Raw genomic sequence first — 46350 nt, forward strand, 5'->3', positions numbered from 1 at the left:
TGCACGGTGCACGGGCGGTGCGGCGGGCGGTGCGCGCCGGCCGGAGGATACGAGCGTTGCCAGGAGGTGGAGCCGAAAGCCGACTCGTGGCGCCCGACGGCGCCGTGGTCAGTGCCGCTCTTCGCGCGCCGGGGCGACGGCGAGATCCTGGGGGGTCTCGCTTGCCGAGGAGTGCTCCGCTTCCTTGTCGCGCAGCTGGATGCGTGCGGTCTCCGGGGTGAGCGAGACCACGGCCAGACCCAGCACGGCTGCGGCGATGATGTAGAACGCCGGAGCGGTCGGGCCGATGCGGGTCACGAGGACACCGGCGAGCAGGGGAGAGGTGCCTCCGAAGATCGCCGCGCCGGCCGCGTAGGACAGAGCATGGCCCGAATAGCGGACCGAGGTGCGGAATAGCTCGAGCATCGTGACCAGCGATCCGGGGCAGAAGAGGATCACGCCCATCCCAAGCAGCAGCTGCCCCATGAGCGCTTGGGTGAAGGTTCCCCGGCCGACGAGGACCATGGCCGGGTACGACGAGACGATCGACCACACCAGGCCGACGAACATCACCGGCTTGCGGCCGATTCGATCGGCCAGGGCACCGGAGAAGGGAGTGGCGAGGGTGATCGTCAAGGCGGCGATCGCGTTCGAAACGAGCGCCGGGCCAGCCTCCATCCCCACAATGGTGACCATGTAGGTATACATGAAGCCGATGATCATCCACGCCGTGATCAGCTGGGGTGCGCTCATCAGCACGACCCGCACGACCGAGCCCGGGCTCTGTGTGAGCACGGTCTTGAGCGGGTTCGCCCGCGGCGCGGCTTGCTCCCTCTTGGCCGCCGCCTCGACAAAGAGCTCCGGGTCCGAGAGCCGGCGGCGGAGCCAGAGCCCCACCCCTGCGAGCACGCCACCGAGCAGGAAAGGCAGGCGCCATGCCCATTCCTGGTACGCCTCCTCGCCGAAGATTCCGCGCAGGCCCAGGACGATGCCGCCCATGATGGCGTTGGGCAGGAAGGACCAAGCGAAGACGACACCGATCCAACGGCCCCGCCTGCCGTCCGGCGCGGACTCGAGCACGTAGGTCAGCGCTCCGCTGTGCTCTCCACCCGCCGACAAGCCTTGCAGCATTCGGCAGACGACGAGCAGGACGGGGGCGGCGACACCCACACCGGCGTACGTCGGCAGGAGCCCGATGAGAGAGGTGGCCCCACCCATGATCAGGATGGTGATCGACAGGACCCGAATACGACCCCACCGGTCACCGAGGTAGCCGAACAGCACCCCGCCCAGCGGCCGCATGAAGAAGGCGACACCGAACACGGCGAGCGTGGCGAGGAGCGAGGCGACCGGATCGACCTCCGGAAAGAACAGCCTGGCCAGAACTGGCGTGGAAAGGCTGTACACCAGGAAGTCGAACCACTCGACGAGGGTGCCGATGGATCCGCCGACAAGCCTTCGGCGAGCCGTATCGGTCGGCGTGTCAGGAGACGCTTGCGGTGCAGGTTTCCTGGCCATTCAGGAACCTCCTCATGGTGGCCACCGCCCTGAGGGCGCGGCAGAGAACGCGTGGATACGGAATTTCTGGCCGTTGCGTACGCCGTGGCGCCGGGATCATTTCGTGGGTGCGGGGGAACGGGCCAGGGACGGTCGGGACGGAAATATGGAAGAACTAACACGAGTTGATGCCGATCGGGAGTGCGTTCGCGTTTCCGGCCGAGCACCGGGGGCGCTGTTCCCGGCGGACATGTACTCATCAGTGAACGGGCGGCCGAGCGTGCCGGCGCAGATTTCCTGAAGGCGGTGATGACACTGGGTTTGAACGATATGGCGTTCGCCCTGTCGCTGCCTGGCCCGTTCACCGCGCCCGAATCGCCTGCTGGTCTGCCGACCCGTGGCGCGTCTCAAGAGGGCGGCCCTGACCGGAGTGTGTGCCGACGAGGACCCACCCGGTTGGCGTCGATACGGTGCCCGGTCGCGCCGGTCGTCGCGGTGCACATGACCTGGTCTATGGTGAGCAGCGCCCGCATCTCCTGGGTGCTTCTGCCCGGTGCAGGCGGGAGTTGTGAGTGTGGGGACCAGCCGGTAGGGCTCGCGCAGCCGGGTGCCCTTGGTCAGGGGCGACCCGCACAGGTCCGCGTCGATCATACGCGGACAAGGAACTGCGCTCCGAACCGAACGGACCTTCCGCGACACCCGCCGCCGGTGAGGCTCATCCGACGGCAACCGACGAGTGCTCCTGCCCTCTAGTCCTGGGCCGTCCTGGGCCGCGCCTCACGCGGCTTCACCATGAGCCCGCGGCCCGCGTATCTGCAAGACCTCCGCCGGCGACGCAGCATGAGATCACCGCACGACCGTCACCTCGTTGAGCTCTCGTACGCTGCTGTGAGGACGCGACCGCCGGCACTCAGCTGGGGCATCCCGGCGTGGACGATTGGGATGGTCGGCCCGGCGAGAACCTGGGTTAGGTCAGGATGCGTCCTGAACCCTCCTCGTCAGTGCAGCAGCGGCGGTGGAACCGTTCATCGCCTGGTTGTAGCGGGCCGTGACCTTCCATCCCTCGGAAGTCCGCGCGAACTCCCACCGCGAGATCACCGCGCGGAAGACGCCGAACCGGCCGTCATCGCTCAACACGATCGTCTGCGAGTAGTTGGTCGCGACGGCTTCGTTCTCGCCCAGGACGACGTGCGGCAGCGACAGGATGTGCGAGCATCCGTGTGTCGTGAGCGTCTGATGCAGCTCACCACGAAGGAAGCCCGCGATGGCCTCGCGACCCTCGAACCTGCCGAGGTCGATGTCGTACACGCCGTCCTCTGTCCAGAGAGACGCAGCCTCGTCGTGCAGATTGCCGTCGGCGAGTGGTCCATAGGCGCTGATCAGCTGGTAGATCGCCAGCTGGTCCTCGACTTGCCGCAGGCGTCGTTCCAAGTCGCTCCGATTCGATTCGGTCATGTCAGTAAGTCGCCCTACCACCGCTGATGTCGTAGACCGAGCCCGTCGAGAACGTCACCTTCTCAGAGGCGAGCCAAGCGACGAGTTCCGCCACCTCGGACGCCTGCCCTCGCCGGGCCATCGGGATAAGACTGATATAGCGCTCCAGGACGTCCGGGGGTGTGTCGGCACTCATCGGCGTGAGGATGTTCCCTGGTGCCACGGCGTTGACGATGACGCCGGTGGTGGCGAGCTCCTTCCCGACCGCCTTGGTCAGAGTGATCGTCGCGCCCTTGCTCGCCGAGTAGACGGACATGGAGGGGTTGCCCTCCTTGCCTGCGACGCTCGCGATGTTCACCACCCTTCCCCAGCCACGTTCGACCATGTCCGGGACGAACGCCTGCATGCAGTTGACGGTCCCGAAGAGATTGACCTCGATCACCCGTCGCCAGTCGTCAAGCGATGTCTCAAGGAACGACAGGCTCGGGCCGACGATTCCGGCCGAGTTGACGAGCACATCGACCGGACCTGTCTCCGCGGCGGCTGCGGCAACCGCCGCGGCGTCCGTGATGTCGACCACCAGGTCTGCGGACGACGCGCGGTCGAGGGTGAGTACGCGCACGCCCTCTTTACGAAGCCGATCGGCGCAGGCCGCGCCGATCCCGCTTGCTCCGCCGGTGACAACGGCTGTGCGGTTCGCAGGTGCGACGGCCATCATTCCACTCCCCATAGTTCCAGTTGGTGCGCCATGTAATCGTTCTCCGCCGTCCAGGCCACGGAGGCGTCGTCGATGTTGCATTGCGTGAGCATTCAAAGCGGCCTATTCGCCGCGCAGGCGTGGTAGCGGTCATCCTCCGCGACCATCGTGGCCTGCGCATCGCCTCCCGGCGCCCCAGTCAGGCACGAAAATCACGCCCGTGCCGATCTACTTGATCGCGATCGGGTTCAGCACCGAACCGATTGCGCCCGGGATGTTGAGAGGGGGCGCACTGAGTAGGAACTCATAGCGGCCGTCACCTGCGCACTCCTGGGCAAGATCTTCGAGCCACCACAGCTCGCCGAGCGTCAGTCCGAGGTCGACGAGAGCGGCATGGTGAACCGGGTGCGGCCGATCGGCCGGCTGCTCGTTGGGGACGACCTCGACTCCCATCGTGTCAATGGCGAGGGCGGCGATGTTGTGCGTGTGTGCCCACTCGACGATGTCGCGTGACATGCCGGGCACCGCTGTGAACCATTCCTTGCGCGCCGCGTCGTCGGTCAGCCCGTACCAGCGACCGAGGTGACCCGTGCGCACCAGGACCATGTCGCCGCTGCGCACCTCGACGCCTTGCGCCTCGAGCGCGGCGTCGACCATTTCGGCAGTGATCGGGGTGGAGGGCGCAACGGCGTCTACGCCGAGGTGACCGGGCATGTCGACCAGAACTCCTCGACCGACGAAGCTCTCCTTCATCGCCGCCACATCCAGGTCTCGCGATCCTGCAGAGGTGATGTTGCCCACCCAATAGCCGTTGTAGAGCACATCGTTGTACGCCCAGTGCCCAAGGCCGTCCCACTGGGTCGAGCACTGTAGAGCCATGTCCATGTAGTCGTCGGTGAAGGTGACGCCCGGCTCGATATCCCAGTACGGCATGCCCGCGACCGCGTCGGAGCCGGTCATGGTGAAGTAGTGGAACGGCGCCCGCCGACCTGCCCAGCGTGGAGCGTCGTCGGCGATCGGCAACGCCAGGGACATGACCTTTCCTCGTCTGACGAGGCGTGCGGCGTCCGCTACAACCTCCGGGGTGATGAGATTCGCCGTGCCTCGTGTGTCATCGTCGCCCCATCGGCCCCAGTTGTTGAGCCCGGCGGGCCGGTAGCCCCCGACGACCTTTCCGTCCTCGTCAACCGTGTAGGTCGGCGGCGTCCACTTGCGCGGGTGGTAGGAACCCGCTTCTTTGCGTCCCATGGCCTTCTCCGTGCCTTTTCCGAATTTCCGGATCGCGATTGAGCCTCGTGAATGGCTGCGATCTGATCGGCGTCACTTGCAGATGCCTGAGCCAGCATGCAGTGCTCAATCTCGCAGTGTCAACACCAACGTTGACATTGATATGAAGTCCTTTTTGGCATGCAGAATTCCCTGCCCTGAGAAGTAAGGTAGACAGGCCGTGCCCGGCGAGCGAGACGCGTGACGTGGCGGAGTCGTGGCCGTCGGCGTGCCGGTGCACGGTGATGTCGTCGTGGGACGGCCGCAGCCGTCCCACAGGCCCGGAGTGGGGCCGAGGAGCGGGGAGCCGCGACGGTTGGCGAGGTCGTCGGGCACAGCTCGCAGCGGGGTACCGGCCGCGTGCGAGGGCGGCCGCCGTGGGGCCGAACGCGGCACTTCCCCCTCGCTCACGATCGCATGGTGGGCCGGCCGAGTCGCACGCCGTGATTCACCGATTGATCAACCGCGCCCTGTTGTGGTGTAGGACATGTCCGTGACCAGCGCGAGGACTTCACGGCGAAGTGCGACCTTGTTGACCTTTGTCGCCGACATCGGCCACTCGTCTGCTGCCTTGAAGTAGACCGCTCGGGGAATCTTGAACGAGGCGAGCCGGCCGACGCAGAACTGGACCAGTTCCTCCTCGCTGACCTGTGTTCCTGGCCGAAGCTCGACGAAGGCGACGGGGACTTCGTCGAGCCGGGCGTCGGGTCGCCCCACCACCTCGGCGTTGAGAACGGAGGGGTGGCGCTTGAGGAAGGATTCGACCTCTATGGCCGGTACGTTCTCGCCACCGACTTTGAGCATGTCCTTGAGCCGGCCTTCGAACCGGAGATGGCCGGAGGCCAGTCTGCGGAACAGGTCGCCGGTGTGGAGCCAGCCATCGTGATCGATGGCTTCGGCCGTGCGCTCGGGGTCACGGTAGTAGCCGGACATCATCGAGTAGCCGCGCACGAGGAGTTCTCCGAGCTCGCCATCGGGCAGATCCTCGTTGGTCTCGGAGTCGACGATCCGCACTTCTGCGCCGGCGACCGGCCGTCCCGAGGTGGTGGCCCGGATCTCGAGGCTGTCCGAGGGAGATGTCAGACAGAAGTGACCCGTCATCTCCGTCATGCCGGAGCCGTTGATCAAGAGCGCCTGCGGAAAGGCCTCCTGCAATGCCGTGAACTCGTTCGGAGCGCCAACGGTGACGATCGACCTCACGTGGGGCAGTTCCTCCGGATGGAATCCCGGTGCCTCCATCAAGGCGGTCTGCGGAGCCATGAACATCGGCCACAGCGATGTCGCGTGCCAGTCGCGGACGCTCCGGAACGCCCGTTCGCCGTCGAGGTGGACGTCGGTGAGCATGGTGCCGCCCTGGGCCAGGCACCAGATCAGTCCCTGGAAAGCGGCGATGTGGAAGAACGGTGCCGGGCACCACACCACTTCCGGATCGCCTCGCCACGGCCGCGGAATGGCCGCGTTCGTGCGGCCGACGGGAGCCCTGGTCACGGCCTCATGGGTGATCATGCAGCCCTTGGGGTGAGCCGTGGTCCCGGAGGTGTAGAGGATCATGGCGCAGTCCCGGACGCGAACCCGGTGTCGCAGGGTCTCGACGACCGCGTCGCGCACCGCGGCGGCCGCCCGCCGGAACTCCTCATCGCCGACGAACCCCGGCGTGCTCTTGCCGCCGAGCACGACGATGTGACGAAGATGAGGCGCACTCGGTATGAGCAGCGGTCCGATACCGGGGGCTGCGTCCAGGCCCGGTATGGCATCGCGCAGGACCTGCCGCAGGTCGGTGCGCGATGCCATGCGGTCGGTCGTCACGATGGCCTTGAGCTCGGCGTGGTCGATGACGTATCCCAGCTCGCTGCTGCGGTGCCGGACGTTGAGCGGCACCACGACGGCTCCGAGCAGCGCGATTCCGAACACGGCCTCGGCGAACTCCTGCGAGTTGGGCGCCAGGACGCCGACGTTGTCCCCCCGGCCGACGCCCAGCGACGCCAGGCCGCGCGCGACCTCCGCGCTGCGCGCCAGCAGCTCCGTGTAGGTCAGCGACTCCTCTGCCACGACCAGCGCGACCCGGTCGGGAAACCGGCCCGCGGACCTGACCAGAAGGTCCGCGAGAGGGATGGCCTCGCTGTAGACCTGCTCGAAGTTCACAGACATTCTCCCTTGAACTGTCTGGCGCGTAGCCGATGACGGCGTGTTACGTCTTGCTCAGGTGACGGAGTGATCATCAAGTCAGATCACTCGGGGAAGATCCGGGGCAGCGCGGACGCGCGGCCCTTGAAGGACGGTGTGCGCTTCTCCAAGAAGGCCGCGACTCCCTCCTTGCCGTCGCCGATGGAGCAGTAGAACATCGCCAGGGAGTCCGAAAGATGGGCCTCGAGCGGGTGCGAGCTGGCGCTGTTCCGGTACAGGAGTTGTTTGGCCAGGCCCAGGGCGACCGGCGATCGATTGGTGACGAACGACCGTGCCAGCCTGTGGGCCGTGGAGAGCAGATCCTCCGGTGCGTGGGTGGACCGGAGGAGCCCGCCGCGGAGAGCCTCCTCGGCGGTGAGGACGTCGGCCGAGTAGATCCATTCCAGGGCCTGCTGCAATCCTACGACCCTGGGAAGGAACCAACTCGAGCAGGCCTCCGGCACGATGCCCAGACGCCCGAAGACGAAGCCGATGCGAGCCGAGGCCGAGGCGAGACGCAGGTCCATCGCCAGCGTCATGGTGGCGCCGATGCCGACGGCCGGTCCGTTGATGGCCGCGATGACGGGCTTGGGCAGCGCGTGTATGGCGAGCGTGACGCGTCCACCGGTGTCGCGTACGTGGTCGCTGTAGGGCTGCTCGTCGAGATGCGCGCGCAGCTCTTCCGGCGTCGGCGCGAGGGACTCGTCGAGCCCGAAGACATTGCCCTCCACTGCGAGGTCCATGCCGGCACAGAACGCCCGGCCCGCGCCGGTGACGACCACGGCGCGGACGTCGTCGTCGCGAGCGTCGGTCAGGAAGACGTGCTCGAGTTCGCGCGCCATCGTCACGGTGAACGCGTTGAGAAAGTCCGGCCGGTTGAGGGTCAGGGTGGCGACCCCGTCATCGTCGACATCCCAGAGCAGGGTCTCGTAACTCATTCGAACCTCCGTCGTCGCCGGGTTGCAGGGCAGGACGGTAGCTGTCAACGTAGCTGTTGACAAGGGTTGGGGTCGGTACCCACCCTTCGGGCCTGCGTGTGATGCGCTGGACGGCCCGCAAGCACGCGGCGGTGGCTGCGGCGGTCGATTCACCTCCTTGGTGTGGACCGGACGGGGCTGCTGCCGGTTCCACCGGCTGCCGCTCCCTGCGACGCCGCTTCCGGCGGCGACAAGTGAATCGACGACCGCCCGCGGCGCCCAAGTCCGCTGCCTGGGTGGCGGGATGGGTGTTAGCCGCCTTGATGGCCGCGGCGATGCCGAGCACTTCCAAGTAAGTCAACATGGGTGTTGACCAATCTATCAACGCTAGTGTTGACTGCCGACGTCGACGGCCGCGCAAGGAAGAGGTGAGCGTGAATATCAAGGTTCCGAGTCCCGAGGAGAATCCGGCTGCGGTGGTGGGTGACCTATCGGTCGACGCCATCCGGGAAGCGGTTCAGGACGCGTCGGTCCCCGTGCTGCTCATGGTCGTCTACCAGGTCACAGGTGATGAGAAGTGGTTGGACGATCGCTACCGGCCCGAAAAGGTTCGGGGGGTCGCCCCACGTGAGGACGGCGGGATCCCCGAGCATCTGCAGGACGAGATCCGCGAGGCGGCCGTTCCGGCGATCGCCGCACTGCTCCGCGGCGAGGCCCCGGCGGTGGATCTGGCCGACACCGACACCATGATGCGGGCCGCCAGCTTCTTCCTCGGCGAGCAGATCGATCGCCGACACGCTGTCATTTTCGGCGAGGAACTGCATCGCCGTACCTCGCCTGTCGGCGAGATCGGTGAATGGTCCGGGGCGCAGGCGCCGGGAGGCCTCCGTGCTGTCGTCATCGGCATGGGCGTCTCAGGGCTGGCCGCAATCCGAATCCTGCAGCAGCTGGGCATCGACTACACGGTGTTCGAGCGGGAGACCGAGGCAGGTGGCGTCTGGCATCAGAACCGGTACCCGGGTGCCGGCGTCGACACGCCCAGCCACCTGTATTCGTTCTCGTTCAGCTACCGCGACTGGAGCCGGCACTACGAGCTCCAGGGCGAGCTCTACCAGTACTTCAACGAGGTTCTGGATCAGCTGGGCGCCCGCGAACGGGTGCGATTCGGCACCGAAGTGCTCAGCGCTGACTACGACGATGACACCGCCCTGTGGACCGTGGTGACGCGCACGGCCGACGGCTCCACCGAGCGCCAAGTCGCGAACATCGTGATCAGCGCCGTCGGTTCTCTCAACCAGCCGACGATTCCGAACGTACCGGGCCGGGAGACCTTCCGGGGCGTCCAGTTCCACTCCAGCCGGTGGGAGGCCGGGACCCCGCTGGCGGGCAAGAAGGTCGCGATCGTCGGGGCCGGCGCCAGCAGCCAGCAGATCTCTCCGGAGATCGCCAAGACGGTCGAGCACCTCTACATAGTCCAGCGCTCCCCGCAGTGGGTGGCACCGTTCGAGCAGTTCCGCCAGGCGATCTCCCCGAATCAGCGCACCCTGCTGGCACACGTCCCGCTGTATCGCGCCTGGAACTGGGTCGGGCTGTTCTGGCAGCACGGCGACAAGATCATCGAGCGGTTGCGCATCGATCCCGAGTGGGCGCACCCCGAGCGTTCGGTGAACGCCCGCAATGACCGTCAGCGCGAATTCCTCACCCGCTACATCCAGGACGCGCTCGCCGGCCGGCCGGACCTGATCGAGAAGGCAGTCCCCGAATACCCGCCCTTCGGCAAGCGCATGCTGCTGGACAACGGCTGGTACCGGACGCTCACGCGGGACAACGTCAGCCTGGTCGCCGACGCTGTCGCGGAGGTCGACGAGTCGGGGCTGACCGTCGCTTCCGGTGAACACATCGATGTCGACGTGATCGTCTGGGCGACCGGGTTCGCCGCCACCCACTTCCTGAGTTCCGTCGACGTCTACGGCGAGCACGGCATTCGTCTGCGGGAGGTCTGGGACGAGGACGACCCACGGGCCCACCTCGGCGTCTCCATTCCGCACTTCCCGAACTTCTTCATGCTCGGCGGCCCGCACTCACTGCCCGGAAGCGGAAGCTTCATGTACTTCATGGAGATGCAGGCGCGCTACCTGCGAGACCTGCTGTCGGAGATGTTCCGGCGCGGCGTCACCGCCATGGCCGCCACCGACGAGGCGACCACTCGCTACAACGACATGGTCGACGAGCTGCACGCCCGAACCGTCTGGAGCCACCCGGGTTTTGGGACCTACTACCGCAACTCGAAGGGACGCGTCATTTTCGTGATGCCGTTCCTCAACGTCGAGTACTGGGAGATGGTTCGCACTCCGAACCTCGACGACTACACGCTCCACCAGGTCCCCTACGTCCCGGCCGCCGACGCCGTGGGATGACTCGAGAGGAGGCACCTAGATGCAGCCAATCACAGTCGACGCCTCGAGTGTCGTCGTCATCACCGGAGGCGCAACCGGCGTCGGCCGATCCATGGCGTTGGCATTCGCCGAGCGCGGCGCGCAAGTCGTCCTCGCCGACATAGACCAACCGGCCGCACGGGCGACGGCGGAAGGGATGCAGCGCAACGGCCATCGGGCCGAGGGCATCGGAGTGGACGTGGCACAGGCGGCTTCCGTCCACGCCCTCGCCGACCGCGTGTTCGGCACTTACGGCAAGGTCGACGTGTTGTGCAACAACGCAGGGGTGACGATGCGGCCCTTCCGGGCAAGCTGGAACGCCTCGGCCCAGGACTTCGCATGGATCATGGGCGTCAACTACCACGGCGTCGTGCACGGCATCCTCAGTTTCGTGCCCCGGATGCGCGCCCAGCCGGGCCACAAGCACATGGTCAACACGGCGTCGTTCACGGCGCTGGATGTCATGCCCGGCCACGCCGCCTACGCGGCGTCGAAGGCCGCGGTGATCGCGCTGTCCGACGCGCTGCGCATCGAACTCGCCGACCACGGAGAGGACTTCGGCGTCACTGTCCTTTATGCCGGAGCGATCCCCACGCGCCTGGTCACCAGCGAACGCCTGCGCCCGGAGTCCGAACGCTCCGCCGCCCGTGGCGTGATCGCCTACCAGCCGAGCCGGCCGGAACCCTTCCACACCGCCCCGCGACCGCTCGACGAGATCGGGGAGCTGGTTGTGGGCGCCGTCTTGGAAGACAAGCCGGCGGTGCTTACCCATCGGTATCCGCACGACGAGATCGAGGCCCGGCTCGCGCAACTGCGTGCCGGCGCCCCTGCCCAACCAAGCCCCTTCCCTACGAGGACGCAGGAGGAACTGTGAAGGTCACGTCCGACAACATCCAGGCCGTGGTGCAGCGGCTGGCCGACGAGGCCGACATTCAGCGCGTGATCTTCGATTACGCGTTCCATCTCGACGCGGCGGACCCAGAGAAGATGCTGCCCCTGTTCACCGACGATCTGTACGTGGCCTACGGGCCGTCCCACGGCGCGAAGGGCCCGGAGGAGTACCTGGAGGTGCTCGGCAACGAGAAGACCGGCATCGCCGGCTTCTTCGCCGGGACGAGCCACCACGTCTCCAATGTCGCGATCGACTTCGTCGACGAGGACACCGCCAAGGTCCGCTCGGTGCTGCTGGCCTGGCATCGCTACAACCGGGAGCGCCCCGATGGCATCGTGTACGCCCAGTACCACGACGTCTTCAAGCGCACCGCGGACGGCTGGAAGATCCAGCGCCGTGAACAGCTCACCACCGGCACCGAGCAGTACCACGCCAAGGCCCACGCCCTGGTGATGGCGCCGCGCAAGAACGCGAAGGCCTGAGTGCGCATGTCCGACCAGCTGCTGTACGAAGTCCGCGATCACGTCGCGTACCTGACCCTCAACCGGCCCCGGGTGCTCAATGCGATCTCCCACGACCTCGACCACGAGCTCGCCGAGCGGTGGAACGAGATCGACCGTGACCCGGACATCTGGGTCGCCGTGCTGGCGGCGGCGGGGGAGCGCGCCTTCTGCGCCGGTGCCGACATCAGCGGGGGCGCCGCTGCCTCGGCCGACCGTCTCGCGATCGGTGGCGGGCTCACCGGCGTGGGCGGGCCGCTGCGGCGGCTCACCAAGCCGTTGATCGCCGCGGTGCAGGGGTATGTCCTGGGCGCCGGTTTCGAGCTGGCGATGTGCGCCGACATCATCGTCGCCGCTGACAACGCTCAGTTCGGGCTGCCAGAGATCAAGGCCGGCATCATCGGCGACTGCGGCGTCGTGCATCGCGCGGTCCGGCAGCTGCCGTATCGGGTGGCGATGGCGATGATCCTCACCAGCGAGCGGCTGTCGGCCGCCGACGCGGAACGGTTCGGCCTGGTCAACCAGGTTGTGCCGTTCGAGGAGCTCGCGGATGCCGCCGCCGCCTGGGCGGCGAAGCTGACCACGGCCTCGCCGCTGGCGCAGCAGGCGGCGAAGCACGCCGTGCTCACGGGCCTGGATCTTCCACTGCCCGCGGCACTCGGCATGCGGTACGAGCCGATCGAGGCCTATGCCCATTCTCTTGACGCGCAGGAAGGGAATACCGCGCGCGCGGAGAAGCGCGCCCCCCAGTGGACCGGTCGATGAGCCGTTCGTCCCCCTTCCCCGCGACCCGGAAGTTTCGAGAGGACTCCGTCATGGAACCCACCTATCTCAAAGCAGCTCCGCAGACCGCCGCTGACGTCGCTCGTCGGGATGCCGTTCGCGAGACCGTCGCCGGCGTCATCGCCGACATTCGTGAGCGTGGCGACGCTGCCGTCCGCGAGTATTCCGAGAAGTTCGACGGCTGGTCGCCGGACAGCTTCAAGCTCGGTCCTGAGCAGATCGAGGAGATCGTCGCGGCCGTCCCGGCGCAGACCATCGAGGACATCCGTGCCGTGCAGGCCCGGGTGCGTCGTTTCGCCCAGCACCAGCGGGACTCGCTGCACGACTTCGAGGTCGAGACCGAGCCCGGTGTCTTCCTGGGCCAGCGCAATCTGCCAGTGAGTGCCGCGGGCGCTTATGTGCCCGGCGGGCGTTATCCGCTGGTGGCGTCGGCCCACATGACGGTCGTCACGGCGAAGGTGGCCGGTGTCGAGCGGGTCACCACGTGCACCCCGCCGATCCGCGGACAGATCCCCGCAGCCACGGTCGCGGCCATGCATCTGGCCGGAGCCGACGAGATCTTCCTGCTCGGCGGCACGCAGGCCGTCGCCGCAATGGCGATCGGCACGGAAACCATCGGCAAGGTCGACCTGCTCGCGGGTCCCGGCAACGCGTTCGTAGCCGAAGCCAAGCGGCAGCTGTTCGGTGAGGTCGGCATCGACCTGTTCGCAGGCCCGACCGAGATCCTGGTGATCGCCGACGAACATGCCGACCCGTTCATCGTCGCGGTCGACCTGCTGAGTCAGGCCGAGCACGGCCCCGACTCGCCCGCAGTGCTGATCACCACCTCGGAGCCGCTGGCCCGGCGGGTGCTGAAGCTGATCGAGCAGATCCTCGTCGACATGCCCACCGCCGACTTCGCCGGGCCGGCGTGGCGCGACCACGGCGAGGTCGTGATCGTCGCCGACCTGGACGCCGCATACGCGCTGGCCGACCGGTACGCCTCCGAGCACGTCGAGGTGCTGACCCGGCAGCCACGGGAGGCCCTGGAGAAGATGCGCAACTACGGGGCGCTGTTCCTCGGCGAGGGCACGTGTGTCTCCTACGGTGACAAGGTCATCGGCACCAATCACACCCTGCCGACCCGCGGCGCGGCCCGCTACACCGGCGGCCTCTGGGTTGGGAAGTACCTCAAGACGGTCACCTACCAAGAGGTCACCGACACCACCTCCAGCGCGGCCCTCGGCGAACTCTGCGGCCGCGCGGCCCGGGTGGAGCAGTTCGAGGGCCACGCCCGCTCCGGTGACGTGCGGGCCCACAAGTACGCCGATGCGCCCCTGCCGTGGGCGCCGGCCGGCCTGTGATCACCGGACGAAAGGCGCTGGTGACCGGCGCCGGCAACGGACTGGGCCGCGCCATCGCGCGGCACCTGTCCGCAGCCGGTGCCGGACTGGTGGTTCTCACCGGACGCCGACGAGACAAGCTGGAGGAGACTGCGGCTTCCATCCCCGGGCCGACCAGGGTCGAGACCGTCGACACCGCCGACCCTGACTCCGTCTCCGAACTGGTGGCGCGGCTGCGGGACGAGCGGATCTCGATCCTCGTCAACAACGCCGGCATCGCCGGGCCGGTCGCCCCGCTGTGGGAGATCGAACCGCACGCATGGGAGGAGGTCTTCGCGGTCAACGTGCGCGGGATCTACCTGATGTGCCGGGCGTTCCTGCCCGCCATGATCGAGCGCGGCGAAGGCGACATCATCAACCTCGCCTCGGTCAGCGGGAAACGTCCGCTCGCCCGTCGCACGCCCTACACGGCCTCGAAGATGGCGGTGATTGGGTTGACCACCACCCTGGCACACGAGGTCGGGCCGCTCGGTATCAATGTCAACACCCTGTCCCCAGGACCGGTGGACGGTCCCAGGATGAGCCGCAATTTCCGGCTGGAGGCGCAGAGCCTAGGCATTACCGTCGAGGCCGCCGAGGACGAGTTCGTCTCCCGCTCCGCGCTGCGGCGGATGGTCACCGAGGACGAGGTCGGCCTCGCTTCGGTCGCGATGCTGCAGATGCCCGGGCTCTGCGGAGCCGACATCGACCTGTCCGCCGGCATGATCGCCCGCTGATCCTTTCGCATCCATACGGCCGGTGACGGTCGCCCGATCCACAGCTCGAAGGACTCTGCATGTTGTCGACCAAATTCACCCGCGAGTTCGAAGTAGACCATCCCATTGTGTGCGGCGGGATGACCGGCGTCGGCACCGCCGAGCTCATCGCCGCTGTCGCCAATGCCGGCGCGCTCGGCTTTCTGTCCGCCCATACCCAGCCCACCCCCGCTCAGCTGGACGAGGAGATTAGGCGGACTCGTTCGCTGACCGACCGTCCCTTCGGCGTCAACCTGACGATCCTGCCGTCGATGCGGGCGATCCCCTACGACGAGTACCGGGATGTCATCATCGACAACCGGATTCGCGTCGTGGAGACCGCGGGCTCCAATCCGGCTCCTCACCTGCCTGCCCTGAAGGCAGCCGGTGTGAAGGTCATTCACAAGGTGGTGGCGGTACGCCATGCAGTGAGCGCCGAGCGGCTGGGAGTCGACGCGCTCTCGGTCGACGGGTTCGAGTGCGCCGGCCATCCTGGCGAGGACGACGTGCCCGGACTCGTGCTCATTCCCGCGACCTGCGCCAAGGTCGAACTGCCGATCATCGCGTCCGGAGGATTCGCTACCGGCTCCGGGCTCGCCGCAGCACTGGCGCTGGGCGCCGATGCCATCAACATGGGCACCCGGTTCGTGGCGACCGAGGAGGCTGCGGTCCACCGGAACGTGAAGGATCAGATCGTCGCGAACACCGAACGCGATACCGACGTCGTCTTCCGTAAATTCCGCAACAGCGCGCGCGTCGCCAGGAACGCGGTCTCGACGCAGATCCTTGAGATCGAGCGCCGGGAAGAAGCCACATTCGAGGACATCGCCCACCTGGCCTCGGGGGCCCGCGGGCGGGCGCGGGTGCTGGCCGAGGGAGACATGGACGACGGGCTGTGGTGGGCCGGTCAAGCACAGGGGCTGATCGATGCCGTGTCGACCTGCAAGGAAGTGGTCGACACCATCGTGGCGGATGCCGAGGAAATCATCGCGAAGCGTCTGCCCGCGACGATCCGGTACTGACCTGCTGCCGCTCGGGCGCGCCCGGGGCGCCTCCGAGCGGCAGGGCCGGCCGAGCGCTCCTGACCTGGGTCAGGAGCGCTTGTCGTCAGCGCTTGTCGTCGTCGACTTCGATGCCGTCGAGGAGGACGGAGGTGAACACGTGGATCAGATCGTCGGCCGAGTACCGGCTCTGTCCCCCGACCGGCACCCACCAGCGGTGGGTCCACTGGGTCATGCCGAACAGGCCGTTGGCGATCAGTGTTTTAGACAAATCGGAGCGGAAGATTCCCGCTTCCATGCCGTCGGCGATCGTGTCGATGAAGTAGCGCTCCAGGCGGTGCGTGTTCTCGACCATCTGCTGTGCCCACTTCGTGTCCTGGGCGCTGGCCTTGTGCATGTCCTCCTGCATGTACACGGACATGTACGGATAGTGCTCGACCTGGGAGTTGATGAGCATCGCAATGAGCCGTTGGAGCTTTTCCCGCGGCGAGATGTCCTCCGAGACGATCGCCTTGGCCCGCGCGAGATTGAGTACCACCGTCTCGGTGACGCACTCCTGGAAGAGCTCGTCCTTGCTGCCGACGTAGTAATACAGCGTGGCGCGGTCCATGCCGAGTTTCGCCGCGATGTCGTTCAACGTCGCAGCCGCGAGGCCTTTTTCCCTGAACACCTCAGCCGCGGCCTGAACGAGCTCAGCGCGTTTCGCTGCGTACTCGGCGCCGTTTCCCGAGAGCGCAGCGGCCCGGCGCTTTCCGATGCGGCTGGATGACGGCCGGCTCATGAAGCCTCCTCTTCGATGGCCTGGTCTTGCACCAGGACTCCAGTGTCCATGTAGGTCATGCGACGCCGACGTGTCCGGGGGACTGCGCCGCGATGCGCATGGTGTGTTCGATTGCCAGTCTGCCTGCACCGCCGCGGATCGCGTTCTTCAGGTGCATCCGCATCCCGGGGAGGTACTGGTGCGCCGGGCAGGCGTCGGCGGCCATGCTGATGAGCTCTTTGGTGAGGTTCGAGAAGAGGCGTGTCCGGAAGGGGATCCCGACGTACCTGATGAACTCTCCGAAGACCAGCGGCGACATCCGCAGCAGCGATTCCAGGAATCCGGGGATCTCCTCCTCCATCGCGGTCCAGTAGGTGCTGGACCCGACGTACTTGTCCCACAGTTGCTGGCGTTCCTCGTCGAGCGGTCCCCAGTCTTCCGGTGGGACGGCGGCCCGAGCCAGCTGCCGGGAGGACTCGAAGAAGGTATGGACGCCGATGCTGGACATCAACGTGACGGCCTCGTGCAACTGCTCGCCGCTGATGCCGGCCGCCAGTGCCCGGTTCTGCCATTCCAGGGCGCCCGCCGGGTCGAGGGCGGCGGCCCCGGCACGCAGTGCGTAGTTGATCAAGATCACCTGCTGCTCATCCAGATCAGCGCCGTCAGGGACGCCTTCGAGGAGCGCGGCGACCTGTGCGTCGATTATGGATTGGCTGATCATGTGGCCCTCTCGGTCGACCCGGAAAAACCTTCCGCCGAACTGTCAACACACTAGTTGACGCCGGTCTGACGCGAGCATAGTGTCACGGCGGCAGACGATGCCACCAGCAACCGTGAGGCGTGTGAGCATGAAAAACGACGCGGTCTCGGGCGCCGAAGCGGTGCCCTGCTACAGCAACATCCGAATCGAAGACGACGGCCCGATCTCCTGGATCGTCCTGGCGAGGCCCGAGAAGGCCAATGCCCTGTCGAACGAGCTCCTGGACGAGTTCAGCGCCGCACTGGAATGGCTTCGCGCCAACGGCGGCAAGATCATCGCCCTCCGGGGTGACGGCCGCGGCTTCAGTGCCGGCTACGACCTGAAGCAGGTCGCCGCGCCGACCGCCCCGGACCCGATGGCCGACCAGGCGCGACTGCAGCGCAATATCGACCGGTACCTCGCCATGTGGAACCACCCTAAGCCGGTGATCGCCGCGATCCATGGCTATTGCATCGCCGGCGCCACTCAGCTGGCGACGCTCGCCGACATCACTATCGTGACCGAGGATGCCCGCATCGGCGAGGTCACGGTGCCGGTGGGCGCCGGATATGTGGCGCCGGTCTGGTCGACGCTAGTCGGCCCCAAGAGGGCCAAGGAGCTGGCGTTCGTGCCCGGCAACAGCATCGACGGCCGCACAGCGGTCGAATGGGGATGGGCCAACCATGCGGTGCCCGCCCCGGAGCTACTCGACCGCGTGCGCAGCCTGGCCGAGCGCATCGCGATGATCCCCGCGGATCTCCTGGCCATCAAAAAGCTGTCGATCAACCGTGCCATGGAGGCGATGGGCGCCCGGAGTGCCCTTGCGGCGGTCGCCGATGCCGATGCCCTCGCCCACCAGACCCCCGATGTGCTCGGTCTGCGCGAACGCATCGGGCGCGAAGGGCTCAAGGCGGTCATCGAGGCCTACCGGGTAGAGGCGACGATGAACCTCTCGTGCCGGTAAGGCTTCCCCCGGTCGAATGCTGTCAACATAAGCGTTGACAGTGCCTCGCGGGTCATGCACGCTGCACGGGGCGCCCTGCGGCGAAACGAATCCCGAATCTTCCCTCTGTCAGTCCAGACCTCTGCCCGCGAACGTCAACACCCATGTTGATTCCCGGCTCGGCAGTTCGAGGGCGCCATCTTCACCACGAGGAGTACCAATGCGCTCAGCACAATCGCGCGCCCCTCACCACCGGTTCCCCGCGGTCGCGGCGGTGGCCGCGCTGGCGATGTCTCTGGCCGGCTGTGGCTCGTCGACCAGTACATCCGGTGTTGGGGGCACGAGCTCGCAGTCCCTGACTTCCTTTCAGAGTGTCGTCGATCAGGCGACAGCGGCGCCCGACACGTGGCGCGGACCCACGTCGACGCCGGCTCCGCCCAAGCACATCAAGCTTGCGATCGTCGTGTGCTCGAGCGTGGTGTCCGGCTGCGTGCGCCAGGCGCAGGGCATGCAACAGGCCGCCCACTCGCTGGGATGGGAGGTCACGACCTACGACGGCAAGGGCGATCCGAGCACGCAGAACAACGCTATGACCCAAGCCATCAATGGAGGCGCGGATGCCGTCCTGCTCGCTGCCACCGACCCGGTCTCCTTGAGTGCATCCATGCAGCTTGCAGCCTCGAAGAAGATCCCGGTCGGGACCACAGGACTGGGCGCCGAACCCGGCCGGGGCGGTGCAGCCTTCGACATCGGCCCGGACTACGCCCGATGGGGCACGGTCCTCGGCTCATGGATCGTCGCCGATTCCCGTGGAACCGCTGACTTCCTGCCGACCATGGACAAGGAGTTCGAGAACCAGATGACGATCGCCCATGCCATGACAGCGGCGGTGAAGAAGTGCACCGGATGCAAGGTGGAGCGCACCGAGCAGTTCGTGGTGAACGACATCGGCAATGGCCTCGGTCAGCGGATCGCCGGCGCTCTCCAGCGCAACCCGAGCGTTAACTACGTCAGCGGTGCCTACGACTCCGCAGCAGCGGACATGGTACCGGCGATCAACAACACCGGGCTGGGCAACCGTCTCAAGTTGGTCTCCTGCGTGGGTTCCCCGCAGAACTACGGCTTCGTGAAGAACAACGAGGTCCAGCGGGTCGACATGGTGCAGGACGACATCTACATGGGGTACGCGGCCGTCGACCAGATCATCCGGCTGATAGCCGAGCGGCCGCTGTGGAAGACGCCGGGCGTGACCGACCCGCGCGCACAGTACGGCGAGGGCACACCCGACCAGCTGATCACCTCCCACAACCTGCGTGACGCCTCCGCCGATTGGCGGGCCCCGTTCGACTACGTCTCCAAGTTCAAGGCACTGTGGGGAGTTTCCTGATGCCTGCTGAGCAACGCCTGGCCGTCAGCGACTTGACGGTCTCCTATGGGCAGCACGAAGTGGTTCACGGGATCTCCTTCGACGTGGACCGCGGCCGCATGGTCGCACTCCTCGGGGCCAATGGTTCAGGCAAGTCGACCACGGTGAAGGCGCTCACCGGCGTCAACGCCATGGGCCCGAGAACCCGAGTCCGGTTCAATGGGACACCGGTGAAGCCCGCGAGCCTGACGACGACGGGGTCGCGTCGGCTCGGCATCCGGGTCGTCCATCAGGAAGCGCCGCTGATCTCGAATATGACAGTCGCCGAGATGGCCGCTCTGCACATGGGTTTCCCGCATGCGGGCGGTGTGGTGCGCCATGGTGAGCTGAAGCGGCAAACCGCGCAGATGCTGGCGGACTTCGACGTCGACGTGGACCCGGATGCCTACTGCGGCGAGTTGACCACCGGCGAACGTGCGCTCGTCTCACTGGCCATCTCGATGGCCGGCATCGACCCCGACCGTGCCCTGCTGATCCTCGACGAAGCGACCGCTGCACTGTCCACCACCGACGCAAAGCGGCTGCTCGACCGCGTTCGCAATGCGGTGGAACGCGGCCTGTCCGTCGTGATGGTGACCCACCGCCTGCCCGAGGTACGCGAATACTGCGACCGGACCCTGGTGCTGCGGGACGGAGACCTCGTCAGCGCCCTGGAGCGGGAGTCCTTTTCCGAGTCGGCCGTGATTCACGCGATGGTGGGCGACGAAGAACAGCGCGTAGCCGCCGACGCCAGACAGGCCAGTGCGACGGTGCCGGAGAGGTCCGCGGCCTTGATCGCCACCGGGCTGCAGGGACAGGGCGTCACCTCCGCGTCCTTCCATGTCCGGCCAGGAGAGATTCTCGGTGTCACGGGTCGAGCCGGCGAAGGGGCGTCCGAACTCCTGCGCATCATCGGCGGACTCGAGCCGGCCACCCGGGGGTCCGTCTCCGTCCGCGGCCGCGAGCTGCGGCTGCGTACCCCCAGGGATGCCGTCTCGGCCGGCATCTTCTACCTCTCTCCGGATCGTCTGAGCGAGGGCGGCGTTCCCACGATGACGGTGCACGACAACATCGTGCTCCCGATGGTGGAGCGGTACGGCCTCGCTCGGCGAAAGGCGGCGGCGGATGTCGCCGCAATGATGGACAAGCTCTCGATCCGCCCGAAGGACGCGCGCACCCCGTTCGGAAGCCTCAGCGGGGGCAATCAGCAGAAGGTGCTGCTCGCACGGTGGTTGCTGCTCCAGCCGACGGTTCTGGTACTCGATGACCCCACGGCCGGTGTCGATCCGAACACCCGCGAAATCATGTTCGCGATTCTCCACGAGCTTGCCGCGGCCGGTGTGAGCGTTCTTCTCCGCTCGACGGAGCCAGAACACCTGGCACGGTTCTGCGACCGCGTGATCGTCATGCAGGGCGGACGCGATGCGGTCCAACTGCAGGGAGCCGAACTCACGACCGAGGAGATCAGCCGTGCAACGTACGCCTGAGAAGAAACCTGAAACCAGTGAGGAGACCACCATGCGGGCGAGCAAGCCAAGTGATCGGGGCCTGCCGGCTGCGGCGGCCGAGAGCGCGACCCTGTCGAGGCTGACGGGCCTTGTGACCCGGCTGCTCCAGCGGCACAGTCTGCTGTCACTGATCGTCGTGCTCTTCGTGGTGTTCTCCTTCGCAGCACCAGGCACCTTCCCCACAGCGCCGAATCTCCAGGGACTGGCGCTCGGACAGGCCGTCGGCCTGCTGCTCGCGATGTCGGTGCTTCTCGTGACCACAGTCGGCGAGTTCGATCTCTCCGTCGCCTACATCCTCGGGCTTTCCGCCGTCCTGACAGCGAAGCTGTCCGGTGACGAGGGGCTTCCGGTTCCCCTGGTCATCGTCATCAGCATCGCCGCCGGGGCGCTTATCGGGACCATTTCCGGCATCGTGGTCACTCGCTTGAAGGTTGTTTCGCTGATCGCCACCCTCGGCGTCGGCTTGGCGGTCAGCGGGCTCACCGTGGGGATCAGTGGCGGACAGACCCTGTCCGGAAACATTCCCCAGACCTTCGCGGTCCTCGCACGCACCCCCATCCTCGGCGTGGGATCCGCCGTGTGGATCGTGCTTGCCATCGCCGTCGTGATCTATCTGATGCTGACCAAGACTCCCGTGGGCAGCAAGATCTACGCCACCGGTGGCTCGGAGCAGGTCGCCCGGATGGTCGGCATCCGGGTGCGGTTGCTCAAGGGCGCCATGTTCAGCCTGGCGGGAGCATGCGCTGCGCTGGCCGGAATCCTTCAGCTCGGATTGGCGGGCGCCGCAAATCCGAGCTTCGGCTCGAACCTCCTCCTGCCGGCTTTCGCGGCCGTCTTCCTGGGCTCGACAACCGTCCGGCCGGGCTTCTTCAACGTCGCCGGAACACTGCTGGCCGTTGTCCTGCTGGCCGTCGGATTCTCGGGACTGAGCTTGTTGGGTGCGCCCTTCTGGGTCGAGCCGGTCTTCGACGGTGTCGCCTTGATCGTCGGAATAGTTGCATCACGGTGGTCCACCATCTCCTCCCGACGCAGGCGGCCTGCTCCGGGGAACGGTGATGGCCTCGCCTCCCCGGGGGCGCCGGAGGCGGGTGCGCGCAACGACGAGCACCGCTCGCTCGACGACACGGTGTCGGGTGCTGCCGCTGTCCGGGAATAGTCAAGGAATCGCAGCTGTCCTGCAGTGCTCGACCCAGTGGGACGGGCTTGCATGTGGGAGTCGAGGTCACCCCCAACGAGGCCATTCGCGGCCGTTGTTCAACATCGAGGCAAATCAAGAGCCGCACAACAGGAGCGTGCAATGTACCCGACGCAGTCATCGCGCCGGCCAGCGAAGTCTGGCCGTCGCCTCACAGCCGCCGTGGGCGTGGCTGCCACCCTGATGGCCGTCACAGCCTGCGGCGGCGCATCCAACTCGAGCGGTGCCGCAAGGATGAGCGATCAGCAACTCGCCACCTTCAAGGCTGCCGCCGAGAAGGCAGAGGCCCCCCAGACCACCTGGAACGGGCCGACTTCGACGCCGAAGCCACCCAAGGGCATAACCCTCGCAGTGGTGTCGTGTGCAAACTTCCTCGAAGGATGCGCACGGCAGGTAGCGGGTACCCAAGCCGCTGGACGGGCCCTGGGCTGGGCGGTCAAGGTCTACGACGGCAAGGGCGACCCCGTCGCGCAGAACCAAGCACTGATTCAGGCGATCAACGGTGGCGCCAACGCCGTTCTGCTGGCCGGTACCGACCCCAGGCAGGTCGCCGCAGGTCTGCAGCTGGCCAGAGAGAAGAAGATCCCCGTCGGCACGATGGGTGTCTACGTTCCGCCGAGTGACCTTGTCGCCTTCGACATCAATGACAACTTCCCGGCCGCCGGAAAAGCGATGGCATCCTGGGTCGTCGCGGACTCGCAGGGCGCTGCAAACGTTCTCCCCATGAACGACAAGGAATTCCCGAGCACCGATGCGCAGATCAAGGCCGCCCGCGCCACCCTCAAGTCGTGCACGAGCTGTGTCGTTCAGAACGTCGAGCAGCACGTGGCCACGGACATCGGCAACGGACTGGGGCAGCGAATGTCCGACACTCTTCGGCGACAGCCCGACGTGAACTATGTCATTGGTTCCTATGATGCCGCCATCTCCGACATGGTGCCGGCTCTGACGAATGCGGGAATTGCCCCCCGAATCAAGGCAGTCGGATACATCGGCAACCGTCAGAACCTCGGCTACGTCAAGGACGGAAACGTCGAGCATGCCGTCATCGCCGAAGACGATCGCTACTACGCCTACGCGGCCGTCGATCAACTGATCAGGGTCCTCAACGGAAAGCGGCCGTGGCGCACGCCAGGCGACCCCGACGATCGCACGGCATACAGCGAAGGAGTCCCGTTCCGGCTGCTCACCGCGGCGAGCATCTCCGATCCCAGGAAGCCTTGGGCAGCCGAGAACGACTACGTATCCCGCTATCTTAAATTGTGGGGTATTTCATGAAGAATCCGGATGGGTGTAATTACTGGCGGAGCCAGTGGTGTAGCGGTGGCAGAGCAAACAACTAAGAGTTCCTGAAAGGATGGGGTATGGGACCTGACGAGAGGATTCTCATTGCCGGGGGAGCGCGCACCCCAGTCGGCAGTTTCGGTGGCGCGTTCAAGGACGTCCCGGCGCACGAGCTCGGTGCCGCCGCCGCTCGGGTGGCGCTGTCCCGGGTAAACGTGGCGCCCGGGGACGTGGACGAGGCCGTGATGGGATGCATGTCGGGTCCGACGGCTACAACGCGCGCCGGGTCGCCCTGGCGGCCGGGCTGCCGGTGAGCACGCCGGCGTACACGGTGAACCGGCTGTGCGGCAGTGGCCTGCAGGCGGTGTGGTCTGCTGCGATGCAGATGCGCTGGGGCGGGGCGGACATCGCGGTGGCTGGCGGGGACGAGAACATGTCCCGGATACCGTTCTACGACTTCGGGGCCCGCTCGGGCTACAGGCTCGGGGACCGCACGCTGTGCGACGGCACGGTGATGATGCTGACCGATCCGTTCCACGGCATCCACATGGGCGTCACCGCGGAGAATGTCGCCGCCAAGTACGGGGGTGTCGCGGATTGATCAGGACGAGTTCGCGGCGGAGTCTCAGGGCCGCGTTCGCCGAGGAGATCACCCCGGTCGAGGTGGCCGGTCGCAGGCCCGTCACCGTCGAGGTGGACGAGCACCCCAAGCCGCACACGACTGTGCAGACGCTGGCCGGTTTGCGGCCGGTCTTCCGGGACGGCGGCACTGTGACAGCTGGCAACGCGTCGGGGATCAACGATGGCGGCGCCGCACTGGTGTTGGTGCGGGAGTCGGTGGCGGTCGAGCGCGGGTTGACGGGGTTGGTGGCGCTCGAGGCGGTGGCGACCGCCGGGATGGAGCCCGGGCTGATGGGCTAGGCGCCGGTGCCGGCGCTGCGCAAGCTGTTCGAGCTGACCGGCACCTCGGTGTCGGACATCGACACTGTCGAGTTGAACGAGGCATTCGCGGCGCAGGCGGTCGCGGTGATTCGCGAGGCCGGCCTGGACCCCGAGAAGACCAATACGTACGGCGGGGCCATCGCCCTGGGCCACCCCGTCGGCGCCACCGGAGCCATCTTGACCCTCCGCGTGGCAAAGGACCTGGTACGGCGAGACCTCGAGCTCGGCATCGTCACCCTGTGCATCGGCGGCGGCCAGGCCCTCGCCGCCCTGCTTCGCCGTGTCTGACCCACGGTCCGCGCCACCGGAACGCAGGTGACCGAAGGGCGGTCAGGAACGCACACCGCCCGGCCGCCACCCCGCGACACCTGAAAGAGATCCGCCAAGGAGACCTCTCCCGTCCCGGAGGCGTCGGCTGCGGCGCGACGGGCTCCGGCCACCGCATCAACACCATCGAAGGCCGCGCCCTCATACGCGGGTAAATCAGCGAAGACAAGCGCGACGGCGTCCGGCACGATCGTCCATCTCCTGTGGCATGGGCGATCCGGCCAGCCATGTAGTTCCGGAGCGTCAGCTTCATGTCGCCGCTGTACTCGAGGTCCTTTTGGTACGGAAGTACTCAAGGCAGTCCGACGGGTGGGCGGGGAGCGCATCAACCTCCGGTTCGCCGCCTGCCAGATCGTCATTGAAGCCGTCGCGGGAGCGCAGCAGCGGCATCAGCGTGCATCTGGCCGCGGAGGGCCGGCCAGGTCTGCGGGAACCGGCCTTCCGGCTCTGCTATGCCTCCGGCGGCCTGAGCGGTGCACCGACCGTGCCGTCCGCTCGAGCCGCCACATCCCTGAGAAAGGATTGCTCGTACGATGGCTGAGATCACCAAAGTAGGGGTCGTCGGCTGCGGCCTGATGGGTTCCGGAATCGCCGACGTGTGCGCCCGCGCCGGCCTCGACGTCCTGGTCGGCGAGGTCAGCGCCGAAGCTGCGGCGGCCGGCAAAGCTCGCGTCATCGCCTCCCTGGACCGTCACCTCCGTAGCGGCAGGCTCTCCGAGCGTGACTGGGAGGCCGCGCTGTCACGGCTGGTCTTCACCAGCGACCTCGGCGACTTTGCCGACCGTCACCTCGTTTTGGAGGCCGTGGCCGAACGGCGCGAGGTGAAGAGCGCCACCATCACCGCCCTGGACAAGGTCCTCGACCTCCCGGAGGCGATCATCGCCTCCAACACCTCCTCCATCCCCATCATGGAGCTGGCGGCACTCACCGATCGCCCGGACCGCGTCATCGGCATGCATTTCTTCAACCCGGTCCCGGTGCAGCAGCTCGTCGAGGTCATTCCCACTCAACTTACCCGCGACGACGTCGTCGAACGTGCAACCGGATTCGTCACCGCCCGCTTGGGCAAGGACGCGATCCAGGCCCGCGACCGCTCCGGCTTTGTCGTCAACGCGCTTCTGGTCCCATACCTGATTTCCGCCGTCCGCATGCTGGAGTCCGGCTTTGCCTGCGCAGAGGACATCGACACCGGCATGGCCCTCGGCTGCGCCCACCCCATGGGACCTCTGCGTCTGCTCGATCTGATCGGCCTCGACACGGTCCAGTCGGTCGCGGAATCGATGTATGAGGAGTTCAAGGAGCCCCTGTACGCGCCGCCGCCGCTGCTGCGCCGCATGGTCGCGGCGGGCACGCTCGGCCGTAAGACTGGCCGGGGCTTCTACGCCTACGGTGAATGACCTGTCTCGGGCTGGGCGGATCGTCACTGAGACCGGTAAGCTGGTCGGGCGGTCGTGGAAGTACCTGGGGATCAATGCCCCGCAGTCGCTTCCGGCCGGCAGGGAGAGCGGGATAGGTGTGGCGGGTGCGGGCCAGGAGCTCGCGCGGCTCAGCGATCAGAGAACCGGGCACAACGTTCCACACCGGTTGGTCCCAGATGCGGCACCGCTGTCCGTACGAGGCGTTGCAGCGTGAGACCAGACGGGCGATGCCGACCGAGCGGATCCGCTACTTGTTCGAGTACGTTGGTAGGACGGGCCATTTGCCGAGGGGGCACGCTGGGCCTGGAGCCTGCGCAGCGCGCGGCGTTCCTCGAGCACGGCCGTGCCTCCTTCTGGCAGTAGGGCTCAAGGGGGCGGCTACGGTATTGCGGCGTAGTCGCGCTGGTGATTGGCGCGGACGCCGTTCGACAGGGCGCCCTCGGTGGACTACGCGGCGGGGATGACACGGTCATTCGTGCACTCAGCCTGACTGTGTCTTCTTCGGGTGCTGGAGAACGACCCTCGGAGTGCCCTCTCTGTCTGGCTGCAGTCGCCGGCTCAATCCAACCTGCTCACGGACGACGAGATCGTCTACCAGATCGGATCACGACATGAGAGTCCCCGGTCGCCGTCCTCGTCGCCGTTCTCTCTCGGACACCCACGAATGACGTGCACTTGCTCGGAGTTGAGGGCGGTCGTCTGTGCTGCGCCAAGTGCACGATCCGCCGTTCCGACAGTGGTGGGGGATCCCATGGCATCACCGCCGTAATACCCAACTGGGAATGCGCTCGCTCGGGGATCGTTTGGCGATCAGACTCTCCGCCGACGCCCCAAGATGGCGCCTTTTGTCGACGGCGCCGGGGGCATCGCGGGGATATATATTCTGATAATGCACGATGTAAAGCGTAAGTAAATGCGCCGAGATGGGATTGCAAGCTAGAGGTGAACCGTCTTGGTCGAGTGTATCCAGGGAGAAAACTGTCCCTCCCAGCGACGGGTTGACGACGTGAGACTGATCGTCGTGACGTCCCGGGGCCTCTCGTCGAGTGCGATTGTCCCCACGCCCGGTGAGGCGACGTCACGGATCGCGCGTCATTGCCGATGTGCGGGCCAGGTGCCCCATCCACCGATTCGAAAGCGTATGTATGTCTTCCACTGAGCTTACCGAGTCAGCAGGACCGCCCCCCGGTGACTCCGGCCAGTCCTCCGCGACGCCGACGCGACGCACGTTCATCGCCACGACTACGGCGGTCGGCGGCGCCGTCGTCGCCGGCGGGCTCATCGCCGGGACTTCCCTCGTCGACGCGCAGGAGGCGGCCGCCGCGGACGCCGTTCCCTCGAGCCGGGTCTCTCTGACGGTCAACGGCACTCGGCGCACGGTGACGGTGGACAACCGTACCTCTCTGCTGGACCTGCTGCGCGAACACCTCGGTCTGACCGGTTCCAAAAAGGGCTGCAATGCCGGGGCCTGCGGAGCATGTACCGTCCTCGTCGACGGCGAACGCGTCAATTCCTGTCTGACGTTGGCGGTTCGCCTGGACGGTGCCGAGATCACCACGATCGAGGGACTGGCCGAGGACGACCGGCTCCACCCACTGCAGCAGGCGTTCATCGATCAGGACGCCTTCCAGTGCGGCTACTGCACTCCGGGTCAGATCCTGTCCGGCGTCGGCTGCATCCAGGAGGGTCACACCGGTTCGCCGGAAGAGATCCGAGAGTGGATGAGCGGCAACATCTGCCGCTGCGGGTGCTACGTCAAGATCGTGCGCGCGGTCGAGCAGACCGCGCCCCGGAAATGAGGTGCGGACGTTATGCATCCCTTCTCGTTCACCAAGGTTTCCGACACCCGCGAGGCCCTCGACGCAGGTCGGCGCGGCGGACGTTACATCGCGGGCGGTACCACGCTGGTTGACCTGATGCGGGAGACCGTCGAACGCCCCGAGACCTTGGTCGACATCACCGGTCTGCCGTTGCGTGAGGTCAGCGTCACCGAGCGCGGCGGATTGCGGGTGGGTGCGCTGGTGCGGATGGCCGAGGCTGCCACCCACCCCAAGGTGCGCACCCTGTACCCGGTCATCTCCCAGGCACTGGAGCTGAGCGCGTCGGCTCAGCTGCGCAACATGGCCACCATCGGCGGCAACATCATGCAGCGCACCCGCTGCACGTACTTCCGGGACGTGACCGCCGCCTGCAACAAGCGCGAGCCGGGATCCGGGTGCGCGGCCCGAGTGGGTTTCAACCGCGCGCACGCAATTCTGGGCACCTCCGACCAGTGTGTGGCCACGCATCCCTCCGACGTGGCTGTGGCGTTCGCGGCACTGGACGCCACCGTCCACCTGCTCGGCCCGGAAGGCGAACGCCATGTTCCCTTCCTCGACTTTCTCCTCAAGCCGGGCAGCACGCCCCACCGCGAACAGGCCCTCCAGCGAGGGGAATTGATCACGGCTGTGGAGATCCCCGCACACCCTCGTCCGCTCAAGTCCGGTTATCTGAAGGTGCGCGACCGCCAGTCGTACGAGTTCGCCCTGACCTCGGCCGCGGTCGCGCTGCACGTGCGGGGCGGAGTGATCCGCGAGGCGAAGGCGGCCGCCGGCGGGGTGGGCACCGTGCCGTGGAAGCTGTCCACGGTCGAGCGCCACCTCATAGGGGAACGTCCCTCCGAGGCTCTGTGGGCCGAGGCCGCCCGGCACGCGGCGGACGGCGCCCACCCCTTGGAACACAACGGCTTCAAGGTCGAGCTGCTGAGACGGACCGTCGAACGCCAGCTGCGCATCGTAGGAGGTGCCAAGTGAGTCCCCAACCGCAGGCAGCCGTGGGCGCGCCGCTGTCCCGCGTGGACGGGCGGCTGAAGGTCACGGGCGAGGCGCTGTACTCCGCCGAGCACGATGTCGACGGTGCCGTGCACGCCGTCATCGTTGACAGCGGCATCGGCCGCGGCCGGATCACCTCGATCGATGCACGCGCCGCTCTGGCTCACCCGGGCGTGTTGCGGGTGATCAGTCACCGCAACACGCCGGAGCTGCCGTACCGCGACAACTCCGGCTCGAACAACCCGCCCGGCCGGCGACTGCGGGTCTTCCAAGACGACCGGGTGCTCTTCCACGGACAGCCGGTGGCCGTCGTGGTGGCCACGACCTTGGAGGCCGCGCAGCACGGAGCGAGTCTGGTGAAGATCCGCTACGACGACGAGCAGCCTTCGACCGATCTGACCAAGGCGGAACCGGGCGAGTCGACGACGTACGCGCGTGGCGACGCCGACGCCGCTGTGCGTGACGCGGCCGTGAGCCTGGACCTGACATACCGCACGGCACGAAACCATCACAACCCGATGGAGCCGCACGCCACTATCGCCCGCTGGGACGGTGGCAGGCTCACCGTCTGGGACAAGACCCAGTGGGTAGTGGGCACGCAGACCGAGCTGGCGGCGGTGTTCGGTCTGGAGATGGGCGCCGTGCGGGTCATCTCGCCGTTCGTCGGAGGCGGTTTCGGCACCGGGTTGCGCTGTTGGCCGCACGTGGTGGTCGCCGCGCTCGCCGCGCGGGAGACACAGCGTCCGGTCAAGCTCGTGCTGAGCCGCAAGCAGATGTACCTGGGGACTGGTTTCCGGCCCTCGTACGAGTACCGGCTGCGCCTCGGCAGCGATCGGCGCGGGCGGCTCACCGCCGCGGTCCATGAGATGGACGCCGAGACGTCGTCGTACGAACAGTTCACCGAGGGCGTGCTGGCAGCGGGGCAGATGCTGTACAGCATGCCCCATGTCCGCCAGGCCTACCGAACCGTGCCACTCGATGTGAACACCCCGATTTGGATGCGCGGCCCGGGCTTCCAGACCGCCTCCTTCGTCATCGAGTCGGCTATGGACGAGCTCGCCCACGAGCTCGGCGTCGATCCGATCGAGCTGCGCATACGCAACGAACCGAGCGAGGACGAGGCGAAGGGCGTGCCCTTCTCCACGCGTCGACTGCGTGAGTGCTTCACCGTCGGAGCCCGCGAGTTCGGCTGGCACCGACGCAACCCCAGGCCACGTTCCAGGCGCGACGGTGACTGGCTTATCGGCATGGGCATGGCCACAGGCGTGTACGACACCGTACGCGCCCCGGCCCAGGCCCGGGCCCGCCTGGAAGCAGACGGCACTGCCGTGGTCGAGGCCGCGTCCAGCGACATGGGCCCCGGTACCTACACCTCCCAGGCCCAGGTCGCCGCCGACGCCCTCGGGCTGACCATGCGCACAGTGACCTTCCGGCTGGGTGACTCCCGCTACCCGGCGACCCCACCCCACGGCGGCTCGATGACCATGGCGAGCGTCGGGTCCGCCGTCCTCGACGCCTGTGACAGACTGCGACGGCAGGCGGTCATCCTGGCGATCGAGGACGAGGAATCGCCGCTGTTCGGCGTTGCGGCCGATGACGTCGTCGTGCGTGGCGGCCGGCTGCACGTGCAGGGCGACCCGGCGCGAGGTGAGACGTATCAGAGGCTTCTGACCCGTAACAACCGCTCCCATCTCGAGGCGGAAGGCTCCTTCGCTCCGCCGTCGGGGCCCGAGCGGCACTCCTTCTACGCGTACAACGCCACCTTCGCGGAAGTCGCCGTGGACGCGACGCTGGGCCTTGTCCGGGTGCGTCGAATTCTCGGCGTGTACGACGCGGGACGGATCATCAGCCCCAAGCTCGCCGACAGCCAAGCCCTCGGCGGCATGGTGGGCGGCATTGGCACAGCCCTGCTGGAGCACACGGTCACCGACCACCGCGACGGCCGGATCGTCAATGCCAACCTGGCCGACTACCTCGTCCCGGTCAACGCAGACATCCCCGACCTCAAGGCGATCTACCTCGACGGTGAGGACCGTGAAGCCGACCCGCTCGGTGTCAAGGGACTTGGCGAGGTGGTGATGATCGGCGTGGCACCCGCCATCGCCAATGCGGTCTTCAACGCCACTGGCCGCCGCATTCGAGAGCTGCCCATCACTGCCGAAGCGCTGCTCTGAGCCGGGCCCAGGGCTCCTGGGGAATACGAAACCCTGGTTCGGGGCGCTCCTTCCTGGTCCGGCAGCCGATGCCCCGTTGTGCTGCCGGACGACTCAGGGCCGCCGCCGCGCAGAATCACTCCCCACGGCGCGGCGGCGGCCCGTCCGACTCTCCGCGCCCGTCACCACGGAGAACCATCCATGCTGAACATCGCGGACACACTGCACCGCTGGTGCCGCGAAGAACGCCCCTTCGCCCTCGCCACTGTCGTCGCCGTCACCGGCAGCGCGCCACTGCCGGTCGGCACCTCGGTGGCGGTCGACGCCGACGGCCACGCGGTCGGCAGCATCTCGGGCGGATGCGTCGAGGGCGCGGTCTACGAACTGTGCCGACAGGTACTGCGGGGCGGAGGAGCCCCTCAACGCGCCCAGTTCGGCTACTCCGACGACGACGCCTTTGCTGTCGGCCTCACCTGCGGTGGAGAGCTCGACGTCTTCGTCCAGCGCATCGATCCCATAGAACAGCCGCACCTCACCACAGCCCTCTCCGACGTCGCACGCGGCCGGCCCGTTGCGGTGGCACACGTGGTCGACGGCCCCGACGATGTCGTCGGTACGGTCCTGACCGTGCTCGATCACGGTAGGCCGACTCCTGGGACGCAGCCCGGGGGGCCGGTGGACCGGCTGCTGGCGGAGGAGGCACGGGCCTTGCTGCGGGTGGGCCGTACCGCCCGGGTCACCGTTGGGGGAAACGGGGACAACTGCCCAGGATCACTGGCTGCTCTCGTCCACGTCCACGCGGCCCGCCCTCTGATGCTGATCTTCGGCGCGGTCGACTTCGCCGAGGCCCTCAGCCAGGCCGGCCGCTTCCTCGGCTACCGTGTCACCGTGTGCGACGCCCGCGCCGTCTTCGCCACCGCGGCGCGCTTTCCTTACGCAGACGAAGTGACCGTCGACTGGCCTCACCGCTACCTGCGGAGGGCCACCGTGGACGCCCGCACTGTTGTCTGCGTCCTCACTCACGACGCCAAGTTCGACATTCCGCTCCTGCGTCAGGCCCTCGGCATGCGGGTCGGTTACGTGGGGGCGATGGGCTCGCGGCGTACACATGAGGAGCGCCTGCGATTGCTGCGCGAGGCGGGTGTGGCCGAGGCGCAACTATCCCGGTTGCGTTCCCCGATCGGTCTGGATCTGGGTGCTCGTACGCCTCAGGAGACGGCGGTGTCCATCGCCGCGGAGATCGTCGCACACGCCAACGAGGGGACGGGTCTGCCGCTGTCACGGGTGACCGGTCCGATCCACAGGGACCACCTGCCGTTGCCCGGTGCCGCCCGCTAAGCGTTGCCGACACGGCAGGCGCAGGCCAGGCGAGCGCTTCCCTGCACCTCAGGCCACCGGAAGGCGGCGCGGGCTCTGGGGTGTACGGCCAGTACACCCCTCGAGAGGAACTCCCTCACCGCTCGGGAAACGGGTTTTCTTGATGAGGGCGAGTTTCAGCCGTGTCGGGCGCAGACGGCCCGTTCCCCTCGCGGCACCGTGTCATCGTCCTTGTTCGATTGGAGCCAAGTGAGCACCCCCATGACCCCGACCGCGCCGCGTGAGCGGACGGTCGGTCGTGCACTGAGTGTCGTTCTCGCGTTGCTGACGGTCTTCGGGCCGATCTCGATGGACCTCTACCTGCCGGTGCTGCCCGCGCTGACCCGTGAACTGCACGCGTCGACCTCTGCCGCGCAGTTGACCGTCACGGCGTGTCTGCTCGGGCTGGCGTTCGGCCAGGTGATCGCCGGGCCGCTGTCAGACCGGTTCGGCAGGCGCCGCCCGCTGCTCGCCGGTGCCGTCGCCTACATCGTCACTTCGGTGCTGTGTGCGCTGAGCCCGAACGTCGAGTCGCTGGTCGCCGCGCGCTTCGTGCAGGGGCTGGCCGGCGCGGTGGGCATCGTGATCGCCCAGGCCGCAGGACGCGACCTGTACTCCGGCGGCAAGCTCGTGCGCTACTACGGCCGCCTGACTGTGATCGGTGGCCTGGCGGCGATCGTCGGACCCGTCATGGGCGGTCAGCTCGCCGCATTCACCGACTGGCGCGGCATCTTCGCCTTCCTCGCCCTGCTCGGTGCCGTGATCCTCGTCGCCTGCCTCACCGTCTTCCGCGAGACCCTGCCCCCGCAGGAGCGCTCCGGGGGCGGGCTCGCCCAGAGCGGGCGTGACTTCGGCCGGCTGCTGGGCGACCGTGTCTTCCTCGGCGCCGTCCTGATCACCGGCTTCGTCAACGCGGCCCTGTTTGCCTACCTCAGCGGCGCCACCTACGTCCTGCAGGGCATCTACGGGCTCTCCCCGCAGGGCTATTCCTTCGCGTTCGGACTGAACTCTCTGGGCTTCATGGTGTTCGGTTTCGTCGCGGGCCGGCTTTCCGAGCGCTGGTCCGAGAAGGGCACCCTCGTCGTCGGGCTCGTCATGACCCTGCTCGGCGCGGCGGTGCTGCTCGCCACCGCCGTCCTGCATCTGCCGCTGGCGGCCATGGTGCTGTCCCTGCTCGCCATGGTCAGCGGCGTGGCCGCCACCACCCCGCCGTCCACCTCGCTGGCCCTGGCCCACTACCCGGAGATCGCCGGAACCGCGTCCTCGCTCCTCGGCATGGCCCGGTTCGCGTTCGGCGGGATTGCCGCCCCGCTCGTCGGACTGGGCGGCGCCGGCACCGCCGTGCCGCTCGGGCTCGTCACGGTCGCCTCCGCCGCACTCGCGGTGATCGTCTACGCCATGGCGATCCGCCCCCACACCAGGACGTCCGAACTCGCCGTCGCCTCGAGTGCACCGGTCGAGCGCGTGGCGGTGAACTCCTGAGCCGACGGCCTGCCACTGTCCGGGACACCATGGCCGTCAGCGTCGAAGGGATGGCCCGGTGAACTGCCCGGTGATCCTGAAGGAAAGGAGAGACTCCTGTGGAAGGAGTAGTCATGCGTGGTGCCGACAACGCCCGTGTCGACGGGCGGGGCACAAAGCGCTGCGTTCGAGCGGCGGTGCGATCGTGAGTCGGGTCCTGGTCACCGGTTCCGCAGAGGGTCTCGGGCGTGCCGCGGCCGAAGCGCTGCTGTCAGCCGGACACGACGTGGTGGTGCACGCCAGGAACCAGGAGCGCGCTACGGTCCTGGACACACTGGTCGCCCGAGGGGCAGACATCGTCGTGGGTGACTTCGCCGAGCGTGATGACGTGCGGCGCATTGCCGGCGAGCTCAACGACGCGGAGCCGGTCGACGCCGTCATCCACAACGCCGGTGTGTGGAGCGGACCTGCCGTCATGCCCGTCAACATCGTCGCGCCGTACCTGCTCACGGCCCTGCTCCATGGGCCGCGCCGACACGTGTACCTCAGCAGCAGCTCGCATTTCAGCGGGCGCCCCGCGCTCCACGGGGTCGACTGGCGGGGCGTGAGCGCGGGCTCGTATGCCGACAGCAAGCTGTTCGTCACCACGCTCGCGGCCGCGATGGCCCGTCTGCGCCCGGACGTGCTGAGCAACGCCGTGGATCCGGGTTGGGTGCCGACCAGGATGGGCGGCGCCGGCGCACCGGACGATCTGGAACTCGGCCACCAGACACAGGAGTGGCTCGCCGTCAGCGACGCATCCGGGGCCCTGGTGAGCGGCGGCTACTGGTACCACCGTCGGCGACTGCAGCCGCACGCCGCAGTCCACGACGAGGCCTTCCAGGACCGTCTCCTGATCGCGCTGACCGAGGAGACGACCACCGTCCCCACTTGATCACGGACCGGCCGTGCTTGCCAAACGGCGTGATGCTGCCCGGCGGTGATCCCTTGGGCGGCATCAGGAGATCCGTTCATGCCTGTGCGGCCGCCCCTCCGAAGGGCGGCCGCACAGGCACGCGTGGCTACCAGCAGTAGGCTTCCGGGGCCTCGCCGCCGGGGCCGGGCCAGATCTCGTCGAGCTTGTCCAGTGCATCCTCGGGCAGGGTCACGTCAAAGGCGCGCCCGCTGGTGGCGAGCTGTTCCGTGGTGCGCGGGCCGACGATCGTGACGGTCACGGCCGGGTTGTGCAGCAGCCAGGCCAGAGCGACGTCTGGGGGTTGTTCACCGAGGTCGGCACACAGCTTCTCGTACGCCTCCAGCTGGGGGCGGTACCGTTCAATGGTCTGCTGCATCTGCGGCGTCAAATGGCGACCGCCTTGGATCTTCTTCAGCACGCCGCCATGGAGCCCGCCGCCCAGCGGGCTCCAAAGGATCAGCCCTAGGCCGTAGTACCGCAGAGCCGGGATTACCTCCGGCACGATGGTGCGGGCGAACAGGTTGTACAGGAACTGGTTCTCACCTGCGGAGCAGGCGGTCAGGGGCTTCAGCCTGTTGTCGACTGGTGCGCGGGCGAGTCGGTCTCTTGGGTGGCGGCCAAGGAGGCGAGTAGGCGCAGGCCCTCCTCGGACGGCGAGCCGGGCTCGGCGGTGTAGATGGTGAGGGTAAGACCGGGTTCGGCGGCCATCTCCAGGCCCTCGAAGGCGAGCGTGAGTTCGCCGACGGCCGGGTGATGGAACCGCTTGGTGCCGGTTCCATGGTGGCGCACGTTGTGGGCGCCCCAGCGGACGCGGAACTCCTCGCTGCGGGTGCACAGCTCGCCGACGAGGTCGTGCAGGTCCTTGTCATGGGGGTTACGGCCGGCTTCGGTGCGCAGGATGGCCACGGCCATGTCGGCGAACAGCTCCCAGTCGGGGTAGAAGCGCCGGGAGGCGGAGTCGAGGAAGTTGAAGCGCGCGAGGTTCGCCTGGTTGCCGACCGCGGCGTAGAGATCGGAGTAGAAGGCGCGGGCCAGCTGATTGGCGGCGAGGATGTCCATGCGGCCGTTGCGGACGAACGCCGGACCGGCGGTGATGGCGTCCAGCGTCCACTGCAGGCTGCGGTGCGGGGTCCACTGCCGGGTGGTGCGGCGCCGGGGTCGGGTGAGCACGTCGGAGCCGTCGGCCGCCTGGGCCAGATGCAGAAAGTGGGCGCGCTCGGCGTCGTCCAGCTGCAGCGCGCGGGCGACCGCCTCCAGGACGGCCGGGGAGACACCGGCGAGGTTGCCGCGCTCCAGTTTCGCGTAGTACTCGACGCTCATGTCGGCCAGGGCGGCCACCTCGCTGCGGCGCAGTCCTGGGACACGCCGCCTGCTCCCGGACGGCAGCCCGGCCTGCTCCGGGGTGATCTTCGCTCGCCGCGAGGTGAGGAACTCGCGGACCTCGTCACGGTTGTCCATGTCTCGACCGTAAAGCCCGGACGCTGCCGGAGCGATGCACTGGTAGTACACCCCTTACTGGTAACTCGATGCGCGCGCGGAAAGCGAGTTATCTGGATGGCGTGGCACTCCCAGCGCTTCGGGTGTGCCGAGCCAACTGCACGAGGGCGCGGGGGCTGACACGACCCGCCCCACCAGCACGTAAGGACCCATCATGCGCGGAGCAGTGATCCACGCCCCCGGCGACGTCCGCTTCGAGACACTCGACGACCCGAAGATCCTCAGGCCGACCGATGCGATCATCCGCACGGCCGTGACCTGTGTTTGCGGCTCGGACCTGTGGCCTTGGCGTGGCCTGGACGCGACCGACCAGGCGCACCCGATGGGCCACGAGTACGTCGGTTTCGTCGAGGAGGTCGGAGCCGAGGTCACCTCGGTCAGGCCCGGACAGTTCGTCGTCGGCTCCTTCGCCACATCGGACAACACCTGCGCCAACTGCCGTAACGGCTTCCAGTCCAACTGTCTGAACCGCGAGTTCATGAGCACCTGCCAGGCCGACTACGTGCGTATCCCCAACGCCCAGGGCACCCTGGTCGCCACCGACGAGGTGCCCGGCGAGGAGTTCTGGCCGGGTCTGCTGGCCGTCTCCGACGTGATGGGCACCGGCTGGTACGCGGCGGAGGCCGCGGAGGTGAAGCCCGGCTCGACCGCCGTGGTGGTCGGTGACGGGGCGGTCGGGCTGTGCGCGGTGATCGCCGCGAAGGAGATGGGCGCGGAGCGGATCATCGCGATGAGCCGCCACGAGTCCCGGCAGAAGCTGGCCCGGGAGTTCGGCGCGACCGACATCGTCGCCGAGCGCGGGGAGGAGGGTGTCGCCCGGATCAAGGAGATGACCGGCGGGATCGGCGCCGACTCGGTCCTGGAATGCGTGGGCACAGCGCAGGCCATGCAGCAGGCGCTGCAGTCGACGCGGCCGGGCGGCAACGTCGGCTTCGTCGGCGTCCCGCACGAGGTGGCGGTCGACGGCCAGGAGCTGTTCTTCTCCCACGTGGGCCTGCGCGGCGGCCCCGCCCCCGTACGCCGCTACCTGCCCGACCTGATCGACCGCGTCCTGACCGGCCGCATCAATCCCGGCAAGGTCTTCGACCTCACCCTGCCCCTGGCGGAGGTCGCCGAGGGCTACAAGGCCATGGACGAACGCCGAGCCATCAAGGCCCTGCTCAAGCCCTGACCCAGTCATACCCCCAAGGGGGCGGCGCCGCCCGTCCGCCCCCTGGTTTCTCCCTGCGAAGGACTTACCGTGACCACGTTCGCTCTCATCGGTGCCGGCCCCGGCCTCGGCTTGGCCGCCGCCCGCCGCTTCGGGGCCGCCGGGCACAGCATCGCGCTCGTCTCCCGAAGCGCCGACCATCTGGACAGCCTCATCGCCGCACTGGATGACGACGGCATCAAAGCCGGCGCCTTTCCCGCCGACGTCCTCGACCCCGCCACCCTCACCGCGGCCCTGCACACCGCTGCCGAGACGCTGGGCCCGGTGGAGGTCCTGCAGTACAGCCCGGTGCCCCGTGCCGACTTCATGAAGCCGGTTCTGGACACCGGCGCGGCCGACCTGGAAGACCCCCTGGCCTTTTCTGTCAAGGGTCCGGTCACCTGTGTGAACGCCGTCCTGCCCGGTATGCGGCGGCTCGGCCGCGGCACGCTGTTGTTCGTCAACGGAGGCAGCGCCGTGCGCCCGCACCCCGAGCGGGCCGGCACGTCGATCGCATTCGCCGCCGAGAGCGCGTACGCGCGCATGCTCCACGAGGCGCTGGCCCCGGAGAACATCCACGCCGCACAGCTGATCATCCCCGGCGCGATCCGTCCGGACGCCGAACACAGCAGCCCCCAGGTGCTCGCCGAGCGCCTGTACTCCATGCACACCGAACGGCACGGGTTCCGGCACTACGCCGAGCCCCTGCCCGACTGAACGGGGCCGGACGACGCCATGACCCGCGCCGTTCCGTAGCCGCACTCCTGGGCGTGGTGACGGCCTGCACCGACTCGTCGCCCGCCACCCCGCTTGCGTCCGCCGCCTCCCGTCAACAGTCCTCGACGGCCGCAGCAGACAGTCCACTGCCCGAGAGGTACATCGCCGTGAGCGTCTATCACGACGGCCCGCGATCGCGCTCGCTCTCAGCGGTGCATCCGGCCGAGGACGGATCGTTGCCCAGCACGCCACTGCGGCGCACGAGCATGCCTTGGAGTCGGAACCGACGCAGCGCCGACCCGCATCGGGCTTGTGCAACTGCTGCTCAACGTCGATTTCCAGCGGGAGCGCAGGCGTCGCAACCGCGTCCCCCACCTGCTCCGGACTGTCCCGTTGCCGCGTGCAGGACACCCTCCGCACCGCGGTCCCACACCCGTTCTGTTGTTTCATCCAGCAAGGAATTTCCATGAGCATGCGTTCCACCGCACGTCCCGCCAAATCGTCCGGCACTTTCAACCTGGGCGGCGATCTCGCAGTCAACCGTCTCGGCTACGGCGCCATGCAGCTGACCGGCCCCGGAGTGTGGGGCGACCCGCGTGACCCGGACGAGGCTGTCCGCGTGCTGCGCCGCGCAGTCGAGCTGGGCATCAACTTCATCGACACCGCTGACGCTTACGGCCCGTTGATCAACGAGCAGTTGATCCGGAAGGCTCTGCATCCGTACGCCGACGATCTGGTCATCGCCACGAAGGGCGGCCAGACCCGGCAGGGTCCGGGGCCGAGCAACTGGACCCCGAACGGTCGCCCCGAATATCTGCGCCAGCAGGCGGAGCTGAGCCTGCGCCACCTCGGGCTCGAGCGGATTGACCTGTACCAGCTGCACCGCATCGACCCCACGGTCCCGCTGGCCGAGCAGATCGGCGAACTGGCCCGTCTGCAGCAGGAGGGCAAGATCCGCCACATCGGAGTTTCCGAAGTGACAGTCGAGCAGCTCAAGGAAGCGCGAACCTACGCCGAGATCGCCTCCGTGCAGAACCTCTACAACCTCGCCAACCGGTCGGCCGAGGACGTCCTTGAGTACGCCGAGGCCGAGAACATCGCCTTCATCCCTTGGTTCCCCATCGCCACCGGTGAACTCGCTCGTCCGGGCGGCCCTCTGGATGCCGCAGCTCGGCAGCACGGCACCAGCCCTTCGCAACTCGCCCTCGCCTGGCTGCTGCGCCGCTCCCCGGTGATGCTGCCGATCCCCGGCACTTCCCGGGTCGCGCATCTGGAAGAGAACACTGACGCCGCGCTCATCAGGCTCACCGACGAGGAGTTCGAGGCCCTCAGCTCCGCTGTCTGACGGGCAAAAGGCCCCGCACCTGGGCCGACGCTGATCGCCGACAGTGCAGGGGCAGAGCCCGCGAACTGCGCGCACCCCGTTGGACCGGGTGCGCGCGGCCGCGTCGACGGCTCCGGGTGATATCCCTCGTCAGGGAGTGGCACTCGGCCGACCCGATCAGGTCGAGGGCGTAGCTGCCTCCGGTTTCGACGCCTCCTGCCGCGAAGCCCTCGCGGATCCTCTGGTTGGGCAGTTGCCGCCGGGTCTGCTTGCGGGCCTTGGCGTGCCATGTCGATACGCCGCCGTACGCCGGTGCCAGCCGCGTCACCGGACGGTGGTTATGCGGGTCGTGGCGAGAGCGGCGCTGAGTGTCACTGCGGCGGCGAGGGCGAGGCTGACGCGCAGCCCGTGCTCGAAGCCGGCTGGGGCGGAGATCAGGGCGCCGAAGACGGCCACGGCCAGGGCGCCGCCGACCTGGCGGCTGGTGTTGAACACGCCGCCGGCGGTGCCGGTCCGGTGGGCGGGCACGTGCTCCAGCAGCAGTGCGGTGGTCGGCGGCATCACGAGCGGACCGGCCAACCCGACCGGGATCAGCAGCAGCGCGCTCTCCCACACCGGCGCCGACGCCGGCACCAGGGCCAGTGCGACGGAGCCGACCGCGATCAGGACGAGGCCCGAGATGATCGGCACGCGAGGGCCGGTGCGCTCTGAGATCCGGGCCGAGAACGGGGTCAGGCAGGCGCTGACCAGCATCATGGGCAAGAACGCGATTCCGGCGCCCAGCGCGGACAGGCCGTGCTGCTGCTGGAAGTACAGGCTGAACAGGAACGGCAGGCCGTAGAAGCCGACCATGAACGCGAAGCCGATCCCGGTGGCGACCGCCACTGTCGCGGATCGGAACAGCTCAAGCGGCACCATCGGGTGGGCAACCTTGGCCTGCGCGGTCACGAACGCGGCGAAAGCCACCGGCCCAAGGGTGAGAGCTGCGAGGACCCGCGGCGCCGCGAAACCCGCGGCCCCCGCCTCGATGACCCCGAAGGTCAGCCCGCCCATGGCCAATATCCCGGTGATCTGCCCGATCCAGTCGACCGGTGACGGGTGGGTAGGGGAGTGGGGGGCGCGGGCGAGGAGCAGCAGGGTGATGACACCGACGGGCAGGTTGATCCAGAAGATCATCCGCCAGGACACCAAGCTCAGCACACCGCCGAGCACGGGCCCGGCCGCCGACGCCACGGCGCCGCCCATCGCCCACACCCCCACCGCGCGAGCACGGCGGGCCGGGTCGGGGAAGGCGTGCCGCACCAGCGCCATCGAGGTCGGCATGGTCACGGCCGCACCGATGCCCTGCACCATCCGCGCGGCCACGAGCACGGGCAGCGAGGGGGCAAGCCCACAGGCAGCCGAGGCGATGACGAAAAGAATCAGTCCGCCTGCGAACGCGCGACGGGCTCCGATCCGGTCGGACAGGGCGCCGGCTGACAGCAGCAACGCGGCGAACATCAGGGTATAGCCGTCCACCACCCACTGCAGTCCGGTGATGCCGCCGCCCAGCGCGTCACGGATCGGAGGCAGAGCCACGTTGACGATCGTCGCGTCGAGCGTGATTACGAAAAACCCCAGGACGGCGGCGGCCAGCGTCGCCACAGCATGCTGTTCTGGAGCCCGCGCGCTCGCAGTGGTGGAGCGGCGCAGAGAGGCGATGAGAGACATGACGTCGCGCGATCCTTCAGGGGAGGGGACGGATTCCGGACGCGGACGGCCGGCCTGCGGCTACAGAACCACGCACCCGAGTTGACCTGGGAGTCACGGCTGGGAGGGGTACTGGTAGGGACCCCCCAACGGCGGGCGGCCTACGCTGGAGCGGTGCCAGCCGATGCCGTCCGCGAGGACATCCGAACGTTCCTCACCAGCCGTCGGGCCCGCCTCACCCCGAAGGACGCTGGCCTGCCCGACGTAGGCGGGCGGCGCCAGGTTCGCGGGCTGAGGCGCTCTGAGGTGGCCCAGCTCGCCGCCATCAGCGTTGAGTACTACACCCGCCTGGAACGCGGCAATGTGCGCGGCGTCTCCGACGACATCCTCGACAGTCTCGCAGCCGCCCTCCGCCTCGACGACGTCGAACGCGCGCATCTGGCCGCCCTCGTCCGCGCCGCCAACGCCCCGCACCGCACCATCGGACGCGACGGCGGAATCGCACACGTGCGCCCCAGCCTCCAGCAGATCCTTGACGCGATGACCGGTGCGGCCGCCTTCGTCCGTAACGCCCACCTGGATATCCTCGCCACCAACCGGCTGGCGCGGGCCCTGTACCGCGAAGCCCTCGACACCGAAGTTCAGCCGCCCAACCTGGCCCGCTTCGTCTTCCGCGATCCGCGCGCCCAGCGGTTCTACCGCGACTGGAAGGGCATCGCGCACGATTCCGTCGGCAGCCTGCGCACCGAAGCCGCCCGCACCCCGACCAACAGCGACCTCGCCGACCTCATCGACGAACTCGCCACTCACAGCGAGGAATTTGCCCAGCGCTGGGACGCTCACGACGTCGAGTACTACCGCAGTGGCCGCCAACGCTTTCACCACCCCGATGTCGGTGACCTCGACCTCGACTACGACGCACTCGAGATCCCCGCCGACCCCGGGCTGACCATCGTCACATACACGCTCACGCCCACTTCACCGCACGCCCTCGCCTTCACCCGGCTCCAAGAACACGCCGCACCCCAATGAATCGAGCCTACGGCGACGGCCAGCGCACACCGATATCCACTACCGCGAGGGTGGCATCAGCGACGACTTCCCCTTCCTGCTCCACCACGAGGTGGCCGGAGTCGCGGAGTCCGTCGCCAAGGACGACACCGACGTCGCCGTTCCCGAGTACCCCGGCACCTCCAGGTCACAGCGCCTCGCGCTGCGGCAGGTGCTCACCGTTCCGGGGGTTGCGCCGATCCTCTCGGTGGCGCTGGCGTTCGTGCTCGCACACAACATCCTCTATATCTACATCGCCCCATTCCTGACGTCGGTGGGCCTCGGCGGTCGCGCCGACGCCGTCCTGCTGGTCTTCGGTGTCGCGTCGCTGGTGAGCATCTTCCTGACCGAGGTGTGGATCGACCGGCACCTCCGCCGGCTCATGATCGCGGCGAGCGTGCTCTTTGCCCCCGCTACGCTGACACTGGGGTTCTTCGCCGGTATCCCAGCCCTGGTGTACGTCTCCGCCGCACTGTGGGGGTTCGGCTTCGGCGGCACCGCGACGCTCGTCTCGACCGCATCCGCCGAAGCCGCGGGGGCTGCCGGGGATGTCGCGCAGTCACTCGTGGTGATCTGCTGGAACCTCGGCATCGCCAGCGGTGGCGTCATCGGAGGTGTGCTTCTCTCGGCCACCGGCACCGGTTCTCTGCCGTGGTGGATTCTTGTCCTTGTCGCCGCTGCGCTCGTCGGCACGGTCGCAGCTCGCCGCCACGGCTATTCGACGCGCGAGCGCCGCACCGAGCGGGAACTCCTCGCGCAGGCATCGGCGTGACCGAGCCCGCCAGGTGGCGCTGTGCAAGGCGGACTTCCCGGGTCTCATCGCTACCGATCATAGGTTCCCCTCTTACTCGTTCTACTCGTTCGTACGAGAAAGCCGAACCGGAACTCTCCTCCGTCGTCCCCAGCGCAGACGCCTCCGCTTCCGCCGAAAGATGCCCTGCCAGTACCTCCTTCGGCAGGGACTCCCTGCGGAAGCGCGGAGATGATGCGATGGATGCATCTCCGCAACGACACAAGCAAGGAGCACGCACATGGCCACCTACGACTTCACGGGCAAGGCCGCGTTCGTCACCGGAGCGAGCGCGGGCATGGGAGCGTCGACCGCGCGCGCTTTCGCCGCGAACGGAGCCGCGGTCGCGCTGGTCGACCGCAATCGGGAGCAGGTCGAGCGCCTGGCCGCCGAGCTCACCGAACAGGGGCACCGCGCACTCGCCCTCGTCTGTGACGTCTCGGACGAGCAACAGGTCGCAGATGCCGTGAACGCGACCGTGGCCGAGTTCGGTCGCCTGGACATGGCGTTCAACAACGCGGGGATCATGACACCGCCAGCCGACGCTGCGGACGAGTCGGCCGAGGCATTTGACGCCATCGCATCGATCAACCTGCGCGGTGTGTGGGCGTCGGTCAAGCACGAGCTCGCACAGATGCGCGCGCAGGGGTCGGGGGCGATCGTGAACTGCTCCTCCCTCGCCGGACTCGTCGGCGGCCTCGGGCGCGCCCCCTACACTGCCGCCAAGCACGGCGTCGTCGGTCTTACACGAAGCGTTGCGCTGCAGTACGCACCGCTCGGGGTACGCGTGAACACGGTCTGCCCCGGCACTATCGAGACCCCGATGGTCGACCGCATGACCGCTGCCGGAGAGCTCGACCTCGACGCCACCCTCGCCGCGACGCCGATGAAGCGTCTGGGCACCGGCGAGGAGATCGCCGCCGCGGTGCTGTGGCTGTGCAGCGACGCCGCCAGCTACGTCACCGGGGCCGCTCTCCCTGTCGACGGCGGCTACACCGCCGCCTGACCCACGCCATCGCGCTAGCGGCCGCCAACACCCAGGAAAAGACCCGGACATGGGACGGCGACACGACATACCGGCTGCTCACCGTGCTCGTCGATGCGGACAACCCCCGTCGCGCCCGCCGCGCCCGCGACGAGGTCGAGCGGTACGGTCAGGCCACCGCTGACGAACTCGCTGCGATCCCCAAGGACTGCTGCCCTACCAGGTCAAACGGACCACCCGCAGTACGAAGGCCGCCGGAGTGCTCGCCGAGCACACCGACCGCATCCGCGTCGACGGCTCCGCCCACCACGGGGACACCTGGCCGCTGCGTGCACGCGGTCTCCGACGCGGCCTCGTGCCCGCTGAACTGGCGGCTGTTCCTGCCCCAGGAGTGGGCGGATGACGCCGTCCGGCGCCGGCGGACCGGTGTGCCGGAGGACGTCGGGCACCGGGAGAAGTGGAGGCTGGCCCTGGACGCCCTGGACGCCCTGGACGCCCTGGACGCCCTGGACGTCCTGGACGAACCGGCCGGATGGGGGCTGGTGCCGCCGGTCGTGGTGGCGGATGCCGGCTACGGCCAGAACGCCGACTTCCGCGCCGGCCTGGCAGAGCGAGAGATCCGTTACGTAGTCGGCATCTGCAGCGATATCACCGTCCAACCGCATGAGGCGACTCCTTCCACCCCCGCTTGGTCAGGTTCTGGACGCCGGCCGGTTCCCCGCTAGGCCGTGTCTGATAACTGATCAGGACAATCGTCCGCCTCACCTTGTGACCTGGGGATCCGTCGCTCGTGAGAGGCTCAGCCGCGTGATCAATCCAGACGATGGCCCGCGTCGTGCACTGTTCCTCAGAGGTGCTCTGGAGCCGACGTTGCCGGGCGTGAGGACGATTGACAGTGGCAGGCCGCGGCCGTCGATTGAAACATGCACCTTGGTCGTCAGTCCGCCCCGGGACCGGCCAAGGGCCTGCCGAGCCGCCGAGCGTTCCGGATCCTCCAGTTTGTCCCCGTTGGGTTCCCCTTTTTGCGGGCGCCGGCGGCGTGCTGGTGGGCGCGGCTGACGGTGGAGTCCACCGAGATCGCCCACTCGACCCGGCTCACCGCGTCGTCGCGGACCTGGACGTGCTCCAGCAGCCTGGCCCGGGTCCCGTCGACCTCCCAGCGGGCGAACCGTTCGTAGACCGTCTGCCACGGCCCATAACGCTCGGGCAGGTCACGCCACCGAGCACCCGTCCGCAACCGCCACAGCACCCCGTTGACCACCTGCCGGTGATCCCGCCACGGCCGACCCCGACCATCCAAGCCCGGCAGCAGCGGCTCAATCCGCTCCCACGCCACATCCGTCAACTGGCCTCGACCCGCCACAAGATCAATTATCAGACACGGCCTAGACTAGCGGCATCCGCCAATGATGGACCGCGGCCGCGTTGCCTACGATTCCTTCGAAGCGCCCTCATGACCCGGTCAACCGGTCTTCGGCACACAACCGGATTCAGCCCCGCTGTCGATGGCGGCGGACGTAATGCTCTGGCACCGCCATCAGCGGCTCTCAATCTCCGTCCGTATCGCTACGCGTAGCGCGAGCGTATGTGTCGCGTCGGTGACTCCTTCGCGCCGCTCTTCGACCGGACTGCGGCTCGCCGACTGCCGTCGGCTCCGGTTCGGCACCGTCCTCCGACGATACGTCGCGGGCATCGACGCCAGCGGAACATAGCCGACGATCGCCGGTTAGCCAAACCGGCAATCCTGCGGAGTATCTGTGTCGGCGTGCGGCGACCAGGTAGATCATGTGCCCCATGACAAGGACTTGTAGAAGCAACCTGGGCGCTGCTGAACAGTTGCGTAGCGGATCTAAGGAAAGGCTGTGAAGGTGCGGTTCATGGACATTGGGGAAACGGCAGATTATTTGAACGTGTCCGTCTCTTGGCTTTACAAGAACGCCGCGCGTTCGGGACTGGCAATGTACAGGTTCGGTCCAGGACCGAATGCCAAGATCCGGTTCAAGGTGTCAGAAGTCGAAGCCTGGGTGAAGCAACAGCGAGTGGCAGGCCGGTGAATGCATTTGCGGGGCCGTGAGCGGCCGGAATCAATGACCTCTCGGTAATGTTCTAGATTGCTGCTGTTGTGGGATGTAGGTTTTGGTGACTGGGTCGTTGGTTCGTGGGATGGGGTCGT

Annotated in this window: 41 protein-coding genes and 2 pseudogenes; 31 read left to right on the forward strand and 12 right to left on the reverse strand. The window is 67.7% G+C overall.

Annotation, left to right across the window (positions count from 1 at the left end):
• Nucleotides 1-108: 108 nt before the first annotated feature.
• The 6 genes from BZY54_RS05195 to BZY54_RS05220 form a co-directional block, all read right to left on the reverse strand.
• Nucleotides 109-1497, reverse strand: coding sequence for an MFS transporter (locus tag BZY54_RS05195; RefSeq protein WP_086723348.1), 1389 nt, complete (start codon nt 1495-1497; stop codon nt 109-111).
• 951 nt (nt 1498-2448) lie between these two features.
• Nucleotides 2449-2931 carry a nuclear transport factor 2 family protein gene (locus tag BZY54_RS05200; RefSeq protein ID WP_086723349.1) on the reverse strand — a complete coding sequence of 161 codons (483 nt, stop codon included), beginning with the start codon at nt 2929-2931 and terminating at the stop codon, nt 2449-2451.
• A 1-nt stretch (nt 2932) separates the two neighbouring features.
• Nucleotides 2933-3628, reverse strand: coding sequence for an SDR family NAD(P)-dependent oxidoreductase (locus BZY54_RS05205; RefSeq protein WP_208640558.1), 696 nt, complete (start codon nt 3626-3628; stop codon nt 2933-2935).
• Between the two features lie 207 nt (nt 3629-3835).
• Nucleotides 3836-4855: a cyclase family protein gene (locus tag BZY54_RS05210; protein ID WP_086723350.1), complete on the reverse strand. Its 1020-nt coding sequence runs from the start codon at nt 4853-4855 to the stop codon at nt 3836-3838.
• Nucleotides 4856-5332: 477 nt separating this feature from the next.
• Nucleotides 5333-7015, reverse strand: coding sequence for a class I adenylate-forming enzyme family protein (locus BZY54_RS05215; RefSeq protein WP_208640559.1), 1683 nt, complete (start codon nt 7013-7015; stop codon nt 5333-5335).
• 86 nt (nt 7016-7101) lie between these two features.
• The gene (locus tag BZY54_RS05220; RefSeq protein WP_086723352.1) at nt 7102-7974 is read right to left on the reverse strand and encodes a crotonase/enoyl-CoA hydratase family protein; all 873 of its coding nucleotides are present in this window, start codon (nt 7972-7974) and stop codon (nt 7102-7104) included.
• A 413-nt stretch (nt 7975-8387) separates the two neighbouring features.
• Here BZY54_RS05220 and BZY54_RS05225 point away from each other — a divergent pair, with 413 nt between their 5' ends.
• Genes BZY54_RS05225 through BZY54_RS05255 form a run of 7 tightly spaced genes read left to right on the forward strand, consistent with a single transcriptional unit; the run spans nt 8388 to nt 15701 of the window.
• Nucleotides 8388-10370: an NAD(P)/FAD-dependent oxidoreductase gene (locus tag BZY54_RS05225; protein WP_208640560.1), complete on the forward strand. Its 1983-nt coding sequence runs from the start codon at nt 8388-8390 to the stop codon at nt 10368-10370.
• A 19-nt stretch (nt 10371-10389) separates the two neighbouring features.
• Nucleotides 10390-11262 carry an SDR family NAD(P)-dependent oxidoreductase gene (locus BZY54_RS05230; RefSeq protein WP_086723354.1) on the forward strand — a complete coding sequence of 291 codons (873 nt, stop codon included), beginning with the start codon at nt 10390-10392 and terminating at the stop codon, nt 11260-11262.
• Nucleotides 11259-11762, forward strand: a complete 504-nt coding sequence (locus tag BZY54_RS05235) for a nuclear transport factor 2 family protein (RefSeq protein WP_086723355.1) — start codon at nt 11259-11261, stop codon at nt 11760-11762. Before BZY54_RS05230 ends, BZY54_RS05235 begins: the two co-directional genes overlap by 4 nt.
• A gap of 6 nt (nt 11763-11768) precedes the next feature.
• The gene (locus tag BZY54_RS05240; protein ID WP_086723356.1) at nt 11769-12545 is read left to right on the forward strand and encodes an enoyl-CoA hydratase-related protein; all 777 of its coding nucleotides are present in this window, start codon (nt 11769-11771) and stop codon (nt 12543-12545) included.
• Nucleotides 12546-12595: 50 nt separating this feature from the next.
• Entirely contained in the window at nt 12596-13906 is a 1311-nt protein-coding gene (gene hisD / locus BZY54_RS05245) for a histidinol dehydrogenase (RefSeq protein WP_086723357.1), read from the forward strand.
• Nucleotides 13903-14661, forward strand: a complete 759-nt coding sequence (locus BZY54_RS05250) for an SDR family NAD(P)-dependent oxidoreductase (protein WP_086723383.1) — start codon at nt 13903-13905, stop codon at nt 14659-14661. Before hisD ends, BZY54_RS05250 begins: the two co-directional genes overlap by 4 nt.
• A gap of 59 nt (nt 14662-14720) precedes the next feature.
• Nucleotides 14721-15701 (forward strand): NAD(P)H-dependent flavin oxidoreductase, encoded by a 981-nt coding sequence (locus BZY54_RS05255; RefSeq protein WP_086723358.1) that lies wholly within the window; start codon nt 14721-14723, stop codon nt 15699-15701.
• A gap of 85 nt (nt 15702-15786) precedes the next feature.
• Here the strand turns inward: BZY54_RS05255 and BZY54_RS05260 are convergent, their stop codons facing one another.
• Complete coding sequence (locus BZY54_RS05260) at nt 15787-16461, reverse strand: TetR/AcrR family transcriptional regulator (RefSeq protein ID WP_086723359.1); 675 nt, start codon at nt 16459-16461, stop codon at nt 15787-15789.
• A 55-nt stretch (nt 16462-16516) separates the two neighbouring features.
• On the reverse strand, nt 16517-17161 hold the full coding sequence (locus BZY54_RS05265) for a hypothetical protein (RefSeq protein ID WP_086723360.1): 645 nt from the start codon (nt 17159-17161) through the stop codon (nt 16517-16519).
• Between the two features lie 127 nt (nt 17162-17288).
• Between BZY54_RS05265 and BZY54_RS05270 the strand changes: the two genes are divergently transcribed.
• From BZY54_RS05270 to BZY54_RS05330, 16 genes are all read left to right on the forward strand, one after another.
• Nucleotides 17289-18143 (forward strand): enoyl-CoA hydratase-related protein, encoded by an 855-nt coding sequence (locus BZY54_RS05270; protein WP_086723361.1) that lies wholly within the window; start codon nt 17289-17291, stop codon nt 18141-18143.
• A 253-nt stretch (nt 18144-18396) separates the two neighbouring features.
• On the forward strand, nt 18397-19509 hold the full coding sequence (locus BZY54_RS05275) for a sugar ABC transporter substrate-binding protein (protein WP_158103815.1): 1113 nt from the start codon (nt 18397-18399) through the stop codon (nt 19507-19509).
• Nucleotides 19509-21014 (forward strand): sugar ABC transporter ATP-binding protein, encoded by a 1506-nt coding sequence (locus BZY54_RS05280; protein ID WP_086723363.1) that lies wholly within the window; start codon nt 19509-19511, stop codon nt 21012-21014. Before BZY54_RS05275 ends, BZY54_RS05280 begins: the two co-directional genes overlap by 1 nt.
• A gap of 31 nt (nt 21015-21045) precedes the next feature.
• Nucleotides 21046-22191 carry an ABC transporter permease gene (locus BZY54_RS05285; protein WP_158103816.1) on the forward strand — a complete coding sequence of 382 codons (1146 nt, stop codon included), beginning with the start codon at nt 21046-21048 and terminating at the stop codon, nt 22189-22191.
• 207 nt (nt 22192-22398) lie between these two features.
• Complete coding sequence (locus BZY54_RS05290; RefSeq protein WP_158103817.1) at nt 22399-23508, forward strand: sugar ABC transporter substrate-binding protein; 1110 nt, start codon at nt 22399-22401, stop codon at nt 23506-23508.
• An 86-nt stretch (nt 23509-23594) separates the two neighbouring features.
• Nucleotides 23595-23828 carry a thiolase family protein gene (locus BZY54_RS54670; RefSeq protein WP_279634652.1) on the forward strand — a complete coding sequence of 78 codons (234 nt, stop codon included), beginning with the start codon at nt 23595-23597 and terminating at the stop codon, nt 23826-23828.
• The gene (locus BZY54_RS54675) at nt 23765-24115 is read left to right on the forward strand and encodes a thiolase family protein (RefSeq protein WP_279634653.1); all 351 of its coding nucleotides are present in this window, start codon (nt 23765-23767) and stop codon (nt 24113-24115) included. The genes BZY54_RS54670 and BZY54_RS54675 overlap by 64 nt, the downstream gene beginning before the upstream one ends.
• A complete protein-coding gene (locus BZY54_RS54680) occupies nt 24112-24435 on the forward strand; it encodes a thiolase family protein (protein WP_279634654.1) in 324 nt (107 codons plus the stop codon). Before BZY54_RS54675 ends, BZY54_RS54680 begins: the two co-directional genes overlap by 4 nt.
• Nucleotides 24436-24441: 6 nt before the next feature.
• Complete coding sequence (locus tag BZY54_RS52815; protein WP_244216976.1) at nt 24442-24744, forward strand: beta-ketoacyl-[acyl-carrier-protein] synthase family protein; 303 nt, start codon at nt 24442-24444, stop codon at nt 24742-24744.
• A 572-nt stretch (nt 24745-25316) separates the two neighbouring features.
• Nucleotides 25317-26180 (forward strand): 3-hydroxybutyryl-CoA dehydrogenase, encoded by an 864-nt coding sequence (locus BZY54_RS05300; protein WP_086723366.1) that lies wholly within the window; start codon nt 25317-25319, stop codon nt 26178-26180.
• Between the two features lie 1166 nt (nt 26181-27346).
• Nucleotides 27347-28000, forward strand: coding sequence for a (2Fe-2S)-binding protein (locus tag BZY54_RS05305; protein WP_086723367.1), 654 nt, complete (start codon nt 27347-27349; stop codon nt 27998-28000).
• Nucleotides 28001-28012: 12 nt separating this feature from the next.
• Nucleotides 28013-28993, forward strand: coding sequence for an FAD binding domain-containing protein (locus tag BZY54_RS05310; RefSeq protein WP_086723368.1), 981 nt, complete (start codon nt 28013-28015; stop codon nt 28991-28993).
• A complete protein-coding gene (locus tag BZY54_RS05315; RefSeq protein WP_086723369.1) occupies nt 28990-31185 on the forward strand; it encodes a xanthine dehydrogenase family protein molybdopterin-binding subunit in 2196 nt (731 codons plus the stop codon). Before BZY54_RS05310 ends, BZY54_RS05315 begins: the two co-directional genes overlap by 4 nt.
• A gap of 180 nt (nt 31186-31365) precedes the next feature.
• A complete protein-coding gene (locus BZY54_RS05320; RefSeq protein ID WP_086723370.1) occupies nt 31366-32502 on the forward strand; it encodes an XdhC family protein in 1137 nt (378 codons plus the stop codon).
• Between the two features lie 240 nt (nt 32503-32742).
• Nucleotides 32743-34002 (forward strand): multidrug effflux MFS transporter, encoded by a 1260-nt coding sequence (locus BZY54_RS05325; RefSeq protein WP_086723371.1) that lies wholly within the window; start codon nt 32743-32745, stop codon nt 34000-34002.
• 184 nt (nt 34003-34186) lie between these two features.
• The gene (locus BZY54_RS05330) at nt 34187-34915 is read left to right on the forward strand and encodes an SDR family NAD(P)-dependent oxidoreductase (protein ID WP_086723372.1); all 729 of its coding nucleotides are present in this window, start codon (nt 34187-34189) and stop codon (nt 34913-34915) included.
• 127 nt (nt 34916-35042) lie between these two features.
• On the opposite strand, the gene BZY54_RS05335 is transcribed toward BZY54_RS05330, so the two are convergent.
• Together BZY54_RS05335 and BZY54_RS05340 are read right to left on the reverse strand one after the other, a co-directional pair.
• Nucleotides 35043-35507, reverse strand: coding sequence for an aldo/keto reductase (locus BZY54_RS05335; RefSeq protein WP_279634656.1), 465 nt, complete (start codon nt 35505-35507; stop codon nt 35043-35045).
• The gene (locus BZY54_RS05340; protein WP_086723373.1) at nt 35504-36394 is read right to left on the reverse strand and encodes a helix-turn-helix transcriptional regulator; all 891 of its coding nucleotides are present in this window, start codon (nt 36392-36394) and stop codon (nt 35504-35506) included. Before BZY54_RS05340 ends, BZY54_RS05335 begins: the two co-directional genes overlap by 4 nt.
• A 193-nt stretch (nt 36395-36587) precedes the next feature.
• On the opposite strand from BZY54_RS05340, the gene BZY54_RS05345 reads away from it, so the two are divergent.
• The 3 genes from BZY54_RS05345 (at nt 36588) to BZY54_RS05355 (ending at nt 39684) form a co-directional block, all read left to right on the forward strand.
• Nucleotides 36588-37604, forward strand: coding sequence for a zinc-dependent alcohol dehydrogenase family protein (locus BZY54_RS05345; protein WP_086723374.1), 1017 nt, complete (start codon nt 36588-36590; stop codon nt 37602-37604).
• 69 nt (nt 37605-37673) lie between these two features.
• A complete protein-coding gene (locus BZY54_RS05350; RefSeq protein ID WP_086723375.1) occupies nt 37674-38339 on the forward strand; it encodes an SDR family NAD(P)-dependent oxidoreductase in 666 nt (221 codons plus the stop codon).
• 466 nt (nt 38340-38805) lie between these two features.
• Nucleotides 38806-39684, forward strand: coding sequence for an aldo/keto reductase (locus BZY54_RS05355; protein WP_086723376.1), 879 nt, complete (start codon nt 38806-38808; stop codon nt 39682-39684).
• 303 nt (nt 39685-39987) lie between these two features.
• Here BZY54_RS05355 and BZY54_RS05360 read toward each other — a convergent pair whose 3' ends face one another.
• Entirely contained in the window at nt 39988-41373 is a 1386-nt protein-coding gene (locus BZY54_RS05360; RefSeq protein ID WP_086723377.1) for a DHA2 family efflux MFS transporter permease subunit, read from the reverse strand.
• Between the two features lie 153 nt (nt 41374-41526).
• On the opposite strand from BZY54_RS05360, the gene BZY54_RS05365 reads away from it, so the two are divergent.
• The 4 genes and pseudogenes from BZY54_RS05365 to BZY54_RS05380 all read left to right on the forward strand — a co-directional run.
• On the forward strand, nt 41527-42384 hold the full coding sequence (locus tag BZY54_RS05365; protein ID WP_086723378.1) for a helix-turn-helix transcriptional regulator: 858 nt from the start codon (nt 41527-41529) through the stop codon (nt 42382-42384).
• A 91-nt stretch (nt 42385-42475) separates the two neighbouring features.
• On the forward strand, nt 42476-43174 hold the full coding sequence (locus tag BZY54_RS05370) for an MFS transporter (RefSeq protein ID WP_086723379.1): 699 nt from the start codon (nt 42476-42478) through the stop codon (nt 43172-43174).
• A gap of 259 nt (nt 43175-43433) precedes the next feature.
• The gene (locus BZY54_RS05375; protein ID WP_086723380.1) at nt 43434-44198 is read left to right on the forward strand and encodes an SDR family NAD(P)-dependent oxidoreductase; all 765 of its coding nucleotides are present in this window, start codon (nt 43434-43436) and stop codon (nt 44196-44198) included.
• 308 nt (nt 44199-44506) lie between these two features.
• Nucleotides 44507-44899: pseudogene (locus tag BZY54_RS05380) on the forward strand (transposase); the annotation flags it as partial.
• A gap of 144 nt (nt 44900-45043) precedes the next feature.
• On the opposite strand, the pseudogene BZY54_RS05385 reads toward BZY54_RS05380, so the two are convergent.
• A pseudogene (locus BZY54_RS05385) lies at nt 45044-45540 on the reverse strand (IS5 family transposase); the annotation flags it as partial.
• Nucleotides 45541-46054: 514 nt separating this feature from the next.
• Here BZY54_RS05385 and BZY54_RS55305 point away from each other — a divergent pair.
• A complete protein-coding gene (locus BZY54_RS55305; RefSeq protein ID WP_143668007.1) occupies nt 46055-46231 on the forward strand; it encodes a helix-turn-helix domain-containing protein in 177 nt (58 codons plus the stop codon).
• The last annotated feature ends 119 nt before the right edge of the window (nt 46232-46350 follow it).

The sequence above is a fragment of the Streptomyces carpinensis genome, from assembly GCF_002154505.1.
Lineage (GTDB): Bacteria > Actinomycetota > Actinomycetes > Streptomycetales > Streptomycetaceae > Streptomyces > Streptomyces carpinensis.

Coding starts and splice junctions, on each gene's coding strand:
- BZY54_RS05260 (WP_086723359.1), bottom strand. CDS start 16,461: ATGAGCCGGCCGTCATCCAGCCGCATCGGAAAGCGCCGGGCCGCTGCG.
- BZY54_RS05255 (WP_086723358.1), top strand. CDS start 14,721: ATGTTGTCGACCAAATTCACCCGCGAGTTCGAAGTAGACCATCCCATT.
- BZY54_RS05200 (WP_086723349.1), bottom strand. CDS start 2,931: ATGACCGAATCGAATCGGAGCGACTTGGAACGACGCCTGCGGCAAGTC.
- BZY54_RS05305 (WP_086723367.1), top strand. CDS start 27,347: ATGTCTTCCACTGAGCTTACCGAGTCAGCAGGACCGCCCCCCGGTGAC.
- BZY54_RS05325 (WP_086723371.1), top strand. CDS start 32,743: ATGACCCCGACCGCGCCGCGTGAGCGGACGGTCGGTCGTGCACTGAGT.
- BZY54_RS05285 (WP_158103816.1), top strand. CDS start 21,046: ATGCGGGCGAGCAAGCCAAGTGATCGGGGCCTGCCGGCTGCGGCGGCC.
- BZY54_RS55305 (WP_143668007.1), top strand. CDS start 46,055: ATGGACATTGGGGAAACGGCAGATTATTTGAACGTGTCCGTCTCTTGG.
- BZY54_RS05210 (WP_086723350.1), bottom strand. CDS start 4,855: ATGGGACGCAAAGAAGCGGGTTCCTACCACCCGCGCAAGTGGACGCCG.
- BZY54_RS05345 (WP_086723374.1), top strand. CDS start 36,588: ATGCGCGGAGCAGTGATCCACGCCCCCGGCGACGTCCGCTTCGAGACA.
- hisD (WP_086723357.1), top strand. CDS start 12,596: ATGGAACCCACCTATCTCAAAGCAGCTCCGCAGACCGCCGCTGACGTC.
- BZY54_RS54675 (WP_279634653.1), top strand. CDS start 23,765: ATGCATGTCGGGTCCGACGGCTACAACGCGCGCCGGGTCGCCCTGGCG.
- BZY54_RS05310 (WP_086723368.1), top strand. CDS start 28,013: ATGCATCCCTTCTCGTTCACCAAGGTTTCCGACACCCGCGAGGCCCTC.
- BZY54_RS05300 (WP_086723366.1), top strand. CDS start 25,317: ATGGCTGAGATCACCAAAGTAGGGGTCGTCGGCTGCGGCCTGATGGGT.
- BZY54_RS05220 (WP_086723352.1), bottom strand. CDS start 7,974: ATGAGTTACGAGACCCTGCTCTGGGATGTCGACGATGACGGGGTCGCC.
- BZY54_RS05265 (WP_086723360.1), bottom strand. CDS start 17,161: ATGATCAGCCAATCCATAATCGACGCACAGGTCGCCGCGCTCCTCGAA.
- BZY54_RS54670 (WP_279634652.1), top strand. CDS start 23,595: ATGGGACCTGACGAGAGGATTCTCATTGCCGGGGGAGCGCGCACCCCA.
- BZY54_RS05375 (WP_086723380.1), top strand. CDS start 43,434: ATGGCCACCTACGACTTCACGGGCAAGGCCGCGTTCGTCACCGGAGCG.
- BZY54_RS05205 (WP_208640558.1), bottom strand. CDS start 3,628: ATGATGGCCGTCGCACCTGCGAACCGCACAGCCGTTGTCACCGGCGGA.
- BZY54_RS05360 (WP_086723377.1), bottom strand. CDS start 41,373: ATGTCTCTCATCGCCTCTCTGCGCCGCTCCACCACTGCGAGCGCGCGG.
- BZY54_RS05280 (WP_086723363.1), top strand. CDS start 19,509: ATGCCTGCTGAGCAACGCCTGGCCGTCAGCGACTTGACGGTCTCCTAT.
- BZY54_RS05355 (WP_086723376.1), top strand. CDS start 38,806: ATGAGCATGCGTTCCACCGCACGTCCCGCCAAATCGTCCGGCACTTTC.
- BZY54_RS05270 (WP_086723361.1), top strand. CDS start 17,289: ATGAAAAACGACGCGGTCTCGGGCGCCGAAGCGGTGCCCTGCTACAGC.
- BZY54_RS05230 (WP_086723354.1), top strand. CDS start 10,390: ATGCAGCCAATCACAGTCGACGCCTCGAGTGTCGTCGTCATCACCGGA.
- BZY54_RS05240 (WP_086723356.1), top strand. CDS start 11,769: ATGTCCGACCAGCTGCTGTACGAAGTCCGCGATCACGTCGCGTACCTG.
- BZY54_RS05320 (WP_086723370.1), top strand. CDS start 31,366: ATGCTGAACATCGCGGACACACTGCACCGCTGGTGCCGCGAAGAACGC.
- BZY54_RS05340 (WP_086723373.1), bottom strand. CDS start 36,394: ATGGACAACCGTGACGAGGTCCGCGAGTTCCTCACCTCGCGGCGAGCG.
- BZY54_RS05195 (WP_086723348.1), bottom strand. CDS start 1,497: ATGGCCAGGAAACCTGCACCGCAAGCGTCTCCTGACACGCCGACCGAT.